The sequence below is a fragment of the Pedobacter zeaxanthinifaciens genome (assembly GCF_003313335.1).
Lineage (GTDB): Bacteria > Bacteroidota > Bacteroidia > Sphingobacteriales > Sphingobacteriaceae > Pedobacter > Pedobacter zeaxanthinifaciens.
Window position 1 is genome coordinate 115,343 of record NZ_QMHP01000002.1, and the last position, 57,671, is coordinate 173,013.

General features: G+C 38.8%; 46 protein-coding genes and 2 tRNA genes (2 of these 48 running past the window's edge). 27 read left to right on the plus strand and 21 right to left on the minus strand.

Features of this window, described 5'->3' with window-relative positions; translation table 11 throughout:
- Positions 1 to 659, minus strand: partial view of an SDR family oxidoreductase gene (locus DUT68_RS03080; protein WP_113635678.1) — the 5' portion only. The gene continues 94 nt to the left of window position 1, outside the view; only the first 659 of its 753 coding nucleotides appear in the window; it begins with the start codon at positions 657 to 659; its stop codon lies beyond the left edge, outside the window.
- Positions 660 to 1,079: 420 nt separating this feature from the next.
- On the opposite strand from DUT68_RS03080, the gene DUT68_RS03085 reads away from it, so the two are divergent.
- The 5 genes from DUT68_RS03085 to DUT68_RS03105 all read left to right on the plus strand — a co-directional run bounded on the left by DUT68_RS03085 (position 1,080) and on the right by DUT68_RS03105 (position 9,067).
- The gene (locus DUT68_RS03085) at positions 1,080 to 3,674 is read left to right on the plus strand and encodes a TonB-dependent receptor (RefSeq protein ID WP_113635679.1); all 2,595 of its coding nucleotides are present in this window, start codon (positions 1,080 to 1,082) and stop codon (positions 3,672 to 3,674) included.
- A 125-nt stretch (positions 3,675 to 3,799) separates the two neighbouring features.
- The gene (locus DUT68_RS03090; protein WP_113635681.1) at positions 3,800 to 4,393 is read left to right on the plus strand and encodes an LOG family protein; all 594 of its coding nucleotides are present in this window, start codon (positions 3,800 to 3,802) and stop codon (positions 4,391 to 4,393) included.
- Between the two features lie 957 nt (positions 4,394 to 5,350).
- On the plus strand, positions 5,351 to 6,148 hold the full coding sequence (gene cobA / locus DUT68_RS03095) for a uroporphyrinogen-III C-methyltransferase (protein ID WP_113635683.1): 798 nt from the start codon (positions 5,351 to 5,353) through the stop codon (positions 6,146 to 6,148).
- Positions 6,149 to 6,326: 178 nt separating this feature from the next.
- Positions 6,327 to 7,784: a glycogen synthase gene (locus DUT68_RS03100; protein ID WP_306419599.1), complete on the plus strand. Its 1,458-nt coding sequence runs from the start codon at positions 6,327 to 6,329 to the stop codon at positions 7,782 to 7,784.
- 11 nt (positions 7,785 to 7,795) lie between these two features.
- The gene (locus DUT68_RS03105) at positions 7,796 to 9,067 is read left to right on the plus strand and encodes a glucose-1-phosphate adenylyltransferase (RefSeq protein WP_113635687.1); all 1,272 of its coding nucleotides are present in this window, start codon (positions 7,796 to 7,798) and stop codon (positions 9,065 to 9,067) included.
- A 56-nt stretch (positions 9,068 to 9,123) separates the two neighbouring features.
- On the opposite strand, the gene DUT68_RS03110 is transcribed toward DUT68_RS03105, so the two are convergent.
- Positions 9,124 to 9,783: a hypothetical protein gene (locus tag DUT68_RS03110; protein ID WP_113635689.1), complete on the minus strand. Its 660-nt coding sequence runs from the start codon at positions 9,781 to 9,783 to the stop codon at positions 9,124 to 9,126.
- A 133-nt stretch (positions 9,784 to 9,916) separates the two neighbouring features.
- Here DUT68_RS03110 and DUT68_RS03115 point away from each other — a divergent pair, with 133 nt between their 5' ends.
- Positions 9,917 to 11,701: a glycoside hydrolase family 15 protein gene (locus tag DUT68_RS03115; RefSeq protein WP_113635690.1), complete on the plus strand. Its 1,785-nt coding sequence runs from the start codon at positions 9,917 to 9,919 to the stop codon at positions 11,699 to 11,701.
- 67 nt (positions 11,702 to 11,768) lie between these two features.
- Here the strand turns inward: DUT68_RS03115 and DUT68_RS03120 are convergent, their stop codons facing one another.
- Complete coding sequence (locus DUT68_RS03120; RefSeq protein WP_113635692.1) at positions 11,769 to 13,982, minus strand: bifunctional alpha,alpha-trehalose-phosphate synthase (UDP-forming)/trehalose-phosphatase; 2,214 nt, start codon at positions 13,980 to 13,982, stop codon at positions 11,769 to 11,771.
- A gap of 98 nt (positions 13,983 to 14,080) precedes the next feature.
- Between DUT68_RS03120 and DUT68_RS03125 the strand changes: the two genes are divergently transcribed.
- From DUT68_RS03125 to DUT68_RS03155, 7 genes are all read left to right on the plus strand, one after another.
- Entirely contained in the window at positions 14,081 to 14,680 is a 600-nt protein-coding gene (locus DUT68_RS03125; protein WP_113635694.1) for a CDP-alcohol phosphatidyltransferase family protein, read from the plus strand.
- Between the two features lie 48 nt (positions 14,681 to 14,728).
- Entirely contained in the window at positions 14,729 to 15,526 is a 798-nt protein-coding gene (locus DUT68_RS03130; RefSeq protein WP_113635696.1) for an ABC transporter substrate-binding protein, read from the plus strand.
- Positions 15,527 to 15,664: 138 nt separating this feature from the next.
- Positions 15,665 to 15,746 (plus strand) — tRNA-Leu (locus tag DUT68_RS03135).
- Positions 15,747 to 15,879: 133 nt separating this feature from the next.
- A complete protein-coding gene (gene tig, locus DUT68_RS03140) occupies positions 15,880 to 17,226 on the plus strand; it encodes a trigger factor (protein WP_113635698.1) in 1,347 nt (448 codons plus the stop codon).
- Positions 17,227 to 17,664: 438 nt separating this feature from the next.
- On the plus strand, positions 17,665 to 18,351 hold the full coding sequence (clpP, locus tag DUT68_RS03145; protein WP_113635700.1) for an ATP-dependent Clp endopeptidase proteolytic subunit ClpP: 687 nt from the start codon (positions 17,665 to 17,667) through the stop codon (positions 18,349 to 18,351).
- A 72-nt stretch (positions 18,352 to 18,423) separates the two neighbouring features.
- Positions 18,424 to 19,662, plus strand: coding sequence for an ATP-dependent Clp protease ATP-binding subunit ClpX (gene clpX, locus DUT68_RS03150; RefSeq protein WP_113635702.1), 1,239 nt, complete (start codon positions 18,424 to 18,426; stop codon positions 19,660 to 19,662).
- 101 nt (positions 19,663 to 19,763) lie between these two features.
- Positions 19,764 to 20,627 carry an AMP nucleosidase gene (locus tag DUT68_RS03155; protein WP_198659523.1) on the plus strand — a complete coding sequence of 288 codons (864 nt, stop codon included), beginning with the start codon at positions 19,764 to 19,766 and terminating at the stop codon, positions 20,625 to 20,627.
- Positions 20,628 to 20,952: 325 nt separating this feature from the next.
- Here the strand turns inward: DUT68_RS03155 and DUT68_RS03160 are convergent, their stop codons facing one another.
- The 5 genes from DUT68_RS03160 to sppA all read right to left on the minus strand — a co-directional run bounded on the left by DUT68_RS03160 (position 20,953) and on the right by sppA (position 26,685).
- Positions 20,953 to 21,453 carry a SixA phosphatase family protein gene (locus DUT68_RS03160; RefSeq protein WP_113635704.1) on the minus strand — a complete coding sequence of 167 codons (501 nt, stop codon included), beginning with the start codon at positions 21,451 to 21,453 and terminating at the stop codon, positions 20,953 to 20,955.
- Entirely contained in the window at positions 21,446 to 22,474 is a 1,029-nt protein-coding gene (locus DUT68_RS03165; RefSeq protein ID WP_113635706.1) for a glycosyltransferase family 9 protein, read from the minus strand. Before DUT68_RS03165 ends, DUT68_RS03160 begins: the two co-directional genes overlap by 8 nt.
- A 6-nt stretch (positions 22,475 to 22,480) precedes the next feature.
- Entirely contained in the window at positions 22,481 to 23,083 is a 603-nt protein-coding gene (locus tag DUT68_RS03170; RefSeq protein ID WP_113635708.1) for a DUF4254 domain-containing protein, read from the minus strand.
- Between the two features lie 27 nt (positions 23,084 to 23,110).
- Complete coding sequence (locus DUT68_RS03175; protein WP_113635710.1) at positions 23,111 to 24,787, minus strand: DNA polymerase/3'-5' exonuclease PolX; 1,677 nt, start codon at positions 24,785 to 24,787, stop codon at positions 23,111 to 23,113.
- Positions 24,788 to 24,918: 131 nt separating this feature from the next.
- On the minus strand, positions 24,919 to 26,685 hold the full coding sequence (gene sppA, locus DUT68_RS03180) for a signal peptide peptidase SppA (RefSeq protein ID WP_113635712.1): 1,767 nt from the start codon (positions 26,683 to 26,685) through the stop codon (positions 24,919 to 24,921).
- 108 nt (positions 26,686 to 26,793) lie between these two features.
- Between sppA and folK the strand changes: the two genes are divergently transcribed.
- On the plus strand, positions 26,794 to 27,285 hold the full coding sequence (gene folK, locus DUT68_RS03185) for a 2-amino-4-hydroxy-6-hydroxymethyldihydropteridine diphosphokinase (protein WP_113635714.1): 492 nt from the start codon (positions 26,794 to 26,796) through the stop codon (positions 27,283 to 27,285).
- Positions 27,286 to 27,297: 12 nt separating this feature from the next.
- Positions 27,298 to 27,675 carry an Hpt domain-containing protein gene (locus DUT68_RS03190; protein WP_113635716.1) on the plus strand — a complete coding sequence of 126 codons (378 nt, stop codon included), beginning with the start codon at positions 27,298 to 27,300 and terminating at the stop codon, positions 27,673 to 27,675.
- 259 nt (positions 27,676 to 27,934) lie between these two features.
- Here the strand turns inward: DUT68_RS03190 and DUT68_RS03195 are convergent, their stop codons facing one another.
- Together DUT68_RS03195 and rho are read right to left on the minus strand one after the other, a co-directional pair.
- Positions 27,935 to 28,606, minus strand: coding sequence for a CDP-alcohol phosphatidyltransferase family protein (locus DUT68_RS03195; RefSeq protein ID WP_113635718.1), 672 nt, complete (start codon positions 28,604 to 28,606; stop codon positions 27,935 to 27,937).
- A gap of 86 nt (positions 28,607 to 28,692) precedes the next feature.
- A complete protein-coding gene (rho, locus tag DUT68_RS03200) occupies positions 28,693 to 30,474 on the minus strand; it encodes a transcription termination factor Rho (RefSeq protein WP_113635720.1) in 1,782 nt (593 codons plus the stop codon).
- 394 nt (positions 30,475 to 30,868) lie between these two features.
- Between rho and pyrF the strand changes: the two genes are divergently transcribed.
- The 5 genes from pyrF to DUT68_RS03225 all read left to right on the plus strand — a co-directional run bounded on the left by pyrF (position 30,869) and on the right by DUT68_RS03225 (position 35,578).
- A complete protein-coding gene (gene pyrF, locus DUT68_RS03205; protein WP_113635722.1) occupies positions 30,869 to 31,699 on the plus strand; it encodes an orotidine-5'-phosphate decarboxylase in 831 nt (276 codons plus the stop codon).
- Positions 31,696 to 32,595 (plus strand): DMT family transporter, encoded by a 900-nt coding sequence (locus DUT68_RS03210; protein ID WP_113635724.1) that lies wholly within the window; start codon positions 31,696 to 31,698, stop codon positions 32,593 to 32,595. The genes pyrF and DUT68_RS03210 overlap by 4 nt, the downstream gene beginning before the upstream one ends.
- A gap of 56 nt (positions 32,596 to 32,651) precedes the next feature.
- Complete coding sequence (locus DUT68_RS03215) at positions 32,652 to 33,947, plus strand: DUF2851 family protein (protein ID WP_113635726.1); 1,296 nt, start codon at positions 32,652 to 32,654, stop codon at positions 33,945 to 33,947.
- A gap of 89 nt (positions 33,948 to 34,036) precedes the next feature.
- Positions 34,037 to 34,702 carry a YceI family protein gene (locus DUT68_RS03220; RefSeq protein ID WP_113635728.1) on the plus strand — a complete coding sequence of 222 codons (666 nt, stop codon included), beginning with the start codon at positions 34,037 to 34,039 and terminating at the stop codon, positions 34,700 to 34,702.
- A 657-nt stretch (positions 34,703 to 35,359) separates the two neighbouring features.
- Positions 35,360 to 35,578 carry a PspC domain-containing protein gene (locus DUT68_RS03225; RefSeq protein ID WP_113635730.1) on the plus strand — a complete coding sequence of 73 codons (219 nt, stop codon included), beginning with the start codon at positions 35,360 to 35,362 and terminating at the stop codon, positions 35,576 to 35,578.
- Positions 35,579 to 35,688: 110 nt separating this feature from the next.
- Here DUT68_RS03225 and DUT68_RS03230 read toward each other — a convergent pair whose 3' ends face one another.
- Positions 35,689 to 36,345 carry an ankyrin repeat domain-containing protein gene (locus DUT68_RS03230; RefSeq protein ID WP_113635732.1) on the minus strand — a complete coding sequence of 219 codons (657 nt, stop codon included), beginning with the start codon at positions 36,343 to 36,345 and terminating at the stop codon, positions 35,689 to 35,691.
- A 523-nt stretch (positions 36,346 to 36,868) separates the two neighbouring features.
- On the opposite strand from DUT68_RS03230, the gene DUT68_RS03235 reads away from it, so the two are divergent.
- The 3 genes from DUT68_RS03235 to DUT68_RS03245 all read left to right on the plus strand — a co-directional run bounded on the left by DUT68_RS03235 (position 36,869) and on the right by DUT68_RS03245 (position 41,019).
- The gene (locus DUT68_RS03235) at positions 36,869 to 39,496 is read left to right on the plus strand and encodes an FtsK/SpoIIIE family DNA translocase (protein ID WP_113635734.1); all 2,628 of its coding nucleotides are present in this window, start codon (positions 36,869 to 36,871) and stop codon (positions 39,494 to 39,496) included.
- 19 nt (positions 39,497 to 39,515) lie between these two features.
- Positions 39,516 to 40,166: an outer membrane lipoprotein periplasmic chaperone LolA1 gene (locus tag DUT68_RS03240; protein ID WP_113635736.1), complete on the plus strand. Its 651-nt coding sequence runs from the start codon at positions 39,516 to 39,518 to the stop codon at positions 40,164 to 40,166.
- A gap of 88 nt (positions 40,167 to 40,254) precedes the next feature.
- Positions 40,255 to 41,019, plus strand: a complete 765-nt coding sequence (locus tag DUT68_RS03245) for an MBL fold metallo-hydrolase (RefSeq protein WP_113635739.1) — start codon at positions 40,255 to 40,257, stop codon at positions 41,017 to 41,019.
- Here DUT68_RS03245 and DUT68_RS03250 read toward each other — a convergent pair whose 3' ends face one another.
- On the minus strand, positions 41,020 to 41,514 hold the full coding sequence (locus DUT68_RS03250; RefSeq protein ID WP_113635740.1) for a GNAT family N-acetyltransferase: 495 nt from the start codon (positions 41,512 to 41,514) through the stop codon (positions 41,020 to 41,022).
- Between the two features lie 70 nt (positions 41,515 to 41,584).
- Positions 41,585 to 41,668, minus strand: a tRNA-Leu gene (locus tag DUT68_RS03255).
- A gap of 148 nt (positions 41,669 to 41,816) precedes the next feature.
- Here DUT68_RS03255 and DUT68_RS03260 point away from each other — a divergent pair.
- The 3 genes from DUT68_RS03260 to DUT68_RS03270 are packed head-to-tail and all read left to right on the plus strand — an operon-like array spanning position 41,817 to position 43,294.
- A complete protein-coding gene (locus DUT68_RS03260) occupies positions 41,817 to 42,146 on the plus strand; it encodes an ArsR/SmtB family transcription factor (RefSeq protein WP_113635742.1) in 330 nt (109 codons plus the stop codon).
- Positions 42,147 to 42,193: 47 nt separating this feature from the next.
- A complete protein-coding gene (locus tag DUT68_RS03265; protein WP_113636285.1) occupies positions 42,194 to 42,667 on the plus strand; it encodes a DUF6428 family protein in 474 nt (157 codons plus the stop codon).
- 9 nt (positions 42,668 to 42,676) lie between these two features.
- Positions 42,677 to 43,294 carry a low molecular weight phosphatase family protein gene (locus DUT68_RS03270; protein ID WP_113635744.1) on the plus strand — a complete coding sequence of 206 codons (618 nt, stop codon included), beginning with the start codon at positions 42,677 to 42,679 and terminating at the stop codon, positions 43,292 to 43,294.
- On the opposite strand, the gene DUT68_RS03275 is transcribed toward DUT68_RS03270, so the two are convergent.
- From DUT68_RS03275 to DUT68_RS03310, 8 genes are all read right to left on the minus strand, one after another.
- Entirely contained in the window at positions 43,291 to 45,024 is a 1,734-nt protein-coding gene (locus DUT68_RS03275; RefSeq protein ID WP_113635746.1) for a sensor histidine kinase, read from the minus strand. The genes DUT68_RS03270 and DUT68_RS03275 overlap by 4 nt on opposite strands.
- A 9-nt stretch (positions 45,025 to 45,033) precedes the next feature.
- Entirely contained in the window at positions 45,034 to 46,146 is a 1,113-nt protein-coding gene (locus DUT68_RS03280; protein WP_113635748.1) for a sensor protein KdpD, read from the minus strand.
- 1 nt (position 46,147) lies between these two features.
- Complete coding sequence (locus tag DUT68_RS03285) at positions 46,148 to 47,212, minus strand: porin (protein WP_113636287.1); 1,065 nt, start codon at positions 47,210 to 47,212, stop codon at positions 46,148 to 46,150.
- 56 nt (positions 47,213 to 47,268) lie between these two features.
- On the minus strand, positions 47,269 to 47,835 hold the full coding sequence (locus tag DUT68_RS03290) for a K(+)-transporting ATPase subunit C (protein ID WP_113635749.1): 567 nt from the start codon (positions 47,833 to 47,835) through the stop codon (positions 47,269 to 47,271).
- 24 nt (positions 47,836 to 47,859) lie between these two features.
- Entirely contained in the window at positions 47,860 to 49,893 is a 2,034-nt protein-coding gene (gene kdpB, locus DUT68_RS03295; RefSeq protein WP_113635751.1) for a potassium-transporting ATPase subunit KdpB, read from the minus strand.
- Between the two features lies 1 nt (position 49,894).
- Positions 49,895 to 51,613, minus strand: coding sequence for a potassium-transporting ATPase subunit KdpA (gene kdpA, locus DUT68_RS03300; RefSeq protein WP_113636290.1), 1,719 nt, complete (start codon positions 51,611 to 51,613; stop codon positions 49,895 to 49,897).
- A gap of 6 nt (positions 51,614 to 51,619) precedes the next feature.
- The gene (locus DUT68_RS18645) at positions 51,620 to 51,697 is read right to left on the minus strand and encodes a potassium-transporting ATPase subunit F (RefSeq protein ID WP_097129896.1); all 78 of its coding nucleotides are present in this window, start codon (positions 51,695 to 51,697) and stop codon (positions 51,620 to 51,622) included.
- Between the two features lie 681 nt (positions 51,698 to 52,378).
- Positions 52,379 to 53,701: a sigma-54-dependent transcriptional regulator gene (locus DUT68_RS03310; RefSeq protein WP_113635753.1), complete on the minus strand. Its 1,323-nt coding sequence runs from the start codon at positions 53,699 to 53,701 to the stop codon at positions 52,379 to 52,381.
- Positions 53,702 to 53,864: 163 nt separating this feature from the next.
- On the opposite strand from DUT68_RS03310, the gene DUT68_RS03315 reads away from it, so the two are divergent.
- Positions 53,865 to 57,671, plus strand: the 5' portion of a protein-coding gene (locus tag DUT68_RS03315; RefSeq protein ID WP_113635754.1) for a hybrid sensor histidine kinase/response regulator transcription factor. Its footprint extends 291 nt past the window's final position; only the first 3,807 of its 4,098 coding nucleotides appear in the window; the start codon lies at positions 53,865 to 53,867; its stop codon lies off the right edge, out of view.

Genomic DNA, 57,671 nt, shown 5'->3' on the forward strand with positions numbered 1-57,671 from the left:
ATTTCATCTGCATCGCCGAATCTTTTGAAAGGAATAGATGGTGTAATGCTTTCTATCGTCTGTTCGATGGCATCATCACTTAAGCCGGTGTTGCTATAGATGTTGGTTTTGATGTGCCCAGGACTTACGCCGTTAACTCTAATGCCCTTGTCGGCTAGTTCCGAAGCAAAAGTTTTTATGAACGAGGCTACCGCCGCTTTTGCTGCCGAGTAAACAGAAAAGTTACTGATACCGAATTCGGTAACAAAGGAGGTGTTAAATACAATGCTATCGCCTTTTTGCATGAGCGGCATTAGCTGCTGTACTGTAAAAAACGGGCCTTTTACATGCAGGTCAAAAAGTTCATCGAAGTGCAGTTCATCTGCATCGGCAATGCTTGAAAATTTCCCGTAACCTGCATTTAAGAAAAGGAAATTTACATGGGTGGTATAAGTGGCGATGCGCTGTCGTAGTTGATGAATTTCGTTCATATTAGCGGCATCAGCTTTAAAGCCCTGGGCATTTTTCCCTAAAATTTTTAACGCATTGTCAACGGTTTTTTGGCTCCTGCCCGTAACAATTACTTTTCCACCTTCCCTGATAAACCATTTGGCAGTTGCTAGTCCCATGCCGTTGGTGCCACCGGTAATAAAAGCTACTTTGTTTTCAAATCTCTGCATAATTTTATGTTGTTATTGGTGCAAATTTGATTTAAATGAGGCTTTCTTAAAATCCGAATGTTGCTAAGTTAATTTGAGCGATGGGGTTTTCCTTCGTAGAAATATGATGATAGTTTTATCAATCAATTTCGATTTAATATGTTGATAATCAATTGATAGTATATTTGTTTCAAGTTGCGTGATGCTGATTGCGGTTTTGATACTGACGCTTATTAAACGGCTAATCATCTAATTTTTTTAGAAAATAAAATTTTGAATAAGATAAACTTTAATATATTTGTCTACTAATTCTATAGATTTAATATAATTTAAAATTTTTGACATGAAAATTTCTTTACAATCCATGTGTTGCTGTATGATGAAAAACTCGCTCCAATATTTAAAAATTCCCATACAGTAACTCAAAATTTATTTAAAACAATGAAAATCAAACTTTACCCCATCAATATTTATCAAACTCTACTATTAGTTTTTACGCTTATTGCTATTTCTGCTAGCGCATTTGCACAAGTTACCCTTAGTGGTATTGTTAAAAGGGCCGACGGTACAGAAGTGCCACATGCTACGGTTAAAATTAGAGGCACTAAAATAGCTACCAGCGCCAATGAAAAAGGCGAATTCAAAATTAGTCCTGCACCTGAAGTTCCTTTTTATCTTCAAATTAGTGCAGTAGGTTTTAAACCACAAGACTTTCAAGTATTGCAAATTAGTACTGAACCTTTAGTACTTACCTTGGTTGAAGATGCACAGCTGGATCAAATTGTAGTAACTTCCAGAAGGCGATCAGAAGTGCTGCAAGAAGTGCCTATACCAATTACCGTTATTGGCGGGCAAGCCGCAGAAAATGCTGGTGCTTTTAACGTCAACCGATTGAAGGAATTGGTGCCTTCGGTACAGCTTTATGCTTCCAATGCCCGTAACACCACATTAAATATCCGTGGTTTGGGTTCTACCTTTGGCTTAACCAATGATGGGATTGATCCCGGGGTTGGATTTTATGTGGATGGGGTGTACCATGCCCGCCCAGCTGCTACCGCAACCGATTTTATTGATGTGGAGCAAATAGAGGTAATTAGAGGCCCACAAGGAACTTTATTTGGTAAAAATACTACCGCTGGTGCGTTTAACATTACTACCAAAAAACCAAGTTTTGTGCCTAGTGCAAAAGTGGAGTTAAGCTATGGCAATTACAATTTTATTCAAGCAAAAACATCGGTTACTGGAACTTTAGCCAAAAACTTGGCAGCAAAAATATCCATTTCGGGTACGCAACGCGATGGTACCATTTGGAACGTTTTGGAGGAGCGCAAATACAGTGGACAGAATAACCTTGGCGCAAAGGGACAATTGCTGTATCAACCCAACGAAAAATTGGAACTGTTGTTAAGTGGAGATATAAGCATTCAGCATCCGGCAGGTTACCCTTTGGTTGTTGCCGGAATTACAACTACGGAACGCAGCGCCTACCGCCAATATGCTAGGATAGTTGCTGATTTGGGCTATGCGCTACCTAAAATAGATCCGTTTTCGAGAGAAATTTATACCAATACCCCGTGGAGGCACAATCAGTCTATCGGCGGAATATCTTTAAATGCTGATTATAAAATTGGTAACGGAAAATTAACATCTACTACAGCTTGGCGGTTTTGGAACTGGGATCCTACCAATGATAGGGATTTTAGCCAATTTGCAGCCTTAACCAAATCACAGGGCAATAGTCGCCATGACCAATACTCCCAAGAGGTTAGATACGCTGGAGATATTACCGATAAATTAAGTGGTGTAGTTGGCGTTTTCATTTTGGGTCAAAACTTGCAAGGTTTAGATCAAACTGAAGAAGTTGGAAAAGATCAGTGGCGCTTTGTGCAGACTAGCAATACGGGAGCGCAGGCACAATATGCAACCCCAGGTTTATTGGATGGCTTTGGCATTCGCACAAACTCAACAATCAAATCGTTAAGTGCGGCAGTTTTTGCACAGGCCGATTGGGAAGTTTTAGAAAAGCTTCATGTGTTGCCGGGTATCAGGTTCACCTACGATAAAAAGGATGTGGATTATGATAGGCAAACATATGGCGGCTTGCAAACCACCGATGCTACCTTGCTCTCGCTTAAAGCGGCAGTTTATGCTAATCAACAATTTGTAACTAGCACTAATAATAACAACTTGTCTGGAAATTTAACGGTTTCATATCGTCCAAGCGATAAGCTGAATACGTTCGTCACTTACTCTACGGCTTACAAACCCGTAGGCGTTAATGTGGGAGGCTTGCCAACTACTTCAAACGGTGCGGCTGATCTTTCTGTAGCTGTGGTAAAACCAGAGTACGTACAGCACTATGAAATTGGTTTGAAAACAAAGCCTACTACAGGTGCAATTTTAAATGTGACCGCTTTTCGCAGTGATATCAAAGATTACCAAACCAACGTGCAATCGCCACAATTGGGTGTAAATAGGGGGTATTTGGCTAATGCTGAAAAAGTGAGGGTGCAAGGTGTAGAAATTGATGGGAGCTATCAAGTTGGCAAGTTTTTATCGCTTAACGCTGCTGTGGCTTATTTAGATGGAAAGTATGTAAGCTTTACTAATGCGCCATTGCCGTTAGAAGAAACTGGACATACCGAAAATGGTGTGCAAGTAGCTTTTAAAGATGCTTCTGGAGGTAGATTGCCAGGTATCTCTAAATGGAATACTTCGGGTGGTGCCGAGTTTAGTTTTGCGGGAAGCTTGGCAGAAAAGACCAGAAGATATTTCCTAGCTTCTGATATTTCTTACAGATCAGATTATTCTTCAAACCCAACGCCATCAAAAGTGTTGGTAGTAAATGGCTATACTTTAGTGAATGCAAGGTTAGGATTTAGATCTGAAAAGTTCTCGATTTTCGCTTGGGCCAGAAACATAGGGGATACGCATTATTTTGAGCAGTTGCAAGCCGCTGCGGGAAATGCCGGCTTATATGCAGGTGTACTAGGAGATCCGCGTACTTACGGTGCTACTTTAAGGTTTAATTTTTAAGGGATAGAGACTTGCAATGAGTGATAGCGGTGCAAGTCTTTAACTAACTTTTTATATAATGGCTGATGTTTTTACGTCGGCCATTTTTTATGATTTATTTTTTAGGGAGTTGCTATCTTAGCTCCATGGAAAAACTAAAATCACTTTGTGTATACTGCGGTGCAAATTTTAACGGTGATACTGTTTTAAAACAGGCAATTGTTGATTTGGCAAGCAAATTGGTGAACGAAAATATCAATTTAGTTTATGGTGGCGGTAGCGTAGGGGTAATGGGAGTTATTGCAGATGAGGTATTGAAACTGGGAGGTACCGTTACTGGAGTAATTCCGCAGTTTTTGATGGATAAAGAAGTAGGACACAAAGGGATTACCCAAATGATTGTTACTGAAAACATGCATCAGCGTAAGCAAAAAATGGCCGATTTATCCGATGGTTTTGTGATTTTACCTGGCGGATTTGGTACACTGGAAGAATTTTTTGAGGTACTTACTTGGCTGCAATTGGGCTTGCATGCTAAACCCATTGGAGTGTTAAATGTAAGTGGTTTTTATGATCCACTTTTTGCCCAAATGGATATGATGGTTCAACACCGTTTCTTAAAGCAAACTAATCGTGATTTGGTATTCAACGAAAGTGATGCCAGTATTTTAATTGAAAAAATGCAAGGTTTCTCGGCAACACCAGATGAAGTTTGGTTTAGAGATAGAAACTTGACTTAGAACTTTCGTGGACAGATTCGATTCTCGTCATTGCGAGGAGGAACGACGAAGCAATCTCTGAACGTGTTGGTTTTTGTTTGGGGAAGTTCTGGAAGCCCACGGGTTTAAAGTGCTTTTATCATTGAGATTGCTTCTCCGAACTATCGGAGCATGCAGTAAAATCGCAATGAGGTGTAAGGTTAGGATGTGTGATTATAGGCTATCTGAAGTTTAGCAGGTGCTTTATCATTGAGATTGCTTCGTAAACTCGCAATGACGTGTTGGGTTACAATTGCTATCGATTCTCGTCATTGCGAGGAGGCACGGCGAAGCAATCTCTTAATGTGTTGGTTTTTGTTTGAGGAAATTCTGGAAGCCCACGAGTTTAAAGTGCTTTTGGCTTTAAGATTGTTTCTCCGAACTATCGGAGTATGCAGTAAAATCGCAATGAGGTGTAAGGTTAGGATGTGTGATTATAGGCTATCTGAAGTTTAGCAGGTGCTTTATCATTGAGATTGCTTCGTAAACTCGCAATGACGTGTTGGGTTACAATGGCTATCGATTCTCGTCATTGCGAGGAGGCACGACGAAGCAATCTCTGAATGTGTTGGTTTTTGTTTGGGGAAGTTTTGAAAACCACAAGTTTTATCGATTCTCGTCATTGCGAGTAGGAACGACGAAGCAATCTATAGGATATTTGCAGCGGCCACGCTAATATCACTCTGCCAAATCGAAAATAATTTTGCTAACGGAAGTTAAATAGCCCTGAGCGACGCGTAAAGCCCGCATCCCGATGTAAAATCGGGAGAGGACTTGAAGCAAAGCGCAGGACCGTACGTTAATAAATGCACTTGACAGTGCGCTCCAAAAAAAAATAAATCGTTATTTATCAAATACTTGGCTATATTTTAAAATAAATACTACTAAATAGGTAGAAATTATATACATTTGTAGTGTTGATATTAAAAATAACCAGAAATGATATTATCGAAAATAGAGAAAAGCGAAATAGAACCTAAAATAACATTAGTAGGTGCTGGCCCTGGCGACCCAGATTTGTTGACATTAAAAGGCGTTAAAGCACTTGCTGCCGCAGATGTGGTACTTTATGATGCCTTGGTTAATGAAGCTTTGTTGAATTATGCACCAGAGAAAGCTATTAAGGTTTATGTTGGTAAAAGCTCTGACGATGAGTCGTTTTCTCAGCAACTGGTTAATAAACTGATGATTGACTATGCTTTGAATTACGGCCATGTGGTGCGTTTAAAAAGTGGCGATCCGTTTGTATTTGCTCGTGGTTACGAAGAAGTTCATGTTGCGGAATCCTATAATATTCCTACGGAAATTGTACCAGGAGTTTCCAGTGCTTTAGGTGTACCTGGTTTGCAAAAAATCCCGATGGTGTATGGCGATATGAGCGAAAGTTTTTGGGTAGTTACCGGCACCAACGCTAAAGGTGAAATATCACCTGATTTGTATGTGGCGGCAAAGTCAAATGCTACAATTGTGGTATTAATGGGCATAGAGAAAATTAAGGAAATTGCTTCGATTTTTAAATTAGAGGGTAAGGCAAATTTACCGGTGGCGGTTATCGAAAACGGCTCATCGGCCAAGGAAAATGTGGTAGTAGGTATTGTGGATACCATTGAAGAGTTAATTGAAGAAAAGAAATTAAGTTCGCCAGCGTTACTGGTATTTGGCAACGTGGTGTCGTTACACCCGCAGTTTAACGCCATACATGAGTTTTACGCAATTATGGCGCAGGAAGAATATTAAAGATTTATTACTTACAGTAATATTTTTGTTTGGTTGTGATTAGCTGGATCTTCGGGTCCAGCTTTTTTGTTTGCTGCCAATAATGTACAGATTTTGGTTTTTGTGTAATGAGATATTGGGCTGTGCACCCGCGGCTAAAACTTATATTTTTATAAAATAATTAGGCTAAAAGTTTGCAATGCTCAATCATTTGCCTAATTTGAAGCAATTTCTATCCGAGTATCATTTTATGGAGATCATACATGTAAGTGCAGAGTGCTATCCCGTTGCAAAAGTTGGCGGTTTAGGTGATGTGGTAGGCGCATTACCTAAATATCAAAATAAGCTTGGCCATTTTGCAAAGGTGGTAATGCCCGCTTATCAGACTAAATTTTTGGCCGAAAACCAATTTGAAACTGTTTATGATGGTTGGGCAAAAGTAGGCTCAACCAATTATCAAGCCCGTATTTTAAGAGAGAAAACTAACAAGTTGGGCTTCGATGTTTTTTTGGTGCACATTGCTGGTTTATTTGATAGAGATGGCGTATACGGTTATGCCGATGATACCGAAAGATTTCTAGCTTTTCAGATTGCTACTTTAGATTGGATTGCACAATGGGAGCATAGGCCTGATGTGGTACATGTACATGATCATCATGCAGGTTTAATTCCTTTCATGATGAGCAACTGCCACCAATATGCCCATATTTCTCAGGTGCCAACGGTACTTACCATCCATAATGCGCAATATCAAGGTCAGTTTGGTTGGGATAAGCTACATTATTTTCCCTCGTTTGATTTGGTAAACACGAATAAGCTCGATTGGGCCAGTGCTATTAATCCTTTGGCGGCAGCAATTAAGTGTGCCTGGCGTATTACAACGGTATCGCCTAGTTACTTGGATGAGATTTCATACGCTGCAAATGGCTTAGAGCGTTTGCTTTCACAAGAGCGAGGTAAATCTATAGGTGTACTCAACGGTATTGATACAGAAGTTTGGAATCCGCAGAAAGACAAGATGATAGCAAAGAGCTATAATGTGAGAACCTTAGAAAGTGGAAAAAAAGCAAACAAAGAAGAGCTGTGCCGTGTTTTTAACCTCGATGCAAGCAAACCATTATACACATTTATTGGACGATTAGTAGGTGAAAAAGGAGCCGATTTACTACCCGACATCTTTTATAACGCCTTGGCGCAAAGCAATGGTGAAATCAATATCTTAGTTTTAGGTTCGGGAGATACACACGTGGAAGACAGACTTAACGCTATTACACACCAATATCCAGGGAGTTACAATGCCTTTATCGGCTACAATGAAGCTTTATCTCATCAAATTTATGCTGGTGCAGATTTTCTTCTGATGCCTTCGAGGGTTGAGCCTTGTGGTTTAAACCAAATGTATGCTTTACGTTATGGCACAATTCCAATAGTGAGGCGCATTGGCGGACTAAAAGATACAGTAGTTGATATTGGTGACGGTGGTTTTGGCATTTGCCATGATCAAAGTAGCGTATGGGACGTAGGACATGCCATTGGCAGAGCCTATGAATTGTATCAAGATCAGAAAAAAGTTAAAGAAATTAGAAAGTTGATGATGTCGATAGACCATTCGTGGGATAACTCGGCACAGCAATACCTTTCAATATACCAAATGTAAAGCATTATAATATGATGGACAAAGTATTAGGAGTTATCCTTGGAGGCGGTCAAGGTTCAAGATTAGCACCATTAACATTAACTAGGTCTAAACCCGCGGTACCTATTGCAGGAAAATACCGTTTAGTGGATATACCTATTTCTAACTGCCTTAATTCGGGCATACACCGTATGTTTGTACTAACGCAGTTTAACTCGGCATCGCTAAATAAACACATTAAAAACACGTATCACTTTAGCCATTTCTCAAAGGCTTTTGTTGATATTTTGGCGGCTGAGCAAACTCCCGATAACCCAGCTTGGTTTCAAGGTACTGCAGATGCCGTGCGCCAGTGTATGCATCATATTGTTAACCACGAATTTGATTATATCTTGATTCTTTCTGGAGATCAGCTGTATCAAATGGATTTCAAGGATATGTTAAAAGCACATATCGAAGCAGAGGCCGAGATTTCTATTGCTACTATTCCGGTGACGGCAAAAGATGCAACTGATTTCGGGATCATGAAAACGGATGAACATAGCTTCATCACTTCGTTTATCGAAAAACCTAAATCTGATTTACTACCTGATTGGACATCTGATACTGGCGAAGAAATGCAACATCAAGGCAAAAACTTCTTGGCTTCGATGGGAATCTATATCTTCAACAGGGAAGTACTGATTAAAATGTTGAACGAGCATCCGGAGGATAAAGATTTTGGTAAAGAAATTATTCCTAGGGCATTGGAAAATAACCACGTATTGAGCTATCAGTACGAAGGTTACTGGACTGATATCGGTAATATTTCCTCATTTTTTGAAGCTAACTTAGGCTTAACGGATGATTTGCCGCAGTTTAATATGTTTGATACCGGACATACAATTTTCACCAGAGCAAGGATGTTGCCGCCGTCAAAGGTATCAGGTACTACTTTGGAGAAAGCAATTATTGCCGAGGGCTGTATTATTCAGGCTAGTAGGGTAGAACATTCAGTTTTAGGTATTAGATCACGTATTGGTAGGGAAACCACTATTGCTAACTGTTATGTAATGGGAAGTGATAGGTACCAAACCCTTGAGGAAATTAACGAGGCAGTTGAAAATGGAGTTCCTTTGTTGGGCATTGGCGATAGGTGCTACATTAATAACGCCATCATTGATAAAAACTCGAAAATTGGAAACGATGTAAAAATTAACGGTGGTGCACATTTAGCCGAAGGGGATTACGGCATGTACGTAGTGAAAGATGGGATTGTGGTAGTTAAGAAAGGTGCGGTAGTGCCTAATGGTACCGTAATATAAATCGATAATAAATTAAAAAGATAGGGAACCGTTGCTGGATTAAAGCAACGGTTTTTTTATGAAATCCATGTATCCACAATCTTATCTATCCTCCAATTTTTGCCATGTTTTTTGATGAAAATAATATAGCCTTGGCCACATAAACCTCCGCAAATATACCCAACGCTCAATGCACCGAAACTCCTGCTATCGTCGAACACGATTCTGCTAATGTAAAAGAAACCTGAGAATATGAATTCATATTTCTTGTTCCACACTTCCAGCTGGTTTGAAAATAGATTGTGGTACTTGAATTTAAAATGCTGGTTTAACTTTATCGAGTCGATATCTAGTACTAATTTTCCCTTAAATCCAGGCTGCGTTATTTTACTATTTGTGAATAGTTCCAACTCTTTTTTTAATGAGTCAGTGGATGCTGTAATTACAGGATTGAAAGCCAAATAAACCGAAGATGTATCTTTTCGAATAGAATCTAGCTTTAGCTCCCATTTTTTAGTAAGGAATTGTTCTTCTTTTACAGAGATTTTGCCATCAGGTGGAAGAAGTGGATATGGCGGTGGCGATAGAAAAATACGAGGATCTTGGCATGTGCTGTCAACAATACTCGGTATAATCTGCATCAATACACTTCGTTCAAACTCTAAGTCATTAATTTTTCTTTTACATCCAAAAAAGAAAATTATTAATAAGCATAATGAAGTGGTAAGTTTTTTCATATTTCGATGTTATGGTTTTTAAAGATGATAATTTTTCTAACGCTATTCCATAATGTCTTTTAAAAATGAATGAATTTAAACCATCCAAAATTTCCGCTGTTATAAAAAGATACATCAATCACATTTATTTTTTATGACAGCTACACACTTATATCAAACAGGGATTATTGGTAACTGCTCCTACATTGCTCACATTCATAAAAACACAAATATCAGTTGGTTATGTTGGCCTAAATTCGATAGTTCGTTCGTTTTTGGCAGCATGCTCGATGAGCAAAAAGGCGGTAAGTGCACCATTTTACCTACTACGGACTATACTTCACATCAATACTATATTGAAAATACCAATGTGCTAAGAACAGAAATTACCGCGGCAGATGGTCGTTATCGCATCACAGATTTTGCGCCTCGTTTTCATTTGCACGAACGTTATTTCAAACCTTTAATGCTGATCAGAAAGATTGAGCCATTGGAAGGAACACCTCGGATTAGAGTAGCCTGCGAACCTGTTTGTAACTACGGCAAAGATAAAATGCGAACTGCTATTGGCAGCAATCATATCGATTACATGGGTTGTGAAGAGGATATGCGGCTAACGACTAATGTATCCTTGAACTACATTTTAGATGAACAAGACTTTGTACTAAACGATACCAAGTATCTGATATTTACTTACGGCTATGATTTGGATGCGCCCATTGTTGCCACTGCTGAACATTTCCTTCGTGAAACTACTGCCTATTGGAGGGTTTGGATCAAGCATTCTTCTATTGCGGGTTTTTATCAGCCATTTGTAATCCGTTCGGCATTGGTTTTAAAGATTCACCAGTATGAAGATACCGGAGCCATTATTGCAGCAAGTACCACCAGTTTGCCTGAGTCGCCAGGGAGCACTCGTAACTGGGACTACCGTTATTGTTGGTTGCGAGATTCCTATTATGTGCTTACATCGTTAAATCACATTGGGCATTTTGAAGAAATGGAAAAGTACTTCAATTACATTTCTGATATCACCTTCGATTCGGATAAACGTTACCAGCCGCTGTATGGCATTACCGGACAGCGAAATGTTGTGGAGCAAACATTAGAACATTTGAATGGATATCGCGGAGAAAAACCGATTCGTATTGGTAACCAAGCCTATGAGCATATTCAAAATGACATCAACGGACAGGTGCTAATTTCGATGCTGCCTTTGTACACCGATCATCGTTTCGTTTTTTCGGAGAGAGGCGATTCTATAAGATGGATAGATGGTGTGCTGAAGAAAATAGAAATGACCATTGACGAAAAGGATGCAGGTATTTGGGAGTTTAGAAACATTGCCAACACGCATTGCTACAGTAACTTATTTCAATGGGCTGGTGCTCAGGCAGCCTTAAAAATGGCAAAAACAATAGGAAATCAAGGGCTTGAAAAAAGGGCACAGATTTTAATTGACAAAGCGGCTGCGCATATTGAAGCTTGCTATGATGAAGAACGAAAGGTGTATACCAATGCTGTCGGCAGCCCACACTTGGATGCCAGCACCCTGCAATTGATCATGATGAATTATTTGGATCCATCATCTCAAAGAGCAAAAGATCATTTACTAGGGCTAGAAAAAGAGCTGAAAACTGAAGATGGTTTGTTCTATCGTTACCTCCATGCAGATGACTTTGGAAAGCCTAAAACTACCTTTTTGATTTGTGCTTTCTGGTATGTTGAGGCATTGGCTTGTGTAGGTAGGGTAGATGAGGCGATAGCAGCGTTCGAGAATATCATTAAATATTGTAATCACTTACTTTTATTCAGTGAAGATGTGGATGCGAAAAGTGGCAGTCAATGGGGTAATTTTCCGCAAGCCTACAGTCATGTTGGTTTAATGAATGCGGCCTATAGGATTTCTACCAAATTGGATAGACCAGTATTTTTATAAAACACTATAAAGCAAAAATGCGGCTATATCAAATAGCCGCATTTTTTGTATAAAAGCTTTTTCTGCTTTATGATTCTAACAAACTTTCTCTTGCGTCTGCTTTATCTTGATTGCTTTCCAAAATAGTATTCAATAAGCTGCGGGCTTCTTTGTAATCGTTCAAATAAAATTTAGCTTCAGAAAGTTCGCTGCCAACTTTTATCGTAATGGCATTACTCGGCATAGCCTTAAATATATCTTCGTCGGTATGGTCATCCCCCATGGCTAAAATAAAGTCACTCTCATTTTCATAAAGCCAATTTAGCGCCGCCTTCCCTTTGTTCACTTCCACATTTCTAAATTCAACCACCTTATTTCCCGGCATTATTTGTACGCCTTTATCTGCGGCAAGCACCCTTAAGTTATTAATGATTTCGTTAGCACGAAGCTCGCCAAGTCCACGTTCGGTTTTGCGGTAATGCCAAGCTAACGAGTAACTTTTTTCTTCGATGAATGTCCCCGGAGTTCTATCAGTATATGCCTCTAAAATAGTCCTGATTTCGCTTTTCCATTGATCATTCAATAAGGGCAATGCCTGCCAATCTTGCTGCGGTTTTTTCTGCCAAGCGCCATGTTCAGCAATTAAGCCAATATTTAAATGGCCAAACCACTGTTCAAGTGTTTCATGTTTTCTGCCGCTAATAATCACCACTTTATTAAGTGGATCCTGAGTTAGTTTTTTCAATAATTCAAGTAACTCATCATCTGGTTTCGCTTCTTCTGGATTAGGCTTGAAACCTACTAACGTTCCATCGTAATCTAAAAATATTACTCTTTTATGCGTAGCAGCATATCTGCTAATAATTCCGTTGCTTACCTTGTTAACGGCATATTTGGTTTTTAACGAATGTTGTAGCAAACGTGCATCGTCCATTTTGGCTAAGAAGTTATTCGTCCAGCGTTTGACGTTGAATTTTTTAACCAAACTTCGCATACTTTGCATCCGCTGTTTTTGTTCCTCAAGTGGCATTTCCAATCCTTCAACAATCGCATTCATAATATCGCCAATGTTATTAGGATTTACAATTATAGCATCATTTAGCTCTTTAGATGCACCTGCCATTTCACTCAAAATCAACACCCCAGTATCATCTCTTCTACTAGCAACATATTCCTTGCTCACTAAGTTCATTCCATCCCTCATTGGTGTCACCAAACAAATATCTGCGGAACTGTACATTGCCGACAGCGTTTGAACACTGAACGAACGGTAGAAATAATTGATCGGTACCCAATCCAGTGTACGATACTTCGCATTGATGTTGCCCACCAACTGATCAATTCTCTCCTTCAGCTCTTTGTATTGTGGCACCGTATCTCTAGATGGCACCACTACCATAAAAAGGGATATTTGTCCACGGTATTTTGGAAAAAGTTGTAGCAGCAGTTCGAAAGCTTTTATCCGTTCAAGAATGCCTTTGCTGTAGTCTAGTCGGTCTATGGAAAGGATAATCCTTCCCTGACCTTCCGTCTTCATATTGTCTATTTCAGCAATCACCTGTCGCTGCGTAGGCAAACTCTCAAATTTCTCATAATCAATACCCATTGGAAAAGGCTCCACTACAATTTGTCGGTTTTCTAAAGAGAGTATATTGGATGAAAACTGAGCTGGCGTTAATCTGGAAGCTGCACTTAAAAAATGCCGCACATCATCGTAGGTATGAAAGCCAATTAAATCTGCCCCAAGCATCCCTTGGATCAACTTGTCACGCCAAGGAATCAACCTGAAAATCTCGAAAGAGGGGAAGGGGATATGCTGAAAAAAGCCTATTGTAGTGTTGCTTAGCTGTTCGCGTAAAAGCTGTGGTAGTAACAAAAGCTGATAATCCTGAACCCAAATTTTATCACCTTCATTAAAAACGGATTTCGTCACCTCCGCAAATTTCTCATTTACCTCGATATATCCATCCCAATAAACCTGTTCAAAGCGTGCATAAGTTACCAAGTAATGAAACACAGGCCATAAAATTTCGTTAGAAAAACCTTCATAAAATAGGTTAATTTCTTCTTGCGTTAAAAATACTGGAATTAAATTCCTTTTAGCCAACAATGCAGTAACTTCAGCTTGCCTATGTTCTGGCACTTCCACGCCGGGCCAGCCAATCCAAAGCATTTCGCCTTTTTGATAGGCATCTCCAAGCCCTGTAGCTAAACCGCCTTCACTGGGCTTTAAAGTGTATTTCCCATTTTCTAAATTAATTTTTACGGGTAGTCTGTTCGAAATAATAACTGTTCTGCTCATATCTATAGTATCTTACTATATACAAGCCTCCTAAAGCTGATTTTGTTTGTTTTTTCTTACATTAGTTGCTTAATCGTTTTCAATTCAATCTAAATTTTATGAGCGTTCCGTATTTATTAATTCTACTGCGATTTCTTTTAGGTCCCGTGGTTGTACTGCTGTCTTTTGTACTTGGTGAGCAATCTACCTATATCGTGTTGTTTTTAATGTATGTGGGGCTATTTTCGGATATTTTTGACGGCATTATTGCTAGGAAGATGAAAATTGATACAGAAAAAATGCGAAGATTGGACAGCCAAACTGACCTGATTTTTTGGCTTTGCATTGCTTGGAGCTGTTATATAATTTATCCGCAAATTATTCGGGAGAAATGGATAGGCGTATTAGCTTTGTTGGCAATGGAGGGTTTATGCTATCTCACTAGCTTCATTAAGTTTAAAAAAGAAACCTGTACACATGCCTTTGTATCTAAAATGTGGGGCATAACTTTGTTGGTGGCTTTTACGAGCATGCTGGGTTTCGCCTACGGCGGATGGATATTGACTATCTGCATCGTATTAGGCCTTATTTCGCAGGTAGACGTAATTTTAATCACGTTGATTTTAAAAAAGTGGACTCATGATGTGCCAAGTTTCTATCACGCTATCTTAATTAGAAAAGGTGTGTCATTCAAAAAAAGCAAGTACTTGAATAGCTAATTAGGGTAGTGAATCTTATTTCAATAGCATCAAATCTTATATTTGTGCATGCTAAAGTCTTTCACTGATCAACTCGGCAACCAAATCCAAATCAATTTTCCACCAAAACGGATTGTCTCTTTGGTGCCATCACAAACCGAGTTGCTTTTCGATTTGGGATTAGATGAGCAGATTGTTGGCTTAACTAAGTTTTGTATTCATCCTATTGAAAAATTTGCGGCAAAGCAAAAAGTAGGCGGTACTAAAAAACTGAATTTAGAAGTAATAAGGGCATTGCGCCCAGATCTCATCATAGGTAATAAAGAAGAAAACAGCAAAGCAGATATTGAACTGCTGCAACAGGAGTTTCCAGTTTGGATGAGTGATATTTATACTTTGGAAGACGCTGGCAAAACGATTGATGACATTGGTGCTTTGGTGGATAGGCAGCCTGAGGCTAATTACCTGAATCACCTTATCACTGCCGGATTTAGAGACTTGCAAGTCCTTGCACTCCAGCAGAAGATTGATAAGACTGCCGCTTATATCATTTGGAAAGAACCTTATATGTTGGCTGGTCGCAACACTTTCATCCATAATGTATTGACGAAAATTGGTTTGCGCAATATCATTACTGAGAATAGATATCCAGCAATGGAACTTTCTTCTCTTATTACATTAAACCCAGATTTTGTGTTTTTGTCATCAGAGCCATATCCTTTTAAAGAGAAGCATATCGAAGAAATTGCGTTAGCATTGCCCAATACAAAGGTGATGTTGGTTGATGGTGAAATGTTCTCTTGGTATGGTAGCAGATTGGTAAAGTCGGTACAATACTTTTTCGAGTTTCAACGTCAATTGGTTTAAGGCCTTAATTGCTGAAATTATTTTTGTTGAATATGAGCGATTTAGCTTTTTGTGATTCAGAAAATTAAAAATTTTTAGCAAAAGTTGCAGAATAATCAATGTAATTTCTATCTTTGCAGTCCTAAATAAATCCTAACTGCGGAAGTGGCGTAATTGGTAGCCGCACCAGACTTAGGATCTGGCGCTTCACGGCGTGGGGGTTCGAGTCCCTTCTTCCGCACTAAAGGTAAACCGTTCCGATACAAATCGGGACGGTTTTATTTTAAAAAGACATTGTTAAAGAATTAAATAGAAATCGATATGCGCTTGGCTGTTTAAGCAGCTTCAATCCGTATCTCAATACTCATATCTAGATGAATATTACACAGGAAAAAATTGATGATTTAAATGCTTTAGTTAAAATTACCTTAGCGCCGGAAGACTACACTCCAAACGTAGACAAAGCGATTAAGGAACAAGCAAAAAAAGCTAACTTGCCAGGTTTCCGTAAAGGAATGGTGCCTGCTTCACATATTAAAAGAATGTATGGCAAAAGCATCTTGGTAGAGGAAATCAACAATATGTTGAACGATAATATCTCTAAATATCTTACAGATAACAATGTGGAGATTTTAGGTCAGCCGCTACCTGTTCAGGAAGATGAAAACGAATACAACTGGGATTATAACGATACTTTTAACTTTGCTTATGAGTTGGGTTTAGCGCCTGCCGTTGATATCGAAGTGTCTTCGAAGGATAAATTCACATCTTACAACGTAAAAGCTGATGATGAAACCTTAAATGAGCGCATTAGCAACATTCGTAAAAGCTATGGCAAAATGACTAACCCTGAGGTAGCTGCCGAAGGTGATGTGATTTATGCAGAGTTAAAGCAGTTAGCTAATGATGGTTCGGAGTTTGAAGGTGGCATTGTAGCTACAGGCTCTATCCGTACTGATTTAGTAACTGATAAAAAGATCTTAAAAACGTTAGTAGGCGTTAAAAAAGATGATACTTTGGAGCTTGATGTGAACAAAGCATTTGGTGGCGATGCTGCTGCTATTGCTAAATTGTTAAACATCAGTGAAGAAGATGCAGCAGATTTGAAATCGAAATTTGCTGTAACGGTTAAAAATGTAAACCGTTTGGAAGAAGCTGATTTGAACCAGGAATTTTTCGATAAAATTTTCGGTGCAGGTGTAGTAACTGATGAAGCTGGTTTCAAAGCTAAAATCACTGAAGAAATTGAATCGATGTTCAAACAAGATGCAGATCGCAAATTGCAAAACGACATCTACGCTCAATTAACAGAGCAAACTAAAATGCAATTGCCAGATGAGTTTTTACGTAAGTGGTTAAAAGCTACTAACGAAAAGCTAACTGACGAGGAACTTGCTCAAGGTTATGATGATTTCGCTAAAAACTTGAAGTGGACTTTGATCGAAAACAAAATCATCAAAGACAACGATATTAAAATTGAATACAAAGATGTTTTTGAAACTGCTAAACAACGTTTAGATGCTCAATTCAGAATGTATAGCCCAACACCTCTTCCTGAAGAGCAACTAGCAGAATACACAGCTAACTTCTTGAAAGAAAGAGAAAACGCTAACCGTATTTTTGAAGAAGTAAAAGCGCTTAAAGTTTTTGATTACATCAAATCTGTAGTTACTTTAAACGAAAAAGACATTACTTACAACAAGTTTACTGAATTGAAATAGTACTTTGAGCATAGGGCATTATCACGTCATTGCGAGGAACGAAGCAATCCTTAAGTGAGCGTTGTTATCTGCCTAATGTTGTAAAATTGTTGTGTTCTTCGTAATAACGAACAACGACTGACCGTTTGTCAGTAAAATAAAATGATAAGAGTTCCGACCTAAAATCGGAACTCTTGTTATATAAAAGCCAAAGTGATTTTGGTATTGAGTTGAATTATTGGTTATTGAATAGTTTTTTTCGGTGGCTGGAACGTGGAGAAATAAAATTAGCATTTATCTGCAAGCCTATTTCTTATTGTCACATAATCTGCTATTTTAGCGGAGTGTACAATTTGGCACGAAAATTAACAAACCTTAAGAAAATATTTGCTCAAATAACAATGTCGTCTTGCTTAGCGTATCAAACGACTAATGCCAAGCGCTTAACTCAAACTTATCATGAAAATAGATAAAGACGAATTTAGAAAATATGCCGTTAAACATCATCGCATTAACGGATTAAATGTAGATAGATTTATTGGTGCAACTAACAATTCGCCAAAAGGGATGACACCTTACATCATTGAAGAGCGTCAATTGAATGTTGCTCAAATGGACGTGTTTTCACGTTTGATGATGGATCGTATCATCTTTTTAGGGGATGCTGTTTATGATCAAAATGCAAATATCATTCAGGCTCAGCTATTGTTTTTGCAATCGGTAGATGCGCACAGAGATATTCAAATCTACATCAATTCACCAGGTGGTTCAGTTTATGCTGGTTTAGGCATTTATGACACCATGCAGTACATCTCACCAGATGTGGCAACAATTTGTACAGGCATGGCAGCTTCAATGGGTGCTGTTTTGTTAGTTGCAGGCGCTAAAGGCAAACGTGCAGCGTTAAAGCATTCAAGGGTGATGATTCACCAACCATCTGGTGGTGCACAAGGTGTAGCATCTGATATGGAAATCAATTTAAGGGAAATGCTTAAGTTGAAAAAAGAATTATACGACATTATTTCATCACATTCAGGCCAATCTTATGAGTGGGTAGAAAAAGCATCTGATCGCGATTATTGGATGACTTCCTCAGAAGCTAAAGAGTTTGGAATGATTGACGAGGTATTAGGCGGGACAAAATAAATCAGTTGGCAGTTTACAGTGAGAAATGTAAGCGTTTGTAAACTGCAAATTGAAAACTGAAAATTAAAAAGAATGGCTAGACAAGTAAGAGATTCGCATTGTTCCTTTTGTGGTACTCCAAAAAATGAAACATTGATGCTCATTGAGGGGTTGGATGCCTACATTTGCGACAAGTGTGTTAATCAGGCCAACGTTTTGCTTGCGCAAGAACTTGGTAATAAAAAAGGTAAGGCTTTTGATGATTCGTTCAAATTGCTGAAACCTGCTGAAATTAAACAGCACTTAGATCAATACGTAATTGGTCAGTTTGATGCAAAGAAGGTACTTTCTGTAGCGGTGTATAATCACTACAAACGCCTTAGTCAGAAAATTGATAAAGATGAGGTAGAGATTGAAAAATCGAATATCATGTTGGTGGGAGAAACAGGCACAGGTAAAACTTTACTGGCTAAAACCATTGCTAAAATATTGCACGTTCCTTTCTGCATTGTTGATGCTACGGTACTTACCGAGGCAGGTTATGTGGGGGAGGACGTGGAGAGTATCCTTACGCGGTTACTTCAAGCAGCTGATTATGATGTAGCTTCTGCAGAGCGAGGAATCGTTTACATTGATGAGGTGGATAAAGTAGCTCGTAAAAGTGATAACCCTTCCATTACTAGAGATGTAAGTGGTGAAGGTGTACAGCAGGCTTTACTTAAAATTTTAGAAGGTACGGTTGTTAATGTACCGCCACAAGGTGGTCGTAAACATCCTGATCAAAAGATGATTGCCGTAAACACCAATAACATTTTATTTATTTGCGGCGGCGCATTTGACGGTATTGAACGAAAAATTGCCAATAGGTTGCGTACAACCGCTGTAGGTTACAAGGTGAAAAAAGATGAGGTTGATTTGGATTTGAAGAACCTTTACAAGTACATCACTCCGCAGGATTTAAAATCATTTGGTTTAATTCCAGAATTGATTGGTAGGGTGCCAGTACTAACGCATTTAGAGCCATTGGATAAAACTGCATTAAGAAACATCCTTACCGAGCCTAAAAACTCTTTAATTAAGCAGTACGTGAAGTTGTTTAACTTCGAGAATGTAGAGTTAAAGTTTGATGATGAGGTATTAGAATTCATTGTGGATAAGGCAATGGAATACAAGCTTGGTGCTAGGGGCTTAAGATCTATTTGTGAATCGATTATGTTAGACGCCATGTTTGATACACCTTCTGAAAGTGATGTGAAAACGTTGGAGATTACACTCGACTATGCAAAAGAGAAGTTTGAAAAAGCCGACTTTAAAAAGCTGAAAGCCGCATAAAGAATTGAAAATCCCGACTTGTTCGGGATTTTTTTTAAACACAGGTTTTCGGATGATACACTATCAATTAAAAACATTAAATTTAAAAAAAGGAGAAATATATGAATGAAGAAAAAGATGTAAAAAAAGATGAAACATTAGTAAAAAAAGCCAAAAAGGTAAAAGAGGTGGAAACGCCAGTGAGAAAGGGGTTAAAAACTAAAGAGGACATCGTTAAAAATTGGTTGCCACGTTATACCGGTCGTCCGTTAGAGGAGTTTGGCCAGTACATTTTGTTAACCAACTTTAGCAAGTATGTAGCATTGTTTTCTGAGTGGAATGATAACGCACCTATTTACGGTTTAGATAAGCCGATGCAAAGCGTAACGGCAAATGGCATTACCATCATTAACTTTGGTATGGGTAGCCCTTTGGCAGCAACAATGATGGATTTACTGACCGCTATACAGCCAAAAGCAGTATTGTTTTTAGGTAAATGTGGTGGTTTGAAAAAGAAGAACCAAATTGGCGATTTAATTTTACCTATTGCGGCTATCAGAGGCGAGGGAACTTCTAACGATTATTTACCTGCTGAAGTGCCGGCATTGCCTGCGTTTGCGCTACAGAAAGCAATTTCTACAACCATTAGGGATCACTCTAGAGATTATTGGACGGGAACTTGTTACACCACCAACCGTAGGGTTTGGGAACATGATAAGGAGTTCAAGAAATATTTGAAAAGTTTACGTGCTATGGCCGTAGATATGGAAACAGCTACCATTTTTACTACAGGTTTTGCTAATAAAATTCCAACTGGTGCAATTTTGTTAGTGTCTGATCAGCCTATGATTCCAGAAGGAGTAAAAACTACCGAAAGCGACAGTTCTGTAACTGTGAACTTCGTTGAATCTCACCTAAGAATTGGAATTGATTCGCTGAAACAATTAATCAACAATGGATTGACGGTTAAACACCTTCAGTTTTAGATATCACTTGTCATTCTGACGTTAGGAGGAATCTGTCTTCAAAATGGAGCGTTATAGATTTCTCACTGCGTTCGAAATGACAAAACTAAAGGTAATTTTTGCAATCCAATACATTTTATCCCACTTGTCATTCCGACGTTAGGAGGAATCTGTTTTCTAAATGAAGCGTTGTAGATTTCTCACTGCGTTCGAAATGACAAAACTAAAGGTAATCTTATCAACCCTGTTTTATCCCACTTGTCATTCCAACGTTAGGGGAATCTGTAATTTAAATGGCGTGTTATAGATTTCTCACTGCGTTCGAAATGACAAAACAATAGGCTTGTTAATCTAAGCCGCTTTTCGGATAATCAAACAACACTAAATCTCCCGTGCCTCTACTTACTAACGTCCAATCATCGAACTGGAAATCAATTATAGCCACACTACACGTAGGCATGTCGGAGATTTGTCCCTCGCTTAAATAATTGAGCAAATCAGTTAAGCCAGGGTTATGGCCAAACAATGCGATTCGGTCGAACTGATTATCAAGTTGATTTACGACACGTAATAAAGTATTGGTAGTAGCTTCATAAATTGATGGTTCAGTTGTCAACTGAGCGGCATCAGTTTGCCAGCCTGCTGCAAAATATTTAGCCGTAGTAATTGCTCTTAATGCCGGACTACTAACAACGGCTTCTGGCTTAATTCCTTTTGCAATTAAACGTTCTACCATTTCGGGTGCATTTTTGTGTCCACGTGGGTTCAGCGGACGGTCAAAATCTTTTAAGGTGAAATCTCCCCAATCAGATTTTGCATGCCTTACTAGGATTAACTGCTTAGCCATTTAATTTTTCATTTATTTTGTCGATAACCATTTCTGGGGTAATCATTGCTATACATTCCTCAGCGCCACATAGGCAGGGTTTGTTTCCGTATATGGAATTTGGGCGGTTGGGATGATCAATTTGCAAACAATCGTTAATGGATTGCCCATAACCTAGGAAACCTGCATAAGGATGTGTTGGTCCCCAAATAGAAACTACCGGAGTTCCCACTAAAGATGCCATGTGCATTCCAGAAGAATCCATGCTTAGCATCAAATCTAAATGGGAAATGATGTCCAGCTCTTCATTTAGGTTAAATTGTTTGATGGTATTAATTAACGTTGGAAATTGTTTCGTCCAGCCCTCTGCAATACCAAACTCTTTATCACCGCCGCCGAAAATGAAAACTTGATAGCCTGACGCAATTAGTAATCCAATTACCCGTCCCATTTTTTCAAGTGGGTACATTTTATAGCTATGCTGGGCAAAGGGGGCAATTCCTATTTTTTTTACATCATTTTTAAAAAAAGATAAGGCTTTTTGTGGTAGCTGACGCTCTTGCTTGTGGAGTTGATGGCTTAATTGAAGTGGCAACTGCAGCGCTCTAAATACATCTGCGTAGCGTTCAACAGTAAGTTTAAGGGGCTGCAGTATTTTATTAGTAGTTCTGGTAAGTGCCTTTTTCTCGGCACGTCCTTTGTCAATGCGTTTAATTTTTACCCCCGCTAATCGGAAAAACAGAGATAAAATCCTACTCCGAATGTTGTCATGCAAATCTGCTACGGCAACAACCTTGTAGTTACTTAACTCTTTAAATAGTGTGTATAACCCTAAAAAACCTTTGTGCTGTTCTTTTGGGTAAATAGGGTGGAAGCTAACCTGATTGATGTTGCTAAAAAATGGTTCGAAATTTTTTCTGCTCACCATCAACACTTTCAGCTGTGGGTTTTGCGCTGTTAATTCCTTTAACACCGACGCCACCATAGCTACATCGCCCATGGCGGAAAAGCGTAAAACAACAAGATGCTCAGCGGCTGACATATGAAACTATGCTTTATTGTACAACACCGGGTTTAAAGTCGGATCGTTATACATTTTCATTTGCTTGTACACCTTCATGTACTTATTGCCTGCTGCAATATCTTCTAACAACTCGTCAATACTTTGTGAAAGATCTTTGCGTTGCGTTAACAATACATCCAATTTATTTTGGCAAGTTGCTTTGTGTGCTTCAGTTGCAGAGGGTCTGTTAACCTCTTCCTGCATGTGAAATATTTTGAGCGCTAAGATAGAAAGCCTATCTATAGCCCAGGCCGGACTTTCGGTGTTTACCGTTGCATTGGCATTAGCCGTAACATCTTTAAACTTCTCTAAAAAATAGCTATCAATGTACTCCACCATATCTGTGCGGATTTGGTTTTGCGCATCAATTCTTCTTTTCCATTGTAAACCTTCCGCTGGATCAATTTGAGGGTTTCTCACCACGTCTTCCATGTGCCATTGGGCGGTATCAATCCAATTTTTTTGATAAAGCAAATGTGCTATGCTGTTACTTTCGTAAGGATTGGCAATTGGATGGTCAATCTCATCAAATTGATGGTAATCTATAATAGCTTGGTTAAAAACCTGGTTGGCTAATTCACTAATCATGTACAAAGATATTTTTTTACTGGAAGATTAAGGTTTTTTGCTTTCAAAAAAGGCACTGATTTGATTTAACGAAAATGCATTCAAACATTTTTCTGCAGTCAAACCACCTTTGCGAGCTACTAAAATACCATAGTTCATGTCCAAAAATCCTTCCTTTCGGTGGGCATCTGGATTGATAGCTAATAATACGCCCTTCTCCAAAGCATAGCGATGCCAGCGCCAATCTAAATCCAAACGCAGGGGATTTGCATTTATTTCGATCACTACGCTGTTTGCAGCACAGGCGTCTATCACTTTCTTGAAATCAATATCGTATCCCTTTCTGCTTAACAATAATCGTCCGGTTGGATGCCCCAAAATAGTAGTGTATGGGTTTTCAATTGCTTTAATCAATCGTTCAGTAGCTTTTTCCTGAGTCATTTTCAATTGACTATGTACGGAAGCCACCACAAAATCAAAGGTTTTTAAAACAGCTTCATCATAATCTAGTGAACCATCATATAAAATATCACTTTCAATACCTTTGAAAATTTTAAATGGCGCAAGCTTCACATTCAATTCATTGATTAATTGATGTTGTGCATAAACACGTTGTTCATTCAATCCGTTGGCGTAAAAAGCAGATTTAGAGTGGTCGCAAATACCTAGATACTCCAAATTCAACACATCTTTACAATAAAGCGCCATATCTTCTAAGGTATGTACCCCATCGCTCCAGTCGGAATGGTTATGCAAGCTTCCTTTTAAATCTGCATGATCAATTAACTGAGGTAGCTGATGCTGTTTTGCCAATTCAATTTCGTCCAAATCTTCTCTCAGTTCCGGTAAAATGAAGTCTAAACCAGCTTTTTGATAAATTTCTTCTTCGCTATTAAAAAGATGATCTCCCGCCAATTCCAAAACTTTATTAACGTGGTTGTCACTTCCCGTTAGCCTAAAATAATCAAGGTAAAAGTTAGATTTTGGAACCACAAAAAGTTTTACGTTAAGCCCACTTTCAGTTTGTGCCGTAAAGCAATTGGTAGCTGTTTCTGCAAAAGCAAGTTCGTAAGTAGTTAACTCTGTAGCAATAATGTCAGTGTTTTCCGTGCCGATAATGAAAACTGCTTCTTCAATAATTTCACAAAGCCTCCTGTACTCACCGGCAATACCCAGTAAAGCATCATCTTCTACTTTGTTGAGCCAAGTAGCTAAGCTTTCCTGCAACTGTAATATCAGTGGTTGAGCTTTGGCATATAAAAATTTGCCGTCAGCCGCCATTTTAAACTCAATAATCTTCTTGATTTCTTCCTGAGTTTTTAAGCCGAAACCTTTTGCCTCAATCAAGCGGTTTTCGTTACAGGCGTAGTAAAGTTCGCCTATGCTTTCTATCTTTAGATCGTTCCAAATGGTCGCTATTTTTTTCGGGCCAATTCCCTTAATGGCAAGCATCTCAACAATGCCAGGCGGCGTTTGTTCCAGCAAAGTTTCCAGTTCACCAATGCTTCCTGTTTCCAATAGTTCAATTACCTTGGCGGCAATGCTTTTTCCTACGCCATCCACCTTGTCTATTTCACTTGTGGGTTTGCTCGCTAGCGCAAAAGGAAGTTTATCTATTTTAAAAGCGGCGTTAGCTACAGATTTTACTTTAAATGGATTTTCATTATGAAGTTCCATTAATTGCGAAAGTAATCTTAACGTTCGGGCTATTGGTTTATTTTCCATTAAATAAGTTCAGGTATCAGGAATCAGGTGTCAGAAATCAGGTGTCAGGTATCAGTAATTAGGGATTAGGAATTAGTTATGCAACAAGTACTGCAAAGCTAATTCCTAATTATTCCAGTGTAAATCCGGGATTATTTGATTCGGATGTCATAATCCATACGAGCTTGGATTCCGGTGTTGCTTATTGCCTTTTTCATTTGTTGGTAAAGGATATAGTTTTCACCGAACTCTTTTTTAGCATAGTAAGCACTTACATTGTCTTTAGCCGAGCTTAGGAATTCTTTCCAAGGATCAATTTTTTCTGGATACTCTACTACTTTATAATCGCTTAGCTTTGCTTTTTTCGCTGCAGATGCGATGGCATAGTCGAAGCCGCCTAATTTATCAGCCAAGCCATTTTTTACCGCTTCTTTACCAATCCAAACCCTTCCGCCGCCTAAGCTATCCACTTGGGCTTTGGTTTTCTTTCTTCCATCAGCTACTTTGCCAATAAAGGTATCGTAAGTTTTGTTAACGCCTTTTTGGATAATTGCTCTTTCAGCAGGAGTTAAAGGACGGTTAACACTCATGATATCAGCATATTCACCAGTTTTCACGCCATCAAACGTAATGCCCAGTTTATTGTTGAACATGTTTTGCAAGTTAGGGATGATACCGAAAACACCAATAGATCCAGTGATGGTATTTGGTTGTACAAAAATGCTGTCTGCGCCACAGCCAATGTAATATCCGCCAGATGCGGCAACATCACCAAAAGAAGCAATTACAGGTTTTACCTTTTTGCTTAAAATCATTTCTCTCCAAATCACGTCCGAAGCCAAGGCGCTGCCACCTCCAGAGTTTACACGCAAAACAATTGCTTTTACGTCATCATCTAATCTTGCTTTTCTTATTGCTCTTGAAATTCTTTCGGAACCAATTTGTTCGTCAGAGCCCTCGCCACCTACAATATCGCCATTGGCATAAATTACAGCTACTTTATCCTTTGAACTACTTTGCCCCTGTGCCGGTAGGCTTTTGATATAATCGTTAATGCTTACACTATTGATATCTTTTTTCTTATCTGTACCAGTAATATTTCGCAATTCATCCAAAACTTCATCTTTATATTTTAACCCATCAACCATTTTATAGGCCAAGGCATCTTTAGGAAACTGAACTTTGTATTGGTTAGCAATTTGATACAAGCTGTCTTTTTCAATTTTGCGAGATTCGGCAATGCCAGTTAAAAATGTATCATACAAGCTACTTACATAAGCGGTTACTTGTTCGCGGTTGTAATCGCTCATTTTGGTGTTGATAAATGGCTCAACAGCACTTTTATAATTGCCCACACGGATAATTTGCGCTTCGATACCTAGTTTTTCCAAAGCACCTTTGAAAAACATCAGCTCTGAGCTAAACCCCTTAAAAGTTAGTTCGCCTTCTGGATTTAGGTAAATTTTATTGGCTGCCGAAGCTAAGTAATAAGCACCCTGCGAATAAGTTTCACTGTAAGCGATAACCGGTTTTTTGCTTTTTCTGAAGTCTAAAATCGCATTTCTAACTTCAAGCATGGTTGCCATGCCAGCATTTGGCGCACTTACATTGATATAAACGGCTTGAATATTATCGTCGTTTTGTGCTTTTTTAAGCGCTCTTGCTACATCATTGAAGCCTATGCTTTTATTACTTGAGCCGCCAAACAGCTGTCCAAAAGAATTTTCGGGGGTACGCTCAGTAATGGCCTGGTCGAGGTTGAGATATAACACCGAGTTCTTTTTTACTACGGTTTCGGTTTCACTACCAACCGAAGCAATCATGCCTATAAAAATAACAAACCCGATAATGCCAAGCACTACAGCTGAAATTACGATGCCGACAACAGTGGCAAAAACATATTTGAAAAATTCTTTCATAAGTTTAAATAAGCTTTAATTTGTAAAGATAAAAAATGCATTGTGATATCATGCGTTTAAGCTGTTCTACTGATAAATTATTTGATTTCAAACAACAAAGCGATATAAATGTTAGAGCAAAAAGAGGCCTATTTGTTACTGGGCACCAATATGGGAGATAGGGATAGCAATCTTCAGCAAGCTATAGCGTTAATAGAAAGTGAAATTGGAAATGTTATTGCCGCCTCAAGTGTTTATGAAACGGCGCCTTGGGGTAAAACCGACCAACCGGGATTTTTAAACCAGGCGGTAGGGGTGAAAACTGCGTTGCTGCCTTTGGAGTTATTGCAAGTAATGCTTGATATAGAGAAGAAAATGGGCAGGGTACGGCTCGAAAGATGGGGAGAACGTTTGATAGATATCGATTTGATATTTTACGGCGAAGATACCATTTTAAATAATGAAGAGCTTAGCTTACCTCATCCGGAGATGCATAAACGCAGATTTGTGTTGGAACCCTTAAATGAAATAGCGGCAGATTATATTCATCCTGTTTTTAAGGAAAAAGTTTCGAGCATTTTGACTAACTTAAGCGACGAATTAACAGTGCAAAAATTATAACCAAATATAACGATGATCGATCCAGTTAAAAGCAAAGCAGATTTAGACTTGAGCTATTTGAAGGAAATGTCGGGCGATAGCGCAGAATTTATGATAGAAATGTTAGATACTTTGGTGGAACAAATCCCAATGTATTTAGATGACCTACAAAAAGCGGTAGATGCAAAGGACTGGAAGGCGGCATCGGAATTTGCACACAAGGTGAAACCAACGTTTTATTACGTGGGTAGGGATGATATGAGAGATTATATGCAGGTGATAGAGCGTAATGCTAAAGAAGGAGTGAACTTAGAGGCAATCCCAGCGGCACTAACCGAAATTAAAGCAGAATTGACTGTAATTTTAGCTCAGGTAGCCAAGTCGCGTTCTGAGTTGGAAAGTCAATTGTAACTGGTTATTTTTTAACCTGATTTCTTTTGTTATTTATTTGATTTTCAAAAACATAGTGTATTTTATAGCTAACCGACCCTGATTCCGAACATTCGGGACAAGGTGCCTGCAAATTGGCGTTTCGTCATACTGTCCCGAATATTCGGGATCGGTATCAGTTTTTAAACCCAATTATCAATAATCGAACTCGGGTTTCTAATAAATCCTAATAATTGCTAAGCTTTCGGAAATGAGCTGTTGCTATAGTGATGTTGAAATCCTACTTTTTTCTGAAGTAGGCAAAAGAAAAGCCGATATATAAAATTAATATCACCGGCAAGGCCACAAACTGTTGCCAAGCAAATAATGCAAGCGACAAAATCATAAACACAAACTTGATTTTGTTTTCGCTCCATTTCAGGCTGCTGAATTTTAGGGAGAAAATTCTTATTTCGCTTACCAATAAAAAGCTACTCAAAGCAGTAATGGCTGCGAGTACAAACCAATTACCTAAAATTTGTGGATGATAATCAGCTACGTAAGGAAGAGATACAATGAACAAAGTATTCATTGGTGTATTTAGGCCAATAAAGTCAACCGTTTGTCTGGTATCGGTGTTAAATTTAGCTAGCCTTAAAGCGGAGAAAAGTGTAATTACAAAACCAAGATACGGCAAATAAGCATTTGGCGCATCACTAGCTTTAAATAAATGAAACATGATGGCACCAGGTAAAAAACCAAAACTCACTGCATCTGCCAAAGAATCTAACTCCTTCCCAATGCCATTGGTAATTTTTAAGGCTCTCGCTGCCATCCCATCAAAAAAATCAAATATGCCTGATAGGATAACGAAATATGCAGCAGATTTTAAGTCGCCATTGAAACAAAATACAATACCGATACAGCCCGAAAATAAATTGGCGCAGGTTAAAGCATTTGGGAGGTTTAACATTGGTTTGTTAAGGTTATAGGTGTTACGTTATACGTTTTTGAGTCGCTCAAACTTACAACTTTAAAACGTATAACGTAAAACTTTTACTATCCGTTCATTCCTAAAAGGAACTCTTCGTTATCTTTTGTGCCTTTAATTTGAGCTTGGATCAACTCCATTGCCTCTTGACTGTTCATATCTGCCAAGTGGTTACGTAAAATCCAGATACGCTGTAAGGTTTCTCTATCTAGCAATAGGTCGTCTCTACGTGTACTTGATGCTGTAATATCGATAGCAGGGAAAATACGTTTGTTAGCCAATTTACGGTCTAACTGAAGTTCCATGTTACCAGTACCTTTAAATTCTTCGAAAATTACTTCGTCCATTTTAGAGCCTGTTTCAGTTAAAGCAGTAGCTAATATGGTTAAAGAGCCACCTTTTTCAATGTTACGGGCAGCACCAAAGAAACGCTTAGGCTTGTGTAAAGCATTAGCATCAACACCACCTGATAAAATTTTACCTGAAGCAGGTGCAGTAGTGTTATAAGCTCTTGCTAAACGAGTAATGGAATCTAATAAGATCACCACGTCATGACCACACTCAACTAATCGTTTAGATTTTTCAAGCACGATATTGGCGATTTTTACATGTCTTTCAGCAGGTTCATCAAATGTAGATGAAATCACCTCAGCTCTTACACTGCGTGCCATATCCGTTACCTCTTCAGGACGCTCATCAATCAGTAAAATGATTAAATAAACTTCTGGATGATTTTTAGCGATAGCATTAGCAACCTCTTTTAGCAAGTTGGTTTTACCTGTTTTAGGCTGTGCTACAATTAAACCACGCTGACCTTTACCAATTGGAGTAAATAAATCCATGATTCGGGTAGAATGATTGCCGCTCTCTACAAATAAATCCAGTTTTTCGGTTGGGAAAAGTGGAGTTAAGTAGTCAAAAGGAACACGGTCACGTACATCAGCTGGTACACGTCCGTTAATGCTGATTACCTTAACCAAAGGAAAATATTTTTCGCCTTCTTTTGGAGGACGGATACTTCCATTTACGGTATCTCCGGTTTTTAAACCAAAAAGTTTGATTTGAGATTGAGAAACATAGATATCATCAGGTGATGATAAATAGTTATAATCAGCAGACCTTAAAAAGCCATAGCCATCGGGCATAATTTCCAAAACACCTTCATTGGTGATGGTATTATCGAAATCCAAGTTGGAGTAACTGGTTTCGTTTTGCTTTTGGTTGTTATTGCTGTTATTATTATTGTTATTGTTGTGGTTTTTCTGCTGGCGATTATCCTCTCTTTGCGGTCTTTCCTCTTTTGCAGGTTTGTCTTCTTTAGCCGGGCGCTCTTCTTTAATTGGGCGCTCTTTTGCAGTTTTTTCTTCTTTTAAAGGAGCTTCATCAATTACAATTACCTCGCCTTGTGGCGTGTTTACTTTATCTTTTGGAATGCGCTCCCTTTTCGATTTTTGATTTTTTAGTTTGTCGGCAATGCTCTCTTGTTTTGATAGATCTTGTCCGGTAACCAAAGCAATTGCTTCAAAATCAGGAGTAGGCAGTTCAATTTGGGGTTCATCAAAAAGGGTAGGCTTTGCTGCTTTTTCCTTTTTTTCTTCCACAACAGGAGCTGCTTCTTGATTATTATCTTTTATGATACGTGTTCTTTTTCTGGCAGGTTTTTCTTGAGCAGCTGCTTCACTAGCAGTTGCTACAGCAACTGGAGTTGCTGTGGTAGTATCTTGTTTTTTCAGAATTTCTTCGATTAAGTCGTTTTTACGTAAATCGCCTGCATTTTCAACACCATTCGCTTTCGCTAACTCACGTAGTTCGGCGGTAAGCTTTTCAGTTAGTTCTGTTTTGCTAAACATTTATATTTTGTCGTGAATTTTTTTAAGGTTTTACCCAAATAATACAACCAAAAAAGGGCTTAAAAGATTTAAGAAATTTTCTCGCTAAGATTTTTTCGGAAGGTATTCAGATAAACTTTCTGGGAATTATGGCACAAGTGTAGGAAAATGGAATCTAATCTGCAAGATATTTTTTAAAAAAGTTAATTTATTTCAACAGCATCTATGATATCAGAAATTAAATAAGTAGGTAGATATATGGTAATTACAAACGATAATTTCGAGCCTTAATCAGCTACTACTTGCTTTTTAGCCCAACCATTCGCTACGAGGATACTTCGTTTTTTACTGACAAATTCAGTCACAAAATCAACTTTTATTCCCATCTTTGCAACATTTTAAAATCCTTTCGAAAATGAATAAGCAGCAGCTTTTTGAACAAATTCAACGTAAAAAGTCCTTTCTATGCATCGGTCTTGATCCAGTTTTGGATAAGTTGCCTAAGCATTTATTGAAATATGAGGATCCAATACTTGAGTTCAATAAGCAATTGATTGATGCCACACATGATTTGTGCGTAGCCTATAAACCAAATACTGCATTTTACGAAACAAGAGGCGTAAAAGGATGGGATACGTTGGTAAAAACTTGGCAACATTTTCCAAAAGATGTTTTTACTATTGCCGATGCCAAGAGGGGTGATATTGGTAATACTTCTGCGATGTATGCTGAAGCTTTTTTCAATGAACAAAGTTCGGGGATGAGTTTCGATTCAGTAACGGTAGCGCCTTACATGGGCGAAGATTCGGTTTCGCCGTTTTTGAATTATCCAGAAAAATGGGTGATTTTATTAGCATTAACTTCTAACGCTGGAAGTAAGGATTTTCAAGTGAAGCAGAGCGAAGATCAGAAGTTGTACGAGCAGGTAATCAGCACTTCATCAAAATGGACGGATAGCAACCAAATGATGTACGTAGTAGGAGCAACCAAGGCTGAGGAATTTAAAAATATCAGAACGCTAGCACCAGACCACTTTTTATTGGTGCCGGGTGTTGGAGCGCAAGGCGGAAGCTTAAGTGCTGTTTGCGAATTCGGTTTGAATAAAGAATGTGGCTTATTGGTAAATGCTGCACGTAGTATTATTTATGCAAGCAATGGCGAAGATTTTGCTGAGAAAGCCCGAGAAGAAGCCCTAGCGTTGCAACAAGAGATGGAGCAGATTTTATTGTCTGCTAATTTGATATGAGTGCAAAACGCGATGTGAAGTTAATCGTGGCATTATTTGCCATTGCTATTGTTTGGGGAACTACCTACTTGGGAATTCGTGTTGCGGTGCATACCATTCCAGCCTGGTTTGTAGCTGGGTTGCGCCAAGTGGTAGCGTCAGTTATACTACTTTCAATTTTACTTTATCAGAAGCAATTTAAATGGATTGGCTGGAAAAGTTTGGGCCGACAAATTTTGGTAGCCAGTTTAATGATCATCATTGCCAATGGTATGACCACCGTTGCCGAGGAAAGTATTCCAAGTGGATTAACGTCGTTGCTTACGGCGCTTTCTCCCATTGTAGTTTTTTTGGGAAGTGTGGTGTTTGGTTTGCAAAAACCTAGCTTAAAGGGATTTATTGGTGTAGTGGTAGGTTTTAGCGGGGTAGCCTTTATTTTTAGGGATGGTATAGGCGATATATTAGATCCTAACTATAAAACCGGAATTACTTATTTAGCAATGGCTATTTTAGGTTGGGCTGCTGGAACTATTTACACCAAAAAATATACGCACAAAAGCAACCACATCTTTCTGGATTTATTTTATCAATTTGCCTTTGCGGCAGTTGCTCAGCTTATTATTGCCAATATTGTTTCTCCTAATACGTCTTTTAGCGATTGGTCGTTGCAGAGTTTAGGCGCAGTAGTTTATTTAGGTGTCTTTGGGTCAGTGGTAGGATTTTTCTGCTACAATTATGCCTTAAAAAAAGTAAGTGCTACTGAAGTTTCCATTTTGTCTTATTTCAATACCATTATCGCTATATTTTTAGGTTGGTTGGTACTTAATGAAACAGTTACTTACGATTTGCTAATTGCCACAGTGCTCATCATCCTAGGGGTCTTCATCACCAACTACAAGAAAAAAGAAGCAAAATAAGTACTCTTTTAAGTTTTTAAAAGCTAATTTGAAGAGATTAATCGCTAATTTCAAGCATGCAGTTTCCAGAGGAGTTTTTACATTTTGTATGGCAATTTAGGCTGTACGATCAGCAGCAGTGCCAAACTATTGATGGCAAGCCCTTGCAAATACTGCATTGCGGATTTCCTAATAAACATGCTGGTCCTGATTTTACAACTGCTAAAATTATAATAGATGGTACCACTTGGGTAGGGCAAGTGGAAGTTCACCTCAAATCATCAGATTGGCATGGGCATCAACATCAGCAAGATATGGCATATGATAATGTGATTTTGCATGTGGTTTGGGAACATGACAGTGAAGTTAAGAGATCAGACGGAACTGTTTTGCCTACCTTGGCCTTGAAAGACAAAATTGCTTCATCACTATTTGATAACTATCAAAATCTAATCACCTCTGCCAACAGTTTCCCCTGCGAAAACCAAATTAATACAGTGGACAATTTCGTCATTGGTAATTTTCTATCGAGAGTTTTGGTAGAACGGATGGAGGATAAATGTGCGGAGGTTTTTGAAAGATTAGCGCAATTAAACGGTAATTGGGATGAAACATTTTATCACTTTGTGGCCAAAAATTTTGGCTTTAAGGTGAATGCCTTGCCTATGCAGGTGCTAGCGCAAAGCCTGCCACAAAACTTATTTGCCAAGCACAAGGATCAATCATTACAAATTGAAGCTTTAATATTTGGGCAAGCTGGTTTTTTGGGACAGCGCTTCGATGAAGAGTATCCTAATTTGCTAAAAGCGGAATATGCCTTTTTAAGTAAGAAGTATGGCTTAAATCCTATTGATGTTTCACTTTGGAAGTTTTTGAGGATGCGGCCGCAGAATTTTCCGACGTTAAGATTAGCGCAGTTTGCTGCACTAATTGTGAAATCTAACCACCTGTTTTCCAAAGTGCTCGAAGTCAAAAATGTGAAGGAACTCCATTTGCTTTTTGATTCATTGCCAATCCACCCATTTTGGCAAACCCATTACCATTTTAATAAACTGGCGGATAAGGTAGCTACGCAGTTAGGTAAATCTTCGATCGATAACCTCTTAATTAATACCGTTGCCTTATTCCTGTTTGCTTATGGGAAATACACAGGGCAGGCTAATTTCCAAACCAGGGCTTTTTATTTGTTGGAAAGCATCCAGCCTGAGCAAAATAATGTAATCTCAAGTTACTTTGATGCGGGTGTAACCGCCCAAAATGCCTTTCAAACGCAAGCATTGCTGCAGTTACGAAAGAAATATTGTGATATGAAACGATGTTTACATTGTGGAATTGGCTTAAAACTTTTAAAAAATGATGGGCTAAATTCTTAACATAGATCAATAGAAATAAGTTCCTTGGAGTTTAATTTTGCACTGCAAATTCATAAGCAAATTAACCTTTAATCATCAAAAAAATAAAAATGAGAAAATTACTTTTTGCGCTACCGGCGCTATTTCTATTGGCCTCTTGCGGAGGATCATCGAGCAATACGGCAACAACCAGCGAGCAAGCTGTTGCTGAACAAAAAGGCGAAACATATACTATTGATACAGCAACCACTGTTGTTGATTGGAAAGGTACTCACAAAGGAGGTTTAGCACCACGTTGGGGTAAAATTAAAGTGACCTCCGGAACTATTTCTGTTGAAAAAGATTCAGTAAATGGTGGCGAGTTTGTGGTAAATATGAGTTCACTTCAGGTTGATCCTGCATCGGTAACGGAAGAGGGGAAAAAAGCTGCTGATCTTGAAGGCCATTTGAAAAGTGCAGACTTTTTTGATGTGGAGAAAGCGCCAACTGCCAAATTCGTAATCACTAAAGTAGCTCCTTATGTTGCTACAGCAGAGGCAAGTTTAATTGCTGATCCAAATTACTTAATCAGTGGAAATTTAACACTAAAGGATAAAACGTTAAACGTTACTTTCCCTGCCAAAGTTCAAGTTACGCCAACATCGGTAACGGCTTCGGCTAAGTTTGTAATTGATAGAAGCGCTTGGGGAATTAATTATAAAACAGAAGGTAGCCCTGAAAACTGGATGATTTCAAAAGATGTTGAAATTGGCCTAACGCTAAATGCGAAGAAATAGGTGCTGAATTATTGTGAGTCCAGATTAGGTACTTTTGAAATTCTATAAAAATTTCAATTAAGCGTGTTTTTTTAGCTCGCCGCCGCTAGGCTCTTACTTTTTTCATGATTTGTTTATTTTTTTTGTATTCAAGCTTTCGCTATGCTCAGGTTTGACCGCAAAAAGTAACAAAAACTCTCGGTTGCTTATTTATTCAGCATCATTTTGTTTTCAATTGTTTTCATGCTTGCTTTGCAGGTTTCTTTCAAAGAAAGTGCTTTGGCTTATTAGTGCGTGCCGAAAAATAAGAGACCGAAAATTAGCTGAACGTAGGTTTGAAGCGCTATCGCTAGCAAATAGCATAATTCTCTTATCCCCAACTCACATTATTTAATAATCTTTGCAGCTCGACATATTACGTCGGGCTGTTTGTTTTTATGGGCTATTGTTCTAATTACAGAAAACAACGGTATTGCTCAAATTAATGATGCGGTTAAAGCCTTTGTCTCCAACATCTTCGGCTTGCTTTCTTTCAACCTATGCTAAACTTATCATTTTAAATTGATAGGAGATTGACTTGCGTTGTGATGATTTAATTTGAGCAGCATCTCCAAAAAAATGAATAATTCTTGGTTTATAAGTTAATTTTGTAAATTAGAGTATAAAATCAAGTCGGATATGTTTCAGCGTATAGTTACTTTTTTTGAGCAGCGTAGTTTTGGGGTATCGGCTTATTTGGCCAACAAACTTGATATGAGTACTGCAAAAGTGAGGTTATTCTTTATTTATTCCTCGTTTTTGGCTGTAGGTTTTCCTATTCTTTTTTATGTTTTGGCTGCGGTTTTTTTAGATATCAGGACTTACATGAAGCGGGTAAGATCTAAAGTTTGGGAATAGTACGTTGTAGGTTATAAGTGGTAAGTTCTGCGTGTGTCAGTTAAGTATATACGAATTTCTTAGCTTAATTTAATGCAGTTTTTTACTTTCCACTTTTGCCTTTAACTTTATTAGTCGTCGTCTCTTAATATTTCTGCAATTTCATGAAATCCTTTTTCTGCGGCTAAATCGGCAGGTAATTTACCTCCTTCCATGCGTAAACTTACTTCTGCACCGTGTTCTAGCAATAAAATAATGAGTTCGATATTACCCAATTGGGCGGCACTATGCAAAGGAGCTACCCCTGATTTTTGGCAAACGTTAGGGTAAGCGCCGGCATCTAACAATACCTTGGCTACATTAAAATTGTTGGCAGCCACAGCAGAATGGATAGGGAAAACGTTAAAGCCATTTTTGCTTGGCAGGTTTACATCGGCACCTTTGAGCACTAAAAAACGAGCAATTTCTTCGTGACCGAAATAACAAGCTAAGCCCAGCGGCGTAAATCCATCTACAGAATATTCATTAACAGCACGTGGATTTTTGAAAACTAACAGAGTCACATCATCAAATTTTCCTATTGCACATGCATCGAAGATGTTGAGCTCAGGCATAAATTCGGCAATGGCATTGGCAATGTCCATTTTTTTATAGTAGCAGGCCAAAAGCATTGGCGAAATTTGGTGCGAAGTAACTTGTGTAGCTAACTGCGGTTTCTGAGTCAACAGCGCCACAATTTCATCTAGCTGATTGTTTTCTATATAGGTTTCAAGTTGCGTAATGTCCATTTTTAAAATTTAGTTTCGCCGACAGGTTAAAATAACGAAATTTAATTAATATTAGAAAAGCGCAAATTAATTAGTTTTTAAAAGCAATGGTAAGTGCCCGATGTAAATAAAAAAATCCTACCCAGTAGTGCTGCGCAGGATTTAACTAAAATAAAAAACCTATATAAAATAATTGTTTATATGTTTTAAGACTTAGCAGGAGGCCAAAGGTTTAAAACTCAATAGTTATAGACTAAGATGATTTCTACCTGACTTCGATTGACCCTGATCCCGAACATTCGGGACAGGGTGAGGGCAAATTGGCGTTTCGTCATGCTGTCCCGAATGTTCGGGATCATTATCAGTTTTGAGAGCTAATTAGCAATCGAACTCGGGTTTCTAAAAATAACTCGATTTTTTAGAGGCAAGTTTTAGAAGTTTACTGCGTTTTAAAGAGGTAAGTAAAGCGCTTACAGTTTAAATATCAAACATCACTAAATTTAAACAGTTTCTTTATATTTGTTCATTAATATTAAACGATACGATGTCGGTACGGGGAAATTCATTTAAATCCAATTCTTTCAAACAAAATGCTGAGCAAGGTAAAGGTGGGCAGAAATCTAGTGTTAGGGAACCCCGGGTAAAAGCCGAGTATCTTCCAACATTTAATCTTCAGGACGGTAGATTGGTAAAAATCATTGGGTTGTTTTTTGTCATTTTATCCATTTACTTTTTGGTAGCATTTACTTCTTATTTATTTACTTGGCAAGAAGATCAAAGCTATGTGATAGACGCCAATGGTGGTTGGAGTAACCTGTTTAAAAGTGTAGATGAATTAAAGCAGAGTGGGGTAGAAGACCCTATTGTGCAAAACTGGCTAGGTAAAATAGGTGCGTTGTTATCACACCAGTTCATTTACGAATGGTTTGGCGTAGCATCGTTCCTTTTCGTGTTTGTGTTTTTCGTGATAGGCTATCGCATGCTTTTTAAAGTGAAAATTTTTGCTGTTGAAAAAGTGTTAGCCTATAGCTTTTTCTTTTTGTTATTTATTTCTTTAGCCTTCGGGTTTGGTCATTCATTTTTTGCCAAAACGCCACATTTTTTAGAAGGTGAATTTGGTTATTGGAGCAATAAACTGTTAGAAGTTCAGATTGGCAGAACTGGAGTGGGTGGTTTATTGGTGTTCTTAGGGCTTTCGGTATTAATCATTGCCTATAATATCGATTTTAAATTGCCGGAAAAACAGCCAGCACCGAATCCTCGTAGGATTATAGAGCCAGAAATCCCGGAAAATATAGCGTTAGAAGAAGAAAGCAAATCAGAACCTGTGGAGTTCAGCTTAAATGATCGATATAAAAATCAGCAAAAACAGGAGCAAAATATTGTGCTTACACCAAGTCGTTTTGAGCATAAAGCAGAGGAGGAAGAAGAGCGTTCCAGCTTGCCTTTGGCTACAAATGTATTGCTAACGCCCACGGTAACAGCTGCTGCAGCGCCTATCGTAACTTCCGCTGCTGATACTTTAGCATCGGCTATGCCAGCAATGGAAATTACGCCAACGCCAAAGGAAGAAACCCAAATAGAGGAACCTGCTTTTACGATTGAGAAAACAGAGGAAGATATTAAATCCGAAGATTTGGTGGAACAATTTGGTAATTACGACCCCACCCTGGACTTGTCGAATTACAAATATCCTCACTTAGATTTAATGGAAAATTATGGCTCTAATAAAATTGCGGTAAACGCAGAAGAGTTGGAAGCCAATAAGAATAAAATTGTAGAGACTTTAAATCACTACAATATCGAGATTGATAAAATTAAGGCGACTATTGGTCCAACGGTAACGCTTTATGAAATTATACCTGCTCCTGGTGTTCGAATTTCGAAAATTAAAAATTTGGAAGACGATATTGCCTTGAGCTTGGCGGCGTTAGGAATCCGTATTATTGCTCCAATGCCAGGCAAGGGTACAATTGGAATTGAAGTGCCTAACTCTCACCCTGAAATGGTGGCGATGAGAAGTGTGTTGGCTACGGAAAAATTTCAGCAATCTAATATGGATTTGCCAATTGCCTTGGGTAAAACCATTAGCAATGAGGTGTATATCGCAGATTTAGCGAAAATGCCCCATTTGTTGGTAGCGGGTGCTACTGGACAAGGTAAATCGGTGGGTATCAACTCAATTTTGGTATCACTGCTTTACAAAAAACATCCTTCACAATTAAAATTGGTGTTAGTTGATCCAAAGAAAGTGGAGTTAACTTTGTTCAATAAAATTGAGCGCCACTTTTTGGCTAAATTGCCTGGCGGAGATGATGCCATTATCACTGATACTAAAAAGGTAATCAACACGCTCAACTCGCTTTGTATCGAGATGGATCAACGATATGATTTGCTGAAGGATGCGATGGTGAGAAACCTTAAAGAGTACAACGAAAAGTTTATTAAACGCAAATTAAACCCGAATAATGGTCACCGCTTTTTACCTTACATTGTTTTGGTAGTGGATGAATTTGCCGATTTAATTATGACCGCCGGTAAGGAAGTGGAAACGCCAATTGCCCGTTTAGCGCAGTTAGCTCGTGCTATTGGAATCCATTTGGTTTTGGCTACACAACGCCCTTCGGTAAACGTAATTACAGGTACCATTAAAGCTAACTTCCCTGCCAGATTGGCGTTTAGGGTACTGTCAAAAATAGATTCGCGTACTATTTTGGATAGTGGAGGTGCTGACCAGCTGATTGGTAGAGGAGATATGTTGTTAGCAACTGGAAGTGACTTGATTAGGCTACAATGTGCCTTCGTGGATACACCAGAAGTTGATCGTATTTCAGATTTTATTGGTAATCAACGTGGTTATTCAGAAGCATATCAATTGCCAGAATATATTGACGAAAATGGAGAAGGTTCATCTACCAAAGATTTTGACCCTAATGACAGAGATCCGCTTTTTGAGGAAGCAGCACAGCTTATCGTGTCTCATCAACAAGGATCAACGTCTTTAATTCAACGTAAAATGAAGTTGGGTTACAATAGGGCAGGACGTATTATTGACCAACTGGAGGGTGCAGGAATTGTTGGTCCGTTTGAAGGAAGCAAGGCTCGTGAAGTTTTAATTCCGGATATGTATGCTTTGGAACAATTCTTGAACAACCTTAACCAAAAATCGTAAAATTAGAAGTTTAGATAAAATGAAAAAAGTAATAGTCGCATTATTAACGTTAAGTGTTTTTAGCACAGTAGCTCATGCTCAAACAGATCCAAAAGCAAAGGCTATTTTAGCTGAGGTTAGTAAGAAATACCGTTCGTATGATGTAGTGAAAACAGATTTTACTTTTACCTTGGATAACAAACAGGCTAAAGTAAAAGAAACTCAACAAGGTACTTTGTATGTAAAAGCAAATGCTAATAAATACAAGGTAGCCATGACTAACCAAGAATTAATTAGCGATGGTAAAGTACAGTGGACTTACCTTAAACAAGATAAAGAAGTTCAGGTTTCTAATGTAGATCCTAGCGGAGAAGCTTTAAATCCGGCCAAAATTTTTACTATCTACGAAAAAGGATTTAAGTACATCTACACAGGTGAGCAAAAAGTAGGAAGCAAAGTTTATCAAATGATTGATTTATCACCTACGGATATTAAAAAGAATGTATTTAAAGTACGTTTAAGCATTGATAAAGCTGCAAAACAAATTGCAAACATTGTAATTTTCGAAAAAAACGGAAATACTTACACTTACAATGTAAAAACATTTTCGCCAAATGTGAAGGTTCCTGAAACTACTTTTGCCTTTGATGCGAAGAAATATCCTGGAGTGGAAGTAGTTGATTTGAGATAATAGCAGATAAAATTATAGTAAAAGAGGGTTTAAGTTTTAGCTTAAGCCCTTTTTTATTAGATTTGAAAATCACATAATTGCTATTGATTTGAAGGTAACTTTTTTAGGTACGGGTACATCACAAGGCATACCAGTTATTGGTTGTGGTTGTGCGGTATGCAAATCTGCCGACAAAAAAGATAAACGTTTGAGGGTTTCTGTTTGGATACAAACGGATGATAAAAGCATTGTTATTGACAGTGGCCCCGATTTCCGTTACCAAATGTTACGAGCTGGAGTTACAGATTTGGATGCGATACTTTATACTCACGAACATAAAGATCATGTGGCAGGTTTGGATGATATTAGGCCCTTCAATTACATTTTAAAAAAGCGCATTGATATTTACGCAACTGAAAGGGTTCAAGAAGCCTTAAAGCGGGAATTTCAATATATATTTTCGGATGTGAAGTATCATGGCTTGCCCCAAATTGATGTGCATACCGTTAATGATGAACGTTCTTTTCATGTTGGTGAAACTAAAATTGTTCCGTTTGAAGTGATGCATTACAAGTTACCTATTTTGGGATATCGGATTGGTGATTTTACCTATATTACTGATGCTAAAACCATAAGTGAGGCTTCCTTTGAAAAGATTAAAGGAACAAAGGTTTTAGTGCTCAATGCGTTGCAGAAGGAGAGCCACATTTCACATTTCACCCTATCAGAAGCAATAGCATTTGCGCAAAAAGTAGGTGCCGAACGTACTTTTTTAACTCATATTAGCCACAACTTGGGATTACACGAAGAGGTTAGTAAAGAATTGCCCGCTAACATTCAACTTGCTTACGACGGGCTTAGTATCGATTTGTAGTTAAGCCTGTTCAGTTAAATTGAGCACCATCCAAAGTGTGCAGGCATAATGCCCAGAACATCCCATTGGTTGATCCAGTTTTTTAAAGCCAGCTTTTTCATACATGCCTACTGCGGTAGAAAGCTCAGGAAAAGATTCTAAGTACACGCTTGTGTAGCCCATCGTTTTAGCCGATTCAATACTTTTTTCCATCAGTAACTTGCCTAAACCTTTGCCTCTTGCCTTGGATGAAAGATAGAATTTAACCAATTCCACACATCCTTTTGGTAAGCCTTCAGTTGGATAAATGCCACAACCACCTAATAGTTCACCATCCTCTTCTGCTAACCAATAAATCGCACCTTCAACGTCAAAGAGCTCATAAAGCGCATCAGTGGTTGGGTCAGTGTAAACGGTTCCCGGTTTATCGATTTTAAATTCTCTAAATACTTCGCGGATCAATTCTGCGATTACAGGATTGTCAGCCTTCGTCAAATTTCTAATCGTGATAGCCATAAACAGTAGGTTTTAGGTTGGAAGTTTAAAAAAATAAAGCCTCGGTATTACCGAAGCTTTAACGTTAATGTGCCCAGAAGCAGATTCGAACTGCCACGCCGTTGCCAGCGCCACCCCCTCAAGATGGTGCGTCTACCAATTTCGCCACCTGGGCATCTTGATGCTGCAAATATATCATTTGCAATGAAAAAAATATGGATTTATTGAATTGTTTTTAATGCTGAGCTAACGCTAATGTCATAAAATGAAATGTATTTTGATTTTTAAATCTATCATCGTAATATTGCGATATATTATTTGAATTGGGAACTACTAAAACAGAAATATTTAACGAACAGCAAAACAGGCTAGCAAGTGTGTTAAAGGCTTTGGCACATCCAGCTAGGATAGCCATTTTGCAGTATATCGTGAAACAAAATTCTTGCATTTGTAATGATTTGGTTGACGAGTTGGGCTTGGCTCAAGCTACCATATCACAGCATTTGAAAGAACTTAAAAATATCGGAATCATTAAAGGCAATATTGAAGGAACAAGTATTTGTTACTGCATTGACAGCCAAAAATGGAACCAAATTAAATTAGAATTGGATTTGTTTTTAAAAGAGGTTGAAATTCCTAGCAATTGTTGCTAAAATTTTTTGGGTTAATTCATCGTAATATTACAATTAAAAAAATCGATATGAGATTATCAGCTATCAAAGAAATTTTGCCACACTTAAATGAAGTGGTTTTTGAATTAGAGGACGGAACTTTAGTCCCACATCATTTTCACGTTACTGAGGTAGGGCAAATCACTAAAAACTTTATTGATTGCGGTGGCGTAATTAGAAGTGAAAAGGTGGTTAACTTCCAACTTTGGAATGCGGATGACTACGATCACAGGTTGAAGCCGGTAAAGTTATTGAATATCATTCAGCTATCAGAAGAAAAACTGGGGATAGAAGATGCCGAAATCGAAGTTGAATATCAGTCGACCACTATTGGGAAATATGATTTGACATTTGATGGAACAAAGTTCATCCTTCAAAATAAAACTACGGCCTGCCTAGCTCAAGATGCTTGCGGTATTCCAGCTGAAAAGCCAAAGGTAAATTTAAGTAATTTGGTTGCTAAGTCAGCAAATAGCTGTACTCCAGGCGGCGGCTGTTGCTAATCAATTAACATGTATCAGGAAATTATCAATACTTTAAATGGCGTTGCGCTCCAACAATTAAGTACGGAGCGCAAAGCTGTTTTACAACCGTTAATTGATTTTGTACAGGGGAAAGTCAATGCTGGCGAATCAGTAAATCTTAATTTTATCTGTACGCATAATTCAAGGCGTAGTCATTTGAGTCAGGTTTGGGCACAGGTGGCCGCTTATCATTTCAATATGTTTCAGGTGAGTTGCTATTCAGGCGGTACAGAGGAAACGGCATTGTTCCCGTTTGTGGCAATTACATTGCAGCAACAAGGCTTTGAAATTTACAAATTGGCGGAAGCTGGCAATCCGATTTATGCTATTAAGTATGCAGCAGACCGAGTTCCAATAATTGGTTTTTCTAAACGATTTGATCATCCGTTCAACCCGTCATCAAACTATGCTGCTGTAATGACCTGCTCTCAGGCTGATGAGGGTTGTCCCTATATCGCGGGAGCAGAAAAAAGAATTGCCGTTATATTTGAAGATCCGAAATTGGCCGATCATACTCCTCAACAAGCAGCGGTGTATACCGCCAGAAGTTTGCAGATAGCCGCAGAAATGTACTACATTTTTTCCACGGTTGCCAAAGCAAACTAACTGTGTGCGATTGGTAAAGAAAAGCTGAAAGTGCTACCAACACCTAGCTCACTTTGTACTTCAATTTTTCCGCCTTGCGCTTCAATAAAATCTTTGGAAATGCTAAGGCCTAGTCCAGAACCAGATTTGTGCTGACCATCTGTTGGTACCTGAAAGTAGCGTTTAAACAAATCATTTTGGTACTGATCTTCAATTCCCTTTCCGTAATCCGTTACACTAAAGTACAGCATGGAGTTATTTATCCTGATATTGATGTCAATTTTTGATTGGTTAGCGCTATACCTGATGGCATTGCTCAGTAAATTCACCAAAACCCAAGCAGTTTTTTCCTGATCTGCAACGAGAGGAGGGAGCACTGTTGGTTTGTTAATTCGAAGCTCAATTTGTTTTTCCTGCAATTGTACACTTACGGCATTGGTAGCATAGTCCAATATCTCCGTGGCATTGCTTTGCTGTACGTTTAGCTTAATATTTCCTGTTTCTACCTGTGCCAAATCCAAAAGCTCTCCGGTAATTTTCAATAGCCTATTTGCATCATCCTGAATGTGTGCAATCATGTGTTTTTGCTCTGTATTGAGATCTCCAATTCTGTTATCTTCCAATAGTTTTAAACTCATTTTTATGGATGAAATTGGCGTTTTCAATTCATGGGAAATGGTAGCCATAAAGTTTGTTTTTGCTTGGTCAAGCTCCTTGAAATCGGTGACGTTTTTTAAGATGAAAACCTTTCCTGCGGTTCTCTTAGTAAAGCTGATGGCATTTTCATCATCAGGTATTTCCGGTATTTCAATATCATTAGAAGTTACACTGAAATAATTTGGTTTTTGTTGAAGTACGATTTCCAGCAAATCAGCATTTTCTTTTGTAACAATGGTTTGGAGCAAGCTATTTTTTGAACTTAAATCTTCGATGTTTTTGCCTAAAACCGCTTCAGGTTTTAAGTGGAGTAGCTCAGCTGCTAAATCGTTAATGAAAATTAAATTGCCTTTGTCGTCAAGTCCAAAAACGGCATCTTGCATTTGCTGGATGATTGTTTCTATACGCTGTTTTTCCGATTTCAGTTCGGCCACGTTACTGTTTTCCCATTGGTCTAGCTTTTTCGCCATGTCATTAAATGCATTTGCCAACGTCGAAAACTCTTCTGTTCCTTTAAAATGAAGTCTTTGCTTGTAGTTCTTTTTACCAATTTCTTTGATTCCATCTAGCAAGAGCGCTAGTGGGTTAGCAATAAAACCTGGAAAGCTCAGGATGAAAGTAAAAAGGATCAAAAAAAAGATGAAAGCAGCCAACCCCAAATACAATGTAGCTTGTGCCACAGTTTGTTCTGAGCGCTGACTTTTACTGACTATCGCTTGCATATTCAAGTCTTCAATCCGATAAATAGCAGATTTGATTGTCGATAGCTCGGTAATTTTTTTCGTAGCGGTAAAGCGTTGGTAAGCACTAGCAAGTTCTTTAACTGCTACTGCTTCGCCCTTTTCGGTAATGTTTTGCTCCTCCTGCACCAGTAACTTTTCAAACGCTTTTTGTGATGCAGTGCCAGTCAGGCTGTCCTTATCCATCAATAAACGCATGGCTTTGGTATATTGTAGCGAGTGGTTGTTATCCTTTAAAATTAAAGCTGTGCTTTCCGCAATGCGATTAATTTGAAATAAGGAAATAGCGCCAAATGCAATGAGCATCAAGAATAAGAAACCGATGCCTAATCTGAGTTTTGTTTTTAGCTTCATGGCTTTTAATTAAGATAAAATTACCAAATCGATACCTCGGTTGGCGATGTTTTTTAATAATTTATTGATAAACTGATGTCCAATCAACATTTTTAACCAATGCAGATGTGGTTGACCGATACATAAAGTGGTGATATTCCTTTCATCCATCAGCGTTAAAATGGCTGCCGCGATATCGTTATGCTTTATCTTCATCACCTCGGCACCTAGTTCTGTAGCCAGCTTGAAGTTGTTAATCAAATGTCTTTGTTTATCGAGCCTAATTTTATTGGCATGCTCATTTTCAGTTTGTACATATAGCACAATCCATGTGGAACGATAATAATTAGCTAGTCTTGAAGTTTTCCTGATGATCATTTGTGCCGTTTGATGATTGGAAGAAATACATGCTAAAAACAGCTCCTGCTTCACATTACTGAGCTTATTTTGATTGATTTTATGGTCGAGGTAATTAGCCACCGTAGTTAAGGCCTGTTCGCGAAGCTGGATGATGATTTCCTTTTTAAAGAAGTTTTCTAACGCTTGCGGAATTTTATCGGCATGGTAAATTTTCCCTGCTTTTAGCCTGTCAATTAATTCGTCAACACTTAAATCAATGTTTACAATTTCATCAGCTATGGTAAACAGTTGATCGGGTATTTTTTCGCCAATGCTTACTCCGCTAATTTGCTGCATAATGCTGTTCAAGCTTTCCAGGTGTTGGATGTTTACCGCCGTAATTACCGAAATGCCAGCATCCAGTAAATCTACCACATCTTGCCAACGTTTTTCGTTTTTGCTACCTGGCACATTGGTGTGCGCCAGTTCATCTACCACCACTACTTCCGGATGCCTAATTAACACAGCGTTAAGGTCAAGCTCGTCTAGCGCTTTGCCTTTATGGAAAAGTTTTTTCCGTGGGATTAAGGGTAGATTTGCAGTGAGTGCTACCGTTTCTGCTCGGTTATGGGTTTCTACATAAGCAATTTGTACATCAATGTGATGTTGCAGCAAGCTATGCGCCTCCTGCAACATTCTATAGGTTTTTCCTACACCAGCGCTCATGCCCAAGTATATTTTTAGACGTCCACGTTTGGATTTTTGTAATAATTCTAAAAATTGATTGCCGGATGTAGCTGCCATATTAAAAAGATAAAGCCAAACTTGCAGTGATACTGCTATTGTAATTCACCGTGGCGTTGTTGCGCATAAATTGATTATCACCTTGATAAATCTTGCCTTCTAGCCTAAATAAAGCTTGTTTGAAAGGACTGTAGTCAATATTAAGCGAGTAGCCATTTACTTCGAAATTTGGATTGACAGCGCTGACAATCATTGCTTCCTTATCCTTGTAATATTCGTACCTGCCCGCAATTGCCCACTGATCGTTAAGTGTATATCTGGTAATTAAAACTGGTGATAAAATTTCTTTTTTATCGGAACTGCCTTTAGCTACTTGTTGTGTTCCGTAGTCGAAACCAGCTGTTAAACCAAAACTGCTTGAAAGTTGCGCAATAGCATAAAAGTTATGATAAAACCTTTGGACCCTAACTGCATTTTCACCTTCGTAACCTAAATAATTGCTGTAGTTCAAAGTGATTTTCTCAGCGGGCTTCCAATTCAGCTGTAAACCACCAGCGGGTTTGGTATTGCCATCTAAACGCTTAATTCGCTGCCATCCATTTAAATAAAGTAGGGTAGCGCTAAAAGTTTGATCATCATTAGTGTAACTCAGTTTAGCGCCAGCTTCATAATAAGGTGTGTTTTCTGATGAGATATTCCGAGTTAATACCCAACAGTCTTTCGAAATGGCGCTTTCAAATCCTATGTGCGAACTAAACACACCAGCATCTAGCCAAATATTAGATGATTTAGATAGTTTCACACCCGCATTAGCTTCGAACGCATTTTTCATCACGTCTGGTTCGGCGGCATAGTTGGCTGTCATGTAAGTGCCCAGCGCTATGGCTAAATTGGCTCTAAGCCTATCTGTTTGATACATACCTTTTATAAAAGCTAGGTTGACATTTAACTCGTTGCTGCGGTTGTGACTGTAAATGAAATTTGGACGAGTATTAGTTGAAGGCTGATTGAAATCATAGTTGTAGTAAGTTTCGATGTAGCCCGATATTTTAATAGGGTTATTTTCTTGAGCAGAAGCGTACTGTATCAGTAAAAAGCTGCCAATAGTGAAAAGAAGTTTTTTCATGAATTTTTTGGGTTTGATATAAGATGTAATCATCAATTTTTTAGAATGAGTGGATATTATTTGCGAGTTTGATCCAAAGCAACATTTAATTCCAATACATTAATTTTTGATGGGCCGAATAATCCAAAGAGAGGTTTTTCGGTATGAATATCTATCAGTTTAATGATTTTTGAGAGTGGCACTTGGCGGGAAATAGCCACTCTTTTAGCCTGAATTTTTGCCGCTTCAACAGAAATGTTTGGATCCAGTCCGCTTCCTGAAGCTGTTACCAAATCTGCTGGAATCTCATTTCTTTTTAAACCAGGGTGATATTTCAACAAGGTATCAATCCTGTTATCGACTTCTTGAAGGTAAGCTGGATTTGTTGGCCCTTTATTGGAACCAGCAGAGCCCGCTGCGTTATAGTTTACGGCTGAGGGGCGTCCCCAAAAGTATTGAGGTTGATTAAAAGCCTGTCCGAGCAAGCGGTAACCAACTACCTTGCCATTAAGCGTTACTTTTTCGCCGCTGCCTTTTCCGGCGCTTAATTTCGCAGCAAAGCTGATGAACAAAGGATAAATCACACATAAAAGGATGGTGAATATGATAGTTAGTTTGATAGATGGGAGAATATATTGTTTCATTTTTTTAAAGATTAAATTCGAGGATTAGATGAAGAACCCGATGCATAAATCAATGATTTTTATGCCGATAAATGGCGCAACAACGCCACCTATTCCATAGATGAACAAGTTTCTACGGAGCAAAGCACTAGCACCTATTGGTTTGTAGGCTACACCTTTTAACGCCAATGGAATAAGCAATGGAATAATAATGGCGTTAAAAATTACTGCGGATAAAATGGCGCTTTCTGGACTTTGCAACTGCATGATGTTTAAACCCTGCAACGCAGGAATGGCAGCAATAAAAAGCGCAGGTACAATGGCAAAATATTTAGCCACATCGTTAGCGATAGAAAAGGTAGTGAGTGTACCTCTGGTAATTAAAAGTTGCTTTCCTATTTCTACAATTTCGATGAGCTTGGTTGGATCATTATCTAAATCTACCATGTTACCAGCTTCTTTTGCCGCTTGTGTGCCACTATTCATGGCTACGCCTACATCTGCCTGTGCCAAAGCTGGTGCATCGTTGGTGCCGTCGCCCATCATAGCCACTAACTTTCCTTGTTCCTGTTCGGCTTTGATGTAATTCATTTTATCCTCAGGCTTGGCTTCCGCAATAAAATCGTCTACTCCAGCTTTCTCCGCAATGTATTTAGCAGTTAATGGGTTATCACCAGTTACCATCACTGTTTTTACGCCCATTTTCCTAAGTCGCTCGAAGCGTTCGCTAATGCCCGGCTTAATGATATCTTGTAATTCAATTACGCCAACAGGCTGATGATTTTTATTGACTACCAAGGGTGTTCCACCGTTTTCAGCAATCGATTTTACTTGGGTAATTAAGCCTGAAGGCATTTCGAAGCCATTTTTTTGTGCAAATAACTTCATCGCATCAAAGGAACCTTTTCTGATACTTAATCCATTAGGGGTATCAATTCCGCTTGATCTAGTTTCAGCTGTAAAGTCTATAAATTGTGCATTTTCAGGTCTATCAATTACTAGGTTTGGATATTGCTGTTGGGCCAATTCCACAATTGATTTACCCTCTGGTGTTTGATCGGCAAGGGATGCCAAATAGGAGAGTTTAACGAACTCAATTGCTTCAATTTGTTCAATTGGATAAAAAGCCGTTGCTTTTCGGTTGCCGATGGTAATGGTACCCGTTTTGTCGAGCAAAAGCACATCGATATCACCAGCAGTTTCAACCGCTTTTCCCGATTTGGTAATGACATTAGCTCGTAATGCCCTGTCCATTCCGGCAATGCCAATAGCGGATAATAAACCGCCAATGGTAGTTGGAATGAGACAAACAAACAATGCGATAAGTGCCGCAATGGTAATTGGCGTTTGCGCATAGTTGGCAAAAGGTTTTAGGGTAACGCACACAATAACGAAAATCAAGGTAAAGCTGGCTAGTAAAATGGTTAAAGCAATTTCGTTAGGCGTTTTTTGTCGGGATGCGCCTTCCACTAATGCAATCATTTTATCCAAGAAGCTTTCCCCCGGTTGTGCCGTTACTTTCACTTTTATCTCATCAGAAAGCACTTTTGTGCCGCCAGTAACTGATGATTTGTCGCCACCAGCTTCTCTAATTACCGGAGCAGATTCGCCGGTAATGGCACTTTCATCAATGGTCGCAATTCCTTCAATAATTTCGCCGTCGGTAGCAATCAACTCGCCGGCTTTGCAAATGAATACATCGCCTTTTTGTAGTGTGTTACTAGAGATTATTTTTGTGTTGCCATCTTCCATCAGCAATAAAGCAGGTGTTTCTTCTCTCGTTTTTCTTAAGCTATCCGCCTGCGCTTTGCCTCTTGCTTCTGCAATTGCTTCTGCGAAATTGGCAAATAAAAGGGTTAAAAATAGTACGATGAATACGCTGAGATTATATCCGAAACTTCCTTCGGACGAATTGGTTAAGCTGTATGCAGTAACCACAGCCATGATCAATGTGCCTATCTCCACAGTAAACATCACTGGGTTTTTAATCATCACTAAAGGGTTAAGTTTAATGAAAGATTGTTTGATGGCAACGCTTACCAATGCCGAGTTTAACAATTTTGATGCTGTTTTTTCCATGTTATTTAATCATAGTAAAGTATTCTGCAATTGGACCTAATGCCAGTGCAGGAAAATAGGATAGTGCATTTAAAACCACAATAATGGCTAGTGTCATTAAAGCGAAGGTTTTAGTGTCGATTTGTAGCGTGCCTGCACTTTCCGGAATGTATTTTTTCTTTGCAAGCAATCCTGCAATAGCTAGCGGGCCAATGATTGGGATAAACCTGCCAAATAGTAGGATCACGCCGGTCATTACGTTCCAGAACATATTGTTATCGCCTAACCCTTCAAGGCCAGAACCGTTATTGGCATTAGAGGAAGTAACTTCATACAGCATTTCGGAGAATCCATGAAAACTGGGGTTGTTGAGCCATGCAGACGGTGGTGTTTCCCAAGCTGCATTTCCATGAGCAGTGAAAGTGTAAGCTGCCAGTGCTGTTCCGCACATGATCAATAAGGGGCTAATTAACGTCACTAAAGCTGCAATTTTTACCTCTCTGGCTTCCAACTTATGGCCTAAAAATTCAGGCGTTCTACCAACCATTAATCCTGCTATAAAAACTGCGATTATCAGGTAAATAAAGTAGTTAAGTAAACCGACACCACAGCCGCCGTAAAATGCATTTACCATCATCGCTAGCAGTTGGTAAAGCCCAGTGAGTGGCATTGTGCTATCATGCATTCCGTTTACAGAACCAGTACTTACCACTGTGGTAATGGTACTCCAATAGGCTGTTGCTGCAGGTCCAAAGCGTACTTCTTTACCTTCCATGGCTCCAGTATGCTGCGTTACGCCCAGCTGTTCAATTTTCGGATTTCCGCCTAATTCGCTTTGTAATGTTGGGAGTAGTAGCAGTAAAAAACCTAGGGTCATTACGCCAAAAATGGTCCAGGCAAGTTTTCTTCTGCCAATAAAGATGCCGAACGCAACAATCATCGCAATAGGAATCAACATTTGAGAAATCGCTTCAACCATGTTGGTGAAGTAACTAGGGTTTTCTAAGGGGTGAGCTGAGTTCGCACCAAACCAACCTCCGCCATTAGTTCCCAAGTGTTTAATGGCCACCATTGCTGCTGCGGGTCCTCTGCTTACGGTTAAGCTATCGCCTTGTAAACCTATGATTTGGTCTTTGGCTTCGTAAGAGGCGGGAACTCCATTAAAAGCTAAAACTATGGCAATAATTGCAGCAATAGGCAATAAAACTCTGGTAATAGCTAAGGTGAAGTGCTGCCAAAAGTTGCCTAATTTGGTGGTAGTTTTTTCTTTAAAAGCTTTGAAAAATGAAATGGCTATTGCGATACCTGTTGCAGCAGAAACAAAATGTAAAAACATGATGATGAACTGTTGCGTAAGATAGGTGAGTCCGCTTTCGCCGCTGTAATGCTGTAAATTACAGTTTACCACAAAGCTGATGATGGTATTGAATGCCAAATGCGGTGACATACCGGGGTTACCGTCCGGATTGAGCGGCAAGTGATCTTGGTACATCAGTACGAAAAAGCCATAAATTAACCATAGTGCATTGATGGTAAGCATGGCTTTGAGGTGCTGTTTCCAGTTCATTTGCGCCGCAGGATTGATTCCCGAGAACCTATAAATAATGTTTTCAAATGGAAGGAGAAAATTGGTCCACACCCTTTGGCCTGCAAAAACTTTGGCGATGTAGCTGCCAAGTGGGATGGAGATAATTAGCGTTAAAACAAACGTGGCAATAATGCCTAGAATTTCAGTTTGCATCATGATTTAGAATTTTTCTGGGTGTAGCAGTACGTATAGCATGTACGCAAAAACTGCAATGGAAATGATGAATAAGATGAGCATGGATTTTAAATTTTTTCGAACCAATCAATAGATTTGAATAACAGCCAAATACCGATGAGTAAGGCTAAGAAAAGGACGAGTGTAATCATGTGTTAAATTTTATTGTCCTATTTACTACAGTCGTGCCAATGCTTTTTTTAACTGATTAAGTTGCTGGTTGTGAGTTTTTTATGTTGTATCTGGTTTTAGTGTTGCAGAAGAAGTTTATCAAAATGAGAGGCTTCGTTTATCATTTTGAAAGGGTTGGCGTTATCTCTCGCTTATCATCAATAGCGCAGCGAAGGGACTTGTGTAAAATAGTTTAATAGCTTCCTCCCCGAAGTTTCAGGGCGGGCCATCCTTCGGAATAACAGCGAGGGGTGTAGCAGGGTTGATTTTGGATAAAGCGTGATAAGCTTGTAGTAGGATTCTGAAATAAATTCAGAATGACGTTCTTAGGAATCGTTCTGTGTATTTGGCGGTGACACTAGTTGTATCGGTAGGAATGACAGCGAGGTTATAGCGTGTGGTGGGTTAGTATCGCTTTGTCATCGATAGCGCAGCGAAGGATCTGTTTACAATGGTAAAATGAATCCTCCCCGAAGTTTCAGGGCAGGCCATGCGTCGGAATGACAGCATAATCCCAAACTGATACTTTAAAAAAAATAAGAAGAATAAACTCAAAGCACTTTGAACGCAACATCAATACTTAGCAATACCGTATTGTTCCATTTTACGGTAAAGCGTAGCAAGACCAATTCCAAGTAACCTAGCAGTTTCAGTTTTGTTGCCAGCGGTATGTTGCAACACTTTTTTAATGTGCTGTTCCTCAACGCTAGCCATTTCCAAACTAGCCGAAGCAGTTGAATTTTCAGCATTAAAATTACTAGGTAATAAATCCACATCAAGCACAGCCGCATCATTTAAAATTAAGGCCCGCTCAATAGTATTCTTCAATTCACGGATGTTACCTTTCCAGTGGTGATTAAGCAATGCAGTTTTAAAACTTTCACTCATTGGTACTTCAGCACCAAATTGTTCAATAAAGTGTTGTGCCAGCAAAATTACATCACCATTTCTTCCATTTAAACTAGGGAGCAGCAGCGTAAATACCGAAAGTCTATAATATAAATCTTCTCTAAAGTTTCCTTTTTCTACCTCGATAATTAGGTTTTTGTTGGTAGCTGCAATAATTCTAATGTTTACTTTTTTAGTTTGCAAATCGCCCAATTTAATAAAAGTACCATCTTCCAATACCCTCAAAATTTTGGCTTGCATGTGCAAGGGCATATCGCCAATTTCATCCAAAAATAAAGTGCCGCCATCAGCTTGTTCCAAAAGCCCTTTTTTGTCTTGTAAAGCTCCGGTAAATGCACCTTTCTTATAACCAAAAAGTTCGCTTTCTAATAGCTCTGCACTAATGGCACTACAATTAATTGCCATAAATTCGCTATTGGCATGAGCGCTGCTTTGGTGTATCGCCTTGGCAAAAACCTCCTTTCCAGTTCCAGTTTCGCCTAGCAATAATACATTTGCTTCGGTATTTGCCACTTTCTTGGCCATGGCAATCAATTCTAAAATAGCTTTTGATTTACCAATTACATTGTCAAAACCTAGTTTCGGTAATTTTTTATTTAATGGCAACTTGGCTGAAATTTCTGCGGCCTCAAAAGCCTTTGCTACTAACGGGATTATCTTGTCGTTATCATCGCCTTTGGTAATATAATCGTATGCTCCGTTCTTCATGGCTACTACACTATCAGCAATAGTACCGTAAGCGGTGAGATTGATCACCTGCACATGAGGTTTCAATTGTTTGATAAGCGCTACCAAGTCAATGCCGTTGTAATCTGGTAATTTTACATCGCACAACACTACACTAACTGCTTGTTGTTCAAGTATTGCCAGTCCATCTTTACCGGTGTACGCTTTATGAACAGTATATCCTTCCAGCTCAAGTATACGAGCTAAAAGATCGCACAGCTTTTTTTCATCATCTATAATCAGCAGTGATTTACTATTCATGCAACGAAGATAGTGGCTTTGAAGCTAAATACTTAAAAAACTTGCGAGGTGGTTCCATGGCATACCTCCGCCAGTAAAATTGTATCGATTTATTCGTTTCTGCTATGGATTTAAAATACGGTTTTAGTATCATTGTATCACCATATAACCTCAAACTGAACTTATGCGCAACCCCAAAAGTTGGATGCTACTTTTTTTGCTGTTGGTTTTTTCCATCGGCATGTCTGCGCAATTGTCGTTTGATCATATCTCGGTAGCTCAAGGTTTATCTCAAAGTACTGTTTTATCCATTGCAAAAGATGGAAGGGGCTATTTATGGTTTGGAACGAGAGACGGAATAAACAGATACGACGGACGAACCATCAAAACTTATCGGCACAGCGATCAAAATCATAAAAGTATAAGTGCTGATGATTACATCTATGCCATCACCAAGCAAAAAAATGGAAATTTATGGATTGGTACGCAGAATGGTTTAAATATCTACCAATCTGAATTAGATGCTTTTGAACAAATTTACCACAACGATAAAGATCCGCAAAGTATAGCCGGCAATGCAGTGCTTAGCATTTGCGAGGCCAGCAACGGTAATATTTGGTTCGGTACCAATACCGGTTTAAGTATGCTTTCCAATGCTGGCTCGCGGAAGTTTAAGAACTTTTACATCAAGAATGGTTTGGCTGGAAATGAGGTGTATGTGGTTTTTGAAGACAGCAAGAATAATATTTGGGTAGGTACCACCACAGGTTTAAGCCGTATCAAACAGCTGGCTAATGGCAAATTACGGTTTCAAAATTTTTCGGCCAATTCAAATGCTGGGCCAATTGGTAACTCTGTAAAAACCATTGTGGAAGATAAGCTTGGAAACATTTGGGTAGGCACTGAACGTAATGGCATAAGTATTTACCATCCTCAGGAAAATAGCTTTTCGCATATCCAACAATCTTCTGCAGGTTTGAGCAATAACTTCATTAGGAAGATCATAGTAGGTAAAGATGGCTTGTTGTGGATTGGAACCATGAATGGGCTAAATATTTTCGATCCTAAAACAAATCGTTTTACGGTTTATAAGCATGATTCGGAGAAACGCAAAAGTCTTAGCGATAACTCTATCAAAGATATTTTTGAGGATGACCAAGGTTCTGTTTGGATTGGAACCAATTTCGGTGGTATCAACGTGGCGCACCAAAATGCGGTACCTTTTGAGGTTTATAAATACAGCAAATACCGTAACAGCATCAGTAACGATATCATTAGTGTAATTGCCGGGGCGGATGAAACACATTTGCTTATAGGTACAGAGGGTTCTGGTTTAGATCTTTTAGATACGAAGACGGGCATTTTTCAGAACTTTAAACACCAGCCTTCCAATGGCGGCAGCATCAGCTCTAATACGGTAAAATCTATTTATAAAGATAACAAAGGGCAAATTTGGATTGGTTTGTATGAGGGCGGTTTAGAGCTTTTTGACCGCAAAAGCGGAACTTTCAGGCATTTTAAACCAAGTTTAACGGATACAACAACGGTAAGTCATGGGTACATCAGCTGCATTACGCAAGACTTGCAAGGTAGGCTTTGGATTGGAACTTCATCGAAAGGATTGAACCTGTACGACTACAACACAGGTAGTTTCCGAAGGATTAATAGCAGTTCTAAGGGCTTGAAAATTAACAGTGATTATATCCGCACCATGTTGGGAGATAGCCAGGGCAATTTGTGGGTTGGCACCGCGGTTGGATTAAGCATGCTGAAGAAAAATGCCAATCAGTTCCTACGTTTTTATAAAAAAGATGGTTTGAAATCAGACTATATCAACTGCATTTTAGAAGATCGGTTTAAGCAGGTTTGGATTGGTTCGCATCGAGGTGGTTTAAGCAAATATCTTCCCAAGCAGCAAAAATTTGTCAACTACACCGTTAAAAACGGATTGGCTAGTGACAACGTGGTGGGCCTATCGCAGGATGATGAAGGAAACATTTGGGTGAGTACCGATAAGGGCCTATCCAAGTTTGACGTGAAGCAAAATAACTTCAAAAATTATTACGTAAGTGATGGCTTACCGGCCAATGAATTTAGTTACAACGCGGCCTACAAAGCAGCGGACGGAAATTTGTACTTTGGAAGTTATAACGGATTGGTTTCTTTTAAATCTAACGCTATTGCCACCAATAAACAAGCGCCAACCATTGTGTTTACGGCGCTGCGTTTGTTTAACAAAGAGGTAAATGTTGGCGGCGCCGATGAACTTTTGGAAAAAGATATTTCATTTACACCAGCCTTAACCTTTAGCGCTGATCAGAATATTTTTACCATTGATTTTGCTGCGTTAAATTACATCAAGCCTGAGCGAAACAAATATGCTTATAAATTGGAAGGCTTTGAGGATAACTGGAACGAGGTTGCTAACCCATCTGCTACTTACACCAATTTGCCGCCGGGAACTTATCATTTATTGGTAAAAGGTAGCAATAATGATGGTTATTGGAACCCTAAGCCCGCTAAACTGGAGATTAAAATATTACCGCCACTATGGAAAACCTGGTGGGCTTACCTTATTTATGCCGCTATTTTCGTAGCAATTTTGTATTACATCAATAGGTTTTTGAGACGACAGGAACGTTTAGAAACACAGCTTTACTATGAGCATTTGAATTATCAGCAGCAACAAGAGCTTTATCAAAACAAGCTTGACTTTTTTACGCGTATTTCCCACGAAATTCGTACACCATTGACACTTATTTTTGCTCCGTTACAAAAACTTATCGACCTAACGCAAAACAATGCTATTTTAAATACGCAATTGCAAAGCATTAAAAACAATACTGATCGCCTGCTTCGACTTATTAAAGAGTTACTTGATTTTAGAAAGATAGAAACCGGCAATTTGCAGTTGAACGTTAGCGAAGTGGATATGCTTAAGTTTTGTCAGCAAGTTTTCGAAGCCTTCCAAAGTCAGGCTGCAGCTATGCAAATTAGCTTCAATTTTCAGCATCCTAATCAAAGTGTATTTGCGTTTGTTGATCCATCTCAAATGGAAAAAGTGCTATTTAATCTTTTGTCAAATGCCTTCAAATATACGCCAGCAAAAGGTGAAATTAATTTGGTGTTGGAAGAGTTGCCCGATGAAATCTCAATTAAGGTGCATGATAACGGTGTTGGCATTGCTCCCGAATATCTCTCTGAAATTTTCACTAATTTTTATCAAATCAAAACCCAAAGCCAGCAACTGACGGGGTGGGGAATAGGTTTGGGCTTGGTGAAGAGCATAGTGGATATGCATAAAGGGGAGATTACGGTTGAAAGTAGGCAAGCATCAATCCAAAGCGATGGGTTTAGTGAGTTTCGCTTGTTGCTGAAGAAAGGCAGTTCACATTTTTCAGCGCAAGAGTTAAGCAGCTCCACCGAAACTGCTGAGCTGCAACTTAGCCAATGGAGCATGCCTGCGGAGGAGATAACAACAGATTTGCCAGTGGCAACTGCTGTAGAGCAATCAGCCAATCAGCAGCATATTTTGGTGGTGGAAGATAATGATGAACTTAGGGCGTTTATTGTACAATCGCTGCAGCAGCAGTACTTGGTAACAGGATGCGTTAACGGTTTGGAGGCTTTAAATTACGCAACTGAGCATATTCCGGATTTAATTGTAAGTGATGTAACCATGCCTGTAATGGATGGAAACGAATTTTGTAAGCGCATTAAAAGCGAAGAACGCACTAATCACATTCCAGTGCTGATGTTGACGGCAATGGCATCACATGGCAACCAAGTGCAAGGCTTGGAGGCAGGTGCCGATGTTTACATTACCAAACCATTCAGTATGCAGTTGTTAGAGCTACATATTAAAAATGTAATGGCTGCTAAGGAAATTTTAAGATCCAAGTACCATAAACAGTTGCTGCTTACACCAAGTAAGGTGGAGGCTCAATCGCCAGAAGAGAAGTTTTTAGCGAAGTTGATGCAAATTATGGAG

Excerpts from the sequence above, each read along its gene's own strand:
- DUT68_RS03225 (WP_113635730.1), top strand. The coding sequence starts at position 35,360 with ATGTTTCAGCGTATAGTTACTTTTTTTGAGCAGCGTAGTTTTGGGGTA.
- DUT68_RS03240 (WP_113635736.1), top strand. The coding sequence starts at position 39,516 with ATGAAAAAAGTAATAGTCGCATTATTAACGTTAAGTGTTTTTAGCACA.
- clpP (WP_113635700.1), top strand. The coding sequence starts at position 17,665 with ATGAAAATAGATAAAGACGAATTTAGAAAATATGCCGTTAAACATCAT.
- DUT68_RS03120 (WP_113635692.1), bottom strand. The coding sequence starts at position 13,982 with ATGAGCAGAACAGTTATTATTTCGAACAGACTACCCGTAAAAATTAAT.
- DUT68_RS03105 (WP_113635687.1), top strand. The coding sequence starts at position 7,796 with ATGATGGACAAAGTATTAGGAGTTATCCTTGGAGGCGGTCAAGGTTCA.
- DUT68_RS03265 (WP_113636285.1), top strand. The coding sequence starts at position 42,194 with ATGAGATTATCAGCTATCAAAGAAATTTTGCCACACTTAAATGAAGTG.
- DUT68_RS03275 (WP_113635746.1), bottom strand. The coding sequence starts at position 45,024 with ATGAAGCTAAAAACAAAACTCAGATTAGGCATCGGTTTCTTATTCTTG.
- DUT68_RS03175 (WP_113635710.1), bottom strand. The coding sequence starts at position 24,787 with ATGGAAAATAAACCAATAGCCCGAACGTTAAGATTACTTTCGCAATTA.
- DUT68_RS03215 (WP_113635726.1), top strand. The coding sequence starts at position 32,652 with ATGCAGTTTCCAGAGGAGTTTTTACATTTTGTATGGCAATTTAGGCTG.
- rho (WP_113635720.1), bottom strand. The coding sequence starts at position 30,474 with ATGTTTAGCAAAACAGAACTAACTGAAAAGCTTACCGCCGAACTACGT.
- clpX (WP_113635702.1), top strand. The coding sequence starts at position 18,424 with ATGGCTAGACAAGTAAGAGATTCGCATTGTTCCTTTTGTGGTACTCCA.
- DUT68_RS03100 (WP_306419599.1), top strand. The coding sequence starts at position 6,327 with ATGCTCAATCATTTGCCTAATTTGAAGCAATTTCTATCCGAGTATCAT.
- kdpB (WP_113635751.1), bottom strand. The coding sequence starts at position 49,893 with ATGGAAAAAACAGCATCAAAATTGTTAAACTCGGCATTGGTAAGCGTT.
- DUT68_RS03090 (WP_113635681.1), top strand. The coding sequence starts at position 3,800 with ATGGAAAAACTAAAATCACTTTGTGTATACTGCGGTGCAAATTTTAAC.
- DUT68_RS03190 (WP_113635716.1), top strand. The coding sequence starts at position 27,298 with ATGATCGATCCAGTTAAAAGCAAAGCAGATTTAGACTTGAGCTATTTG.
- DUT68_RS03130 (WP_113635696.1), top strand. The coding sequence starts at position 14,729 with ATGCTAAAGTCTTTCACTGATCAACTCGGCAACCAAATCCAAATCAAT.
- sppA (WP_113635712.1), bottom strand. The coding sequence starts at position 26,685 with ATGAAAGAATTTTTCAAATATGTTTTTGCCACTGTTGTCGGCATCGTA.
- kdpA (WP_113636290.1), bottom strand. The coding sequence starts at position 51,613 with ATGCAAACTGAAATTCTAGGCATTATTGCCACGTTTGTTTTAACGCTA.
- cobA (WP_113635683.1), top strand. The coding sequence starts at position 5,351 with ATGATATTATCGAAAATAGAGAAAAGCGAAATAGAACCTAAAATAACA.
- DUT68_RS03250 (WP_113635740.1), bottom strand. The coding sequence starts at position 41,514 with ATGGCTATCACGATTAGAAATTTGACGAAGGCTGACAATCCTGTAATC.
- folK (WP_113635714.1), top strand. The coding sequence starts at position 26,794 with ATGTTAGAGCAAAAAGAGGCCTATTTGTTACTGGGCACCAATATGGGA.
- DUT68_RS03085 (WP_113635679.1), top strand. The coding sequence starts at position 1,080 with ATGAAAATCAAACTTTACCCCATCAATATTTATCAAACTCTACTATTA.
- pyrF (WP_113635722.1), top strand. The coding sequence starts at position 30,869 with ATGAATAAGCAGCAGCTTTTTGAACAAATTCAACGTAAAAAGTCCTTT.
- DUT68_RS03155 (WP_198659523.1), top strand. The coding sequence starts at position 19,764 with ATGAATGAAGAAAAAGATGTAAAAAAAGATGAAACATTAGTAAAAAAA.
- DUT68_RS03160 (WP_113635704.1), bottom strand. The coding sequence starts at position 21,453 with ATGGCTAAGCAGTTAATCCTAGTAAGGCATGCAAAATCTGATTGGGGA.
- DUT68_RS03165 (WP_113635706.1), bottom strand. The coding sequence starts at position 22,474 with ATGTCAGCCGCTGAGCATCTTGTTGTTTTACGCTTTTCCGCCATGGGC.
- DUT68_RS18645 (WP_097129896.1), bottom strand. The coding sequence starts at position 51,697 with ATGCTCATCTTATTCATCATTTCCATTGCAGTTTTTGCGTACATGCTA.
- DUT68_RS03125 (WP_113635694.1), top strand. The coding sequence starts at position 14,081 with ATGAGCGTTCCGTATTTATTAATTCTACTGCGATTTCTTTTAGGTCCC.
- DUT68_RS03280 (WP_113635748.1), bottom strand. The coding sequence starts at position 46,146 with ATGGCAGCTACATCCGGCAATCAATTTTTAGAATTATTACAAAAATCC.
- DUT68_RS03220 (WP_113635728.1), top strand. The coding sequence starts at position 34,037 with ATGAGAAAATTACTTTTTGCGCTACCGGCGCTATTTCTATTGGCCTCT.
- DUT68_RS03290 (WP_113635749.1), bottom strand. The coding sequence starts at position 47,835 with ATGAAACAATATATTCTCCCATCTATCAAACTAACTATCATATTCACC.
- DUT68_RS03210 (WP_113635724.1), top strand. The coding sequence starts at position 31,696 with ATGAGTGCAAAACGCGATGTGAAGTTAATCGTGGCATTATTTGCCATT.
- tig (WP_113635698.1), top strand. The coding sequence starts at position 15,880 with ATGAATATTACACAGGAAAAAATTGATGATTTAAATGCTTTAGTTAAA.
- DUT68_RS03285 (WP_113636287.1), bottom strand. The coding sequence starts at position 47,212 with ATGAAAAAACTTCTTTTCACTATTGGCAGCTTTTTACTGATACAGTAC.
- DUT68_RS03195 (WP_113635718.1), bottom strand. The coding sequence starts at position 28,606 with ATGTTAAACCTCCCAAATGCTTTAACCTGCGCCAATTTATTTTCGGGC.
- DUT68_RS03235 (WP_113635734.1), top strand. The coding sequence starts at position 36,869 with ATGTCGGTACGGGGAAATTCATTTAAATCCAATTCTTTCAAACAAAAT.
- DUT68_RS03170 (WP_113635708.1), bottom strand. The coding sequence starts at position 23,083 with ATGATTAGTGAATTAGCCAACCAGGTTTTTAACCAAGCTATTATAGAT.
- DUT68_RS03230 (WP_113635732.1), bottom strand. The coding sequence starts at position 36,345 with ATGGACATTACGCAACTTGAAACCTATATAGAAAACAATCAGCTAGAT.
- DUT68_RS03115 (WP_113635690.1), top strand. The coding sequence starts at position 9,917 with ATGACAGCTACACACTTATATCAAACAGGGATTATTGGTAACTGCTCC.
- DUT68_RS03270 (WP_113635744.1), top strand. The coding sequence starts at position 42,677 with ATGTATCAGGAAATTATCAATACTTTAAATGGCGTTGCGCTCCAACAA.
- DUT68_RS03110 (WP_113635689.1), bottom strand. The coding sequence starts at position 9,783 with ATGAAAAAACTTACCACTTCATTATGCTTATTAATAATTTTCTTTTTT.
- DUT68_RS03310 (WP_113635753.1), bottom strand. The coding sequence starts at position 53,701 with ATGAATAGTAAATCACTGCTGATTATAGATGATGAAAAAAAGCTGTGC.